46 protein-coding genes (2 of these 46 only partly in view) are annotated in these 57,671 nt (G+C 44.4%); 38 read left to right on the top strand and 8 right to left on the bottom strand.

What is annotated here, in order from left to right:
- Window positions 1–2,471, top strand: the 3' portion of a protein-coding gene (locus tag QEP08_RS19490) for a S41 family peptidase (RefSeq protein WP_285060362.1). It extends 766 nt beyond the left edge of the window; the window shows 2,471 of its 3,237 coding nt (coding positions 767–3,237); its start codon lies beyond the left edge, outside the window; it ends in the stop codon at window positions 2,469–2,471.
- A gap of 20 nt (window positions 2,472–2,491) precedes the next feature.
- On the opposite strand, the gene QEP08_RS19485 is transcribed toward QEP08_RS19490, so the two are convergent.
- Window positions 2,492–3,397, bottom strand: coding sequence for a glycosyltransferase family protein (locus tag QEP08_RS19485; protein WP_285060361.1), 906 nt, complete (start codon window positions 3,395–3,397; stop codon window positions 2,492–2,494).
- Between the two features lie 128 nt (window positions 3,398–3,525).
- Here QEP08_RS19485 and QEP08_RS19480 point away from each other — a divergent pair, with 128 nt between their 5' ends.
- The gene (locus QEP08_RS19480) at window positions 3,526–4,335 is read left to right on the top strand and encodes a class I SAM-dependent methyltransferase (RefSeq protein WP_285060360.1); all 810 of its coding nucleotides are present in this window, start codon (window positions 3,526–3,528) and stop codon (window positions 4,333–4,335) included.
- A 23-nt stretch (window positions 4,336–4,358) separates the two neighbouring features.
- On the opposite strand, the gene QEP08_RS19475 is transcribed toward QEP08_RS19480, so the two are convergent.
- The 5 genes from QEP08_RS19475 to upp all read right to left on the bottom strand — a co-directional run bounded on the left by QEP08_RS19475 (window position 4,359) and on the right by upp (window position 8,451).
- On the bottom strand, window positions 4,359–5,003 hold the full coding sequence (locus QEP08_RS19475; protein WP_285060359.1) for an FkbM family methyltransferase: 645 nt from the start codon (window positions 5,001–5,003) through the stop codon (window positions 4,359–4,361).
- A 7-nt stretch (window positions 5,004–5,010) separates the two neighbouring features.
- Window positions 5,011–5,637 (bottom strand): class I SAM-dependent methyltransferase, encoded by a 627-nt coding sequence (locus tag QEP08_RS19470; protein WP_285060358.1) that lies wholly within the window; start codon window positions 5,635–5,637, stop codon window positions 5,011–5,013.
- 98 nt (window positions 5,638–5,735) lie between these two features.
- Window positions 5,736–7,061, bottom strand: a complete 1,326-nt coding sequence (locus QEP08_RS19465) for a flippase (RefSeq protein ID WP_285060356.1) — start codon at window positions 7,059–7,061, stop codon at window positions 5,736–5,738.
- Window positions 7,062–7,104: 43 nt separating this feature from the next.
- Complete coding sequence (locus QEP08_RS19460) at window positions 7,105–7,794, bottom strand: YjjG family noncanonical pyrimidine nucleotidase (protein ID WP_285060354.1); 690 nt, start codon at window positions 7,792–7,794, stop codon at window positions 7,105–7,107.
- Window positions 7,795–7,806: 12 nt separating this feature from the next.
- Complete coding sequence (gene upp / locus QEP08_RS19455) at window positions 7,807–8,451, bottom strand: uracil phosphoribosyltransferase (protein WP_285060353.1); 645 nt, start codon at window positions 8,449–8,451, stop codon at window positions 7,807–7,809.
- Window positions 8,452–8,490: 39 nt separating this feature from the next.
- Here upp and uvrB point away from each other — a divergent pair, with 39 nt between their 5' ends.
- The 23 genes from uvrB (at window position 8,491) to QEP08_RS19340 (ending at window position 33,420) form a co-directional block, all read left to right on the top strand.
- Window positions 8,491–10,542: an excinuclease ABC subunit UvrB gene (uvrB, locus tag QEP08_RS19450; RefSeq protein ID WP_285060351.1), complete on the top strand. Its 2,052-nt coding sequence runs from the start codon at window positions 8,491–8,493 to the stop codon at window positions 10,540–10,542.
- A 3-nt stretch (window positions 10,543–10,545) separates the two neighbouring features.
- A complete protein-coding gene (locus tag QEP08_RS19445) occupies window positions 10,546–10,746 on the top strand; it encodes a YwbE family protein (RefSeq protein ID WP_285060350.1) in 201 nt (66 codons plus the stop codon).
- A gap of 88 nt (window positions 10,747–10,834) precedes the next feature.
- Entirely contained in the window at window positions 10,835–11,083 is a 249-nt protein-coding gene (locus QEP08_RS19440; protein WP_285060349.1) for a DUF4834 family protein, read from the top strand.
- A gap of 50 nt (window positions 11,084–11,133) precedes the next feature.
- Entirely contained in the window at window positions 11,134–13,620 is a 2,487-nt protein-coding gene (locus QEP08_RS19435; RefSeq protein ID WP_285060348.1) for a glycosyltransferase family protein, read from the top strand.
- A gap of 145 nt (window positions 13,621–13,765) precedes the next feature.
- Window positions 13,766–14,617, top strand: coding sequence for a UDP-2,3-diacylglucosamine diphosphatase (locus QEP08_RS19430; RefSeq protein ID WP_285060718.1), 852 nt, complete (start codon window positions 13,766–13,768; stop codon window positions 14,615–14,617).
- A gap of 28 nt (window positions 14,618–14,645) precedes the next feature.
- A complete protein-coding gene (locus QEP08_RS19425; protein WP_285060347.1) occupies window positions 14,646–15,632 on the top strand; it encodes a glycosyltransferase family protein in 987 nt (328 codons plus the stop codon).
- A 101-nt stretch (window positions 15,633–15,733) separates the two neighbouring features.
- Window positions 15,734–16,642, top strand: coding sequence for a DUF6427 family protein (locus QEP08_RS19420; protein ID WP_285060346.1), 909 nt, complete (start codon window positions 15,734–15,736; stop codon window positions 16,640–16,642).
- Window positions 16,643–16,671: 29 nt separating this feature from the next.
- The gene (locus tag QEP08_RS19415) at window positions 16,672–17,454 is read left to right on the top strand and encodes a type III pantothenate kinase (RefSeq protein ID WP_285060345.1); all 783 of its coding nucleotides are present in this window, start codon (window positions 16,672–16,674) and stop codon (window positions 17,452–17,454) included.
- Window positions 17,417–18,727 (top strand): BamG family beta-barrel-assembly machinery protein, encoded by a 1,311-nt coding sequence (gene bamG, locus QEP08_RS19410; RefSeq protein ID WP_285060344.1) that lies wholly within the window; start codon window positions 17,417–17,419, stop codon window positions 18,725–18,727. The genes QEP08_RS19415 and bamG overlap by 38 nt, the downstream gene beginning before the upstream one ends.
- Window positions 18,727–19,287 (top strand): hypothetical protein, encoded by a 561-nt coding sequence (locus QEP08_RS19405; protein ID WP_285060343.1) that lies wholly within the window; start codon window positions 18,727–18,729, stop codon window positions 19,285–19,287. Before bamG ends, QEP08_RS19405 begins: the two co-directional genes overlap by 1 nt.
- Window positions 19,288–19,414: 127 nt before the next feature.
- Window positions 19,415–21,511: a peptidylprolyl isomerase gene (locus QEP08_RS19400; RefSeq protein WP_285060342.1), complete on the top strand. Its 2,097-nt coding sequence runs from the start codon at window positions 19,415–19,417 to the stop codon at window positions 21,509–21,511.
- A gap of 64 nt (window positions 21,512–21,575) precedes the next feature.
- On the top strand, window positions 21,576–22,091 hold the full coding sequence (locus QEP08_RS19395; protein ID WP_285060341.1) for a DUF2480 family protein: 516 nt from the start codon (window positions 21,576–21,578) through the stop codon (window positions 22,089–22,091).
- 29 nt (window positions 22,092–22,120) lie between these two features.
- The gene (locus QEP08_RS19390; protein ID WP_285060339.1) at window positions 22,121–22,897 is read left to right on the top strand and encodes a DUF3108 domain-containing protein; all 777 of its coding nucleotides are present in this window, start codon (window positions 22,121–22,123) and stop codon (window positions 22,895–22,897) included.
- 5 nt (window positions 22,898–22,902) lie between these two features.
- Window positions 22,903–23,463, top strand: a complete 561-nt coding sequence (locus tag QEP08_RS19385) for a DUF3109 family protein (RefSeq protein ID WP_285060338.1) — start codon at window positions 22,903–22,905, stop codon at window positions 23,461–23,463.
- Between the two features lie 24 nt (window positions 23,464–23,487).
- A complete protein-coding gene (rfbA, locus tag QEP08_RS19380; RefSeq protein WP_285060337.1) occupies window positions 23,488–24,348 on the top strand; it encodes a glucose-1-phosphate thymidylyltransferase RfbA in 861 nt (286 codons plus the stop codon).
- A 114-nt stretch (window positions 24,349–24,462) separates the two neighbouring features.
- Window positions 24,463–26,598, top strand: a complete 2,136-nt coding sequence (locus QEP08_RS19375) for an alpha-L-fucosidase (RefSeq protein WP_285060336.1) — start codon at window positions 24,463–24,465, stop codon at window positions 26,596–26,598.
- A 369-nt stretch (window positions 26,599–26,967) separates the two neighbouring features.
- Window positions 26,968–28,170 (top strand): L-fucose:H+ symporter permease, encoded by a 1,203-nt coding sequence (fucP, locus tag QEP08_RS19370; protein WP_285060335.1) that lies wholly within the window; start codon window positions 26,968–26,970, stop codon window positions 28,168–28,170.
- Window positions 28,170–28,505, top strand: coding sequence for an L-rhamnose mutarotase (locus tag QEP08_RS19365; protein ID WP_285060333.1), 336 nt, complete (start codon window positions 28,170–28,172; stop codon window positions 28,503–28,505). The genes fucP and QEP08_RS19365 overlap by 1 nt, the downstream gene beginning before the upstream one ends.
- Window positions 28,505–30,163 carry a UxaA family hydrolase gene (locus tag QEP08_RS19360; protein WP_285060332.1) on the top strand — a complete coding sequence of 553 codons (1,659 nt, stop codon included), beginning with the start codon at window positions 28,505–28,507 and terminating at the stop codon, window positions 30,161–30,163. Before QEP08_RS19365 ends, QEP08_RS19360 begins: the two co-directional genes overlap by 1 nt.
- A 9-nt stretch (window positions 30,164–30,172) precedes the next feature.
- The gene (locus QEP08_RS19355; RefSeq protein ID WP_285060331.1) at window positions 30,173–30,937 is read left to right on the top strand and encodes an SDR family NAD(P)-dependent oxidoreductase; all 765 of its coding nucleotides are present in this window, start codon (window positions 30,173–30,175) and stop codon (window positions 30,935–30,937) included.
- A gap of 10 nt (window positions 30,938–30,947) precedes the next feature.
- Window positions 30,948–31,805: a fumarylacetoacetate hydrolase family protein gene (locus QEP08_RS19350; protein WP_285060330.1), complete on the top strand. Its 858-nt coding sequence runs from the start codon at window positions 30,948–30,950 to the stop codon at window positions 31,803–31,805.
- On the top strand, window positions 31,792–32,625 hold the full coding sequence (locus QEP08_RS19345; RefSeq protein ID WP_285060329.1) for an amidohydrolase family protein: 834 nt from the start codon (window positions 31,792–31,794) through the stop codon (window positions 32,623–32,625). Before QEP08_RS19350 ends, QEP08_RS19345 begins: the two co-directional genes overlap by 14 nt.
- A 6-nt stretch (window positions 32,626–32,631) precedes the next feature.
- Window positions 32,632–33,420 carry an SDR family oxidoreductase gene (locus tag QEP08_RS19340; protein WP_285060328.1) on the top strand — a complete coding sequence of 263 codons (789 nt, stop codon included), beginning with the start codon at window positions 32,632–32,634 and terminating at the stop codon, window positions 33,418–33,420.
- A gap of 194 nt (window positions 33,421–33,614) precedes the next feature.
- On the opposite strand, the gene QEP08_RS19335 is transcribed toward QEP08_RS19340, so the two are convergent.
- A complete protein-coding gene (locus QEP08_RS19335) occupies window positions 33,615–35,390 on the bottom strand; it encodes an aminopeptidase P family protein (protein ID WP_285060327.1) in 1,776 nt (591 codons plus the stop codon).
- A gap of 93 nt (window positions 35,391–35,483) precedes the next feature.
- Between QEP08_RS19335 and QEP08_RS19330 the strand changes: the two genes are divergently transcribed.
- Window positions 35,484–37,718 carry a GH92 family glycosyl hydrolase gene (locus tag QEP08_RS19330; RefSeq protein ID WP_285060326.1) on the top strand — a complete coding sequence of 745 codons (2,235 nt, stop codon included), beginning with the start codon at window positions 35,484–35,486 and terminating at the stop codon, window positions 37,716–37,718.
- On the opposite strand, the gene QEP08_RS19325 is transcribed toward QEP08_RS19330, so the two are convergent.
- Window positions 37,691–38,638 carry a helix-turn-helix domain-containing protein gene (locus tag QEP08_RS19325; RefSeq protein WP_285060325.1) on the bottom strand — a complete coding sequence of 316 codons (948 nt, stop codon included), beginning with the start codon at window positions 38,636–38,638 and terminating at the stop codon, window positions 37,691–37,693. The genes QEP08_RS19330 and QEP08_RS19325 overlap by 28 nt on opposite strands.
- 194 nt (window positions 38,639–38,832) lie before the next feature.
- Here QEP08_RS19325 and QEP08_RS19320 point away from each other — a divergent pair, with 194 nt between their 5' ends.
- The 12 genes from QEP08_RS19320 to QEP08_RS19265 all read left to right on the top strand — a co-directional run.
- Window positions 38,833–41,112 carry an ATP-binding cassette domain-containing protein gene (locus QEP08_RS19320; RefSeq protein ID WP_285060324.1) on the top strand — a complete coding sequence of 760 codons (2,280 nt, stop codon included), beginning with the start codon at window positions 38,833–38,835 and terminating at the stop codon, window positions 41,110–41,112.
- 85 nt (window positions 41,113–41,197) lie between these two features.
- Window positions 41,198–42,544, top strand: a complete 1,347-nt coding sequence (locus QEP08_RS19315) for a TolC family protein (protein ID WP_285060323.1) — start codon at window positions 41,198–41,200, stop codon at window positions 42,542–42,544.
- 14 nt (window positions 42,545–42,558) lie between these two features.
- The gene (locus QEP08_RS19310) at window positions 42,559–43,659 is read left to right on the top strand and encodes an efflux RND transporter periplasmic adaptor subunit (protein WP_285060322.1); all 1,101 of its coding nucleotides are present in this window, start codon (window positions 42,559–42,561) and stop codon (window positions 43,657–43,659) included.
- A gap of 23 nt (window positions 43,660–43,682) precedes the next feature.
- On the top strand, window positions 43,683–47,096 hold the full coding sequence (locus tag QEP08_RS19305; RefSeq protein WP_285060321.1) for an efflux RND transporter permease subunit: 3,414 nt from the start codon (window positions 43,683–43,685) through the stop codon (window positions 47,094–47,096).
- Window positions 47,097–47,595: 499 nt separating this feature from the next.
- The gene (locus QEP08_RS19300; protein WP_285060320.1) at window positions 47,596–48,282 is read left to right on the top strand and encodes a hypothetical protein; all 687 of its coding nucleotides are present in this window, start codon (window positions 47,596–47,598) and stop codon (window positions 48,280–48,282) included.
- 98 nt (window positions 48,283–48,380) lie between these two features.
- Complete coding sequence (gene gmd / locus QEP08_RS19295; RefSeq protein WP_285060319.1) at window positions 48,381–49,517, top strand: GDP-mannose 4,6-dehydratase; 1,137 nt, start codon at window positions 48,381–48,383, stop codon at window positions 49,515–49,517.
- Between the two features lie 26 nt (window positions 49,518–49,543).
- Window positions 49,544–52,066, top strand: coding sequence for an SLBB domain-containing protein (locus tag QEP08_RS19290; RefSeq protein ID WP_285060317.1), 2,523 nt, complete (start codon window positions 49,544–49,546; stop codon window positions 52,064–52,066).
- A 22-nt stretch (window positions 52,067–52,088) separates the two neighbouring features.
- The gene (locus QEP08_RS19285) at window positions 52,089–53,132 is read left to right on the top strand and encodes a Wzz/FepE/Etk N-terminal domain-containing protein (protein WP_285060316.1); all 1,044 of its coding nucleotides are present in this window, start codon (window positions 52,089–52,091) and stop codon (window positions 53,130–53,132) included.
- Window positions 53,083–54,606: a flippase gene (locus tag QEP08_RS19280; protein ID WP_285060717.1), complete on the top strand. Its 1,524-nt coding sequence runs from the start codon at window positions 53,083–53,085 to the stop codon at window positions 54,604–54,606. Before QEP08_RS19285 ends, QEP08_RS19280 begins: the two co-directional genes overlap by 50 nt.
- Before the next feature lie 93 nt (window positions 54,607–54,699).
- The gene (locus tag QEP08_RS19275; RefSeq protein ID WP_285060315.1) at window positions 54,700–55,293 is read left to right on the top strand and encodes an acyltransferase; all 594 of its coding nucleotides are present in this window, start codon (window positions 54,700–54,702) and stop codon (window positions 55,291–55,293) included.
- Window positions 55,281–56,573 carry an EpsG family protein gene (locus QEP08_RS19270; protein ID WP_285060314.1) on the top strand — a complete coding sequence of 431 codons (1,293 nt, stop codon included), beginning with the start codon at window positions 55,281–55,283 and terminating at the stop codon, window positions 56,571–56,573. The genes QEP08_RS19275 and QEP08_RS19270 overlap by 13 nt, the downstream gene beginning before the upstream one ends.
- Window positions 56,574–56,632: 59 nt before the next feature.
- Window positions 56,633–57,671, top strand: partial view of a hypothetical protein gene (locus QEP08_RS19265; protein ID WP_285060313.1) — the 5' portion only. Its footprint extends 71 nt past the window's final position; the window shows 1,039 of its 1,110 coding nt (coding positions 1–1,039); its start codon is at window positions 56,633–56,635; its stop codon lies beyond the right edge, outside the window.

Here is a 57,671-nt window from a genome sequence, read left to right as displayed (position 1 = left end):
TAAAGCGTCCTTTTGTTGCAGCATCAGGAAATTCTATAGTGTTTGAAAAGGATTATCAGATTTACCTATATGATGTGGCTTCGAAGAAATCAAACAAAATAAACGTGACAATTTCGAGAAATAATGTCTTGTCTAAAGCCCAGGAATTTGATGTTAGAGGAGCGATATCCACCTTTGACCTCTCGCCGGACGGCAAAAAACTGGCTTTCATTTCCAGGGGTGAATTGTTTGTGAGCGATGCGGAAGGCAAATTTATCCGCAAAATAGAACGGGGCGCGGACGACGCCTTTGCTGAAAGGGCACTGGAAGTTAAATGGCTGTCTGATAACCGCAGGCTGTTGTTCAACCAGACCTATAAAGGCTATCAGAACTGGTTTACCATAGGAGCAGATGGAAGAGGAGGGCTGAAACAACTGACCAAAGACAACAGCAACAACAGGGACATCACTTTCAATAAGGAAAAGACTCAGGCCGTATACCTGAGCGGAAGAAACGAAGTTCGCCTGCTGGACCTGAAATCGCTGGAAAGCAAGACGATAGTAAAGGATGAGATCTGGGCGTTTCAAAACTCCGCGCCGACGTTTTCACCAAACGGGGAATATGTACTGTTTACGGCTTACCGGAATTTTGAACAGGATATTTTTGTCCACCACATTAAGGAGAACAGAACGTTGAACCTGACCAATACCGGAGTTTCCGAGGCTTCGCCATTTTGGTCTCCTGATGGTAAATACATATTCTTTACCAGTTCGCGGACCAGACCTTCCTACCCGACGGGAATGCAGAATGCACATGTGTACCGTATGGCTCTGGATGAATACGACGATCCTTACCGGAGTGATAAGTTTGACGAGTTGTTCACACCAGACAAAAAAATAGAAAAACCCGCTGACAAGAGTGTAAAAAAAGAGGATAAAAAGGTTAACGCTAAGAACAGTGCTGCTAAAAAAGATACAGCAAAAAAAGACAGCGTCGCTAAAAAAGAGGTTAAGCAGGTGAAACCTGCAAATGTGATCACCATCAACACCGCCAATATTATGGACAGGATTGATCAGATCAGCCCGGGGTTCGGTACGCAATACGGTTCAGATGTATTTGCCAAAGGCGAAAAAACATATGTATACTTTTTTTCAAATCATGAAGGCGGTTCACCATCTCTTTACAGAACCATTATAGAACCCTTTGAACAGAATAAGACAGAGAAGGTAGCCGATGGAGGTGATGTGTCCATTGTCGAGTCCGGAGGCAAGTTTTATGCTTTGTCTAAAGGTGTGATCAATAAATACAATATAGACGGGAACAAACTTGAGCCTGTGAGCATGGGCTATAAATTTACCCGCGACCTGAGCAGTGAGTTCAGCCAGATGTTTTATGAGACCTGGGCCGGGCTGGAAGAGAATTTCTATGATGAGCATTTTCACGGAGTGGACTGGCTCAAAATGCAGCAGCGTTATGCGGCCTATTTACCTGATGTAAACAACCGTTCAGACCTGAGGGTATTGCTGAATGATATGCTGGGTGAGCTGAATTCTTCGCACCTGGGTTTCAGCAGCTATGGAACAGAAGAGCGCAAGAACCTGAACTATGCCACCAATGAAACCGGAATCATTTTCTCTGCCGGGGACCCTTACAAAGTGGACCGCGTGGTAGCCAGAAGTAACGGGAAGCACCTTGGGGTGAATATTAAACCGGGAGATGTCCTGACTGCTGTAAACGGTGTGAAGATAGACAAAAACAAAGACAGGGATGCGTATTTCACCAGCCCTTCACTCGAACAGGAGCTGACACTCACGCTGGACCGGGACGGCAAAATGGTAACGGCGAAAGTACACCCGCAGAGTTCGGGTGCATTGCGCGGAAATCTTTATGATGAATGGATCGCCAAAAACCGCGAACGTGTGAAGCAGCTGGGCAACAACCGGATCGCTTATACCTATATGAAAAATATGGGCGGGGGCGAGCTGGAAAGCTTCCTGCTGGACATGGTGGCGCAGGAAAACAACAAGGAAGCAGTGATCCTGGACCTGCGCTATAATACTGGTGGAAATGTGCACGATGAAGTGTTGAAATTTTTGGCCCAGAGGCCGTATCTGCAGTGGAAATACAGGGGCGGTAAACTGGCGCCTCAAAGCAATTTTGCGCCTGCGGCAAAACCCATTGTACTGCTGATCAATGAGCAGTCGCTGAGTGATGCGGAGATGACCGCTGCAGGGTTCAAAGCGCTGAAGCTGGGTAAAGTTATTGGAACGGAGACTTACCGCTGGATCATCTTCACCTCAGCCAAAGGGCTGGTCGATGGTTCTTCTTATCGCCTGCCTTCCTGGGGCTGTTATACACTGGATGGCAAGAACATTGAAAAAGAAGGGGTAAGTCCGGACATCTATGTAAAAAATACCTTTGAAGACCGGCTGGCAGACAAGGACCCTCAGCTGGAAAGGGCTGTGACGGAGATTTTAAAAGATTTGAAATAAGGACAGATGGTGTGGGCAGACTATTTTTTGATGATGTGTTCTGCGATATACCGTTTTATTCTTTTCCATAAGGATCCTTTTCTGTGTCTTAGAAAGTCCTTTATGGCTTCATAGGCGGTGCGGTCCTCTTCGATCAGATCCGGGAATTTTGTAACCGGGTTTGGGTTGATGATGACATTATAGATGTCATTTATGCCCGAATGGACGCCTGAGCCATCGTGGCCAATGTTGTTGACAAGAGACTGAGCGGGATTTAAGGTAAGCCCGCCTTTTAAAAATATAGAAGCGTACCAGCGGATGGCCCAGGAGTTGTTCCTGCCCTGTTTAAATTCCTGGATTTGTTTCCAGAAATTCATAGTCCGGTCTATCGTAAACGCATCCTTTTTTGCAGCGTCAAACTGGGCTTCGAGGACATGGATATCCGGCTCAAAATGTTTCCAGGCCCGTTCCCATGTAGCCCAGCCCCAGCTTCCGGCAGCCCGGTAAAAGAAACTTTCCGGCAATCCGGCATTTTTTAGCGGGTACATATAGGCACTGATGTGCATGACCCTATCTTCATTGCGGTAGCGGTTCAGCGCCTCGTTAAAATAGGTTAAGGTATAAGGCGAAGTAATGAGATCATCCTCAAGGACAATCACTTGTTTATAGTCTTTGATGAGCTTGCTGACTCCTGTAATGATGGATTGTGCCAGGCCCATGTTCTCTCCGGCCTCGATGACCTCAACGGATTTAAAGCCGTCAATGTGTTTCAGGAGCTCCCTTACTTCCATTACCTGTGTCTCATCTGCTCCTGACCTGAAGCCGTCTGAAAAAACGAAAAGCCTGCTTTCCGAAGCCAGTTCATTCTGCTTCAGGAACTTAATGGTGCGTTCTGTATGTTTAGGACGATTGTAAACAAATAAAGCGATGGGTGCAAGGTTTTGCATAGGTTTTTATAAGGTAGACATTACAAAAGTATTAATTTTTAGTTGCTGCCGGGGGCCTGGACTGAAATATGAATTTACCGGTCAGTTCTTTCTTAAAAAAGTATTATTTTCGGCTTTTTATAATTGATATGATCGAAGAAAAGTATGCCTCTGGTGCAGCAGTTTACGGGGATGATTTTAACCTGGAGCAAATTAAGGCGTGGTATCATCAGGAAGCTGAAGCTTACGCAAATTTGGGCAGTAAGGAGTTTGACAAGTATACTTACGAGTATCATCCCTTAAACAATCTGCATGGCTATAAATATTTGCCGGACCGGAAATTTGAGCGGGTACTTGGCCTTGGTGCGGCATGGGGGCATGAATTTTATCCGGTCATAGACAAAATATCGGACCTGCACATTATAGAACCCTCGGATAATTTACGTTCGGAGACGATACAGCACTTAAAGCCGGTGTATACCAAGCCCACTGTTGAGGGCACGATTAATTATCCTGACAATTATTTTGACCTGACAACCTGTTTTGGGGTAATTCACCACATTCCAAATGTGACCTTAGTTTTAAAGGAACTTTACAGGGTAACCAAACCCGGAGGCTATCTGCTTTTGCGGGAGCCGGTGATCTCCATGGGCGACTGGACAAAGCCGAGAAAAGGGTTAACAAGAAATGAAAGGGGTATTCCTTTGGCCATATTCAGGTCTGTAATCAAAGAACTGAATGCGGAGGTTGTTAATGAAGGAATGTGTTTTTGCATGGAATCTTTTCTTCAGCGCGGCTGGCAGCGGATTTCAAACAAGCCACTCCATACTTTTAAAAGCTATATGGTATTTGACAAATGGCTTTCGAAACTTTTTGCCTGGAATATACATTACCATGCTACAAAAAAGCTGGAACGCATTGCGCCACAAAGCGTTTATTACGTCCTAAGAAAAAGATAGTCAGTCTAATAATAGACTGAGTTTTAGATATCCAGACAGTTGTCAGGTTTGTAGAATATCGAGGTGTATTTAGAAATGATTACGCCAGGTGCTATTCCAGAGAACGGCAGGTACTTAAAGCCATTCTTTTTGAAAAAATCATGTGCTTCTGCATATTCAGTCCGCTCAGAATCATCCAGTACTACGACCCCGTTTTCTGTTAAGGAATGGATGGCTTGTTTACAGCAGTTTACCCTGTCCCGTCCATCTACAATGATCATATGGAATTTCCTGCCCGTTATGCCTGCGCTTTTAGAGTAATCGCCACCCGGCGTTAAGTCGCAGTGGATCATGTTGACATTCGGCAGTCTGATCTCTGAACTCTTCTCAAACCATTCCTTGTCATGTTCTACTGAGTAAACGGATTTAGCTAAGCCTGCATAGAAAATGGTAGAATTACCGGAACCGAATTCAAAGATGTCGTGTTCCTTATTAATCCTGTCTTTAATAAAATCTATAAACGAATAGGTAACCCATGCGATTGGCTTGCCATCCTGGTCAATGGCGGACTTGGTCCTGTATGCATCAAACCAGCCCTTGTCTGCAAGGTAGCCTTTGATGCCCAGGGATAGCAGAACCTTAAGTTTGGCGGGATTAAGAAGCGATAGTGGAGACAATTTATTTTTCATTTGCTGCTTAATCTTTAATGCCGTCTATGATGAGCGATGAATAGCCGATAGGTTCTTTGAAGCGGCTGTCGTACCTGCTGGAGCGGTGTACATGGCCGTCTTCACTGTTCCATTCGTTAAAATGAAACTGATGGTTCTCATCGTAGTATTCGAGCAACCTGGTCCTGAAACCTGCGGCCTCAAATGCCTTTGACAGCTTTTTATAATCGTATAATAGCTTATGGTCAAAGGCCCCGGCACCATAACCCCCGGGTTTTACCATATCAATATAGTCCGGGTTGGGGTGAAAGCCATCAGGCACGGCAATCCTCACGGTACCGCCTTTTTCAAGGTATTTGTAACAGTTCTTTAAGGCAAGAATGGCGTCGTCGTAACTAATGTGTTCAAAAACATGCTCTGCCAGGAAACGGCTTGCCTTTTTATCGCCGAACAGATTTTCAAATGAGGAGATCTCCAGCAGATTGAGGTTTTCTATATTGGTTGGAAGCCAGTTTTTATAGTCAGTGGTGTGTGCTCCTATGATGATGTTCAGCTTGCCGGTACTGTTCTTAATTTTGGACTTTAGCCGGATAAGATCCAGTATGTTTTTAGGTTTGTAAACGATTGATCTGATTACCTTTCTTAAGGATGCCATCTGTTATTCTGTATAAAATGTGCTTTGTGAGCACCAAAGTTAAAAGGTTAAACGCAAAAAGCTAATTTATAGGGATAAATATTGAACGTCGCTCTCCATCAGGCTTTGTTGGAGCGTTCGCTGATTTTTTGAACCAGTGTGATGAGGAACAGGGATTTAAACATCATGATGGCCTGTTGTCTGAGCCCGGGAATAAAAAAGATGAAGAAGGTTGCTGCAAAATAGGCAACCAGAGTAGCAATGGCCGCACCCATGATGCCCGTTAAAGGGATGAGCCAGAGGTTTAGGATGATATTGATCACTGCGCCTATGCCGGTCCTGAAAAAAGTAAGTTTATTAAGGTCCTCAGCAATCATGAACTGTCCGTTGGCTGTTCCCAGAAAGACAAATACACCTGACCAGACATGAACGGCAAGGATAGGTGCGGCATCGGAGTATTCAGGCATCAGTTTATAAATGAACGGCGAGGCGAAGGTAACAGCCAGGGCAAATGACATGCTGAACCAGACCATGAGGTCATACAGGTTCTGGAGCCTCTTTTGGTAGCGCTCCGGATCATCTCTCCGGGCGTTGAGGATTGCTGGAAAGAGAGAAGATACAATCACACTGGGAATAAAATACAGGGCGGCACTAAAGTTTACCGCTGTTGTATACGTGCCCTGAGCCGCTGGCCCGATCATTTCATGGAGCATGAGCTGGTCAATGTTCATGTATAATGACACCATAATACCTGAAATGATCAGCGGCCATGAAAAAGCAATTAACTTTTTAGAAAGCTTAGGGTCAAAGCTCCAGTTCAGCAACCGGCGGCCCTTTCTGTTGTAGATGATGAAATAGCCAAGGGCTAACCATATAAAGTCAGCAATACTCGCGTAAATAAATAGTTCCAGCGGACTTTCGGTATAGATCAATACCATTTTGATCAGTGCGGAAAAGAGCGTGCCTGCTATTTGTAGCTGCATGATGTATTTTGACCTGACCTCTGCCTGAAAATAAGAGTCTATGACGTTAAAGGATTGGAAAATGCCAATGAAAGAGAGGATCAGTACATAAATGTACGGCGTATCCTCCAGGCTGAAAAAGAACCAGCTCAGGTAAATCATCGGTATGCATACCAGCCCTGCTATAAATTTCATTCTGAAAGCGGTACCAAGAATGCGGTCCCGCTCTTTAGGATAAGCATGAAGTTCTTTGACGATCACCTGGTCCAGCCCCAGTGATGCAACCGCAGCAAAAAGCATCACATAGATGATCGCCCCGTTTAAAATCCCGAAGTTTTCTGGCTGGAGATAATTGGCGATCTGTATGGTGACCAGCATTTTAATGACAAGGCTGCCGACCTTTCCGAACATCAGCATTCCGGTGTTCTTCAGGTATTTTTCAAATGCCTCTTTGTCAAATCCTTTAATGGCAGGTATTTTCATCGCTGCAAAGATGCTAATTTAAATTTCTTCTCAATTGAACTGGTTAAAAGTGGTCGAGGAGTTCTTCCAGGTGTGTGATCTGCCATTTTACATCATCAGGAAATTCCTTGCTCTGCGGATTAAAGTAAATGGCTTTCATCCCAAAACCTTGTGCACCCCGTATGTCTGCTTCTATGCTGTCCCCGATCATAATGCATTCTTCTTTTCTGGCTTTGGCTTTATCCAGCGCATATTCAAAAATGGCTTTGTCGGGTTTGTTGACCCCAACATCCTCTGAAATAATGACGTTGGTGAAATAGGGGTTCAGCCCGGATACCTCCATTTTGATCAGGGTAGATTCTTTGAAACCATTGGAGATGATGTGCAGGGTATATTTCTGCTTCAGGTAACCCAGTACTTTTTCAGAGCCAAGAAAGAGGTTCTTTTTATGGGGGGTAATGCGCACATAATCGTCTTCAAACTGCTGCGGGATTTTTTCCGGATGAATGCCTAACTGTATAAAAGTCCTGCTGAAGCGCTCTGCACGCAGCGTTTCCTTGGTGATTTTTCCTACATGATAATCAGCCCAGAGGCTGTGGTTGTTTTCCGTATAGGTGCTGATGAACGCTTCGGCAGAAGCCAGGCCGAGTTCTTCCAGTTTATAGTGCAGGTAAAGTTCATGGAGTGTCTCCTGCGCGTTCTTGTCAAAATCCCAGATGGTATGGTCAAGGTCGAAAAAAATATGCTTAATCATGGTCGTAGCTCATTACAGCTTGGTGCCGTATGCCAGATCGCCGGCATCACCTAAGCCGGGCACAATATACGCTTTACTGGTCATTTCCTCGTCAACAGCGCCCAGCCATAACCTGGCTTTAGGAAAGTTTGCCCTGACATGACGTACGCCTTCGGCACTGGCAATAGCAGATACGATGTGGAGTTCTTTGATCTGGTATCTGCGGGTAAGTTCTTTACAGCAAAGTACCATGCTTAATCCGGTGGCGAGCATGGGGTCGGCCATGATCACAGTTTTACCGCTGAGGTCCGGCGAGGAAACATATTCCATTTGTATTTCAAAACTGCCGCTCTTGTGGTTTCTGCGATAGGCTCCAATAAAACAGGAATCGGCTTTGTCAAATATATTTAAAATCCCCTGGTGCAAAGGGAGTCCGGCGCGTAATATTGTAGCCAGTACAGGTTGTGCCGCCAGCTGCGGCGTGAGGGCAGTGCCCAAAGGTGTCTGAGTTTCGGTGTTGCTGTACTCCAGCGTTTTGCTGATCTCAAAAGCAAAATACTCACCGAGGCGTTCCATGTTCCTCCGAAAACGCATGGCATCCTTCTGTATGTTTTCATCACGAAGCTCGGCGATAAAAACGTTGGCAATGGAACTGGTTTTGCTGAGATCATGTATCATTACTTAAATTTAGTAAATAGTTTCCGTAAATTTGAATCTATGAAATTCCAACTCACTTCAGATTATAAACCTACGGGAGATCAGCCAAATGCCATAAAACAACTTGTAGAGGGGGTAAATGCCCAGGAGCATTATCAGACCCTGCTGGGAGTGACGGGGTCCGGCAAAACCTTTACTGTGGCCAATGTGATTGAACAGACGCAAAAACCAACGCTGATACTGAGCCACAATAAAACACTGGCCGCACAGCTGTATGGGGAGTTTAAGCAGTTCTTCCCGGAAAATTCGGTGAACTACTTTGTTTCATATTACGATTATTACCAGCCTGAGGCTTTTATAGCCAGCAGCAATACTTACATAGAAAAAGACCTCAGCATCAATGAGGAGATCGAAAAATTAAGACTGCGTACCACTTCTTCCCTGATGTCGGGCCGCAGGGACGTGATCGTAGTTTCTTCTATCTCCTGCATCTATGGTATGGGAAATCCTGAAGATTTTTCCAGATCGGTATTCCGTTTTTCTGTGGGCACCCGGATTTCGAGAAATTCCTTTCTGCACAGCCTGGTAGAGATCCTGTATGCCCGCACCACGAATGATTTCAAAAGAGGGACCTTCAGGGTCAAAGGGGATACGGTAGATATTTTTCCGGCTTACCTGGACAGTGCCTACCGGGTATCTTTTTTTGGTGATGACATCGAGGAACTGAGCGTGATCGATCCGGTGACGGGTAAAACGCTGGAAAAAATTGAAGATATGGCCATATATCCGGCCAATTTGTTCGTGACGCCAAAGGAAAGGTTCAACTCTTCCATCTGGGGAATCCAGGAAGAGCTCGAGATCCGCAAGAACCAGCTGATTGATGACCGGCATTTGCTGGAAGCAAAACGCCTGGAAGAGCGGGTGAATTTTGATATAGAAATGATGAAAGAGCTGGGCTATTGTTCCGGTATTGAGAATTATTCCCGCTTTTTTGACGGCAGGTCGCCGGGAATGCGGCCCTTTTGCCTGCTCGATTATTTCCCGGACGACTACCTGATGGTGATCGATGAAAGCCATGTGACTGTTCCGCAGATCAGGGCGATGTACGGGGGTGACCGGTCGCGGAAAATGTCGCTGGTAGAATACGGTTTCCGTTTGCCTTCAGCGCTGGACAACAGGCCGCTTAATTTTGAGGAGTTTGAAAGGCTGGCACCGCAGACTATTTATGTAAGCGCAACGCCTGCAGATTATGAACTGCAAAAAACGGAGGGGGTTTATGTGGAGCAGGTGATCCGGCCGACAGGTCTGCTGGATCCCTTGATAGAGGTGAGACCAGCCATAAACCAGGTGGATGATCTGCTGGATGAAATTGATAAGACCATCAAAATGGGCGACAGGGTATTGGTGACTACCCTGACCAAAAGGATGGCTGAGGAGCTGACCAAGTATATGGACAGGCTGAACATCAAGTGCCGGTACATCCATTCGGAAGTGAAAACACTGGAACGGGTGGAGATCCTTCGCGGACTGAGACTGGGTGAATTTGACGTGCTGATCGGGATCAACCTGCTCCGGGAGGGTTTGGATCTGCCCGAGGTTTCCCTGGTAGCCATCCTGGACGCTGACAAAGAAGGGTTCCTGCGATCGGAAAGATCACTGATCCAGACGATAGGCAGGGCGGCGCGCAACGACCGTGGCCATGTGGTGATGTATGCCGATAAAGTCACTGAATCTATGGAAAAGACGATTGAGGAAACAAACCGGCGCAGGGAAAAACAGATCGCATATAATCTGGAGCATGGTATAACACCGAAAACGGTTGGAAAAAGCCGGGAGGCGATACTGGACCAGACCTCTGTTCTTGATTTCTCTTCGGGTGAAAACAAACGTGCCAGGCCTTATGTTGAAGTAGATGAGGTGAGCATGGCGGCAGACCCTGTTGTGCAGTACATGACTAAGGCAGAGATGCAAAAGTCGATAGATAAGACCAGGAAAGAAATGGGTAAAGCAGCCAAAGACATGGATTTCTTACTGGCGGCAAGGTTACGCGATGAAATGTTTGCGATGGAAAAACTATTTGACGAAAGATTTGGTAAAGGGGTAAAGATTTAGCAGATGGACGGAAAGAACAGAAAAGACATCTACCCGGGCCTGGAAGTGGATGTCATCCTGAAAAAGGACCAGCGGAGCGGCAAACGCACCCGTGGCATCGTGGCGAACCTGCTGACTTCAGCACCTTATCATTCTCGCGGCATAAAAGTAAGACTGGAAGACGGACAGGTGGGACGGGTTGCGGAAATTGTCGATGAAATATAATCATAGTGCAATAATCTGCTGAGGATTGTAATAATGGAAATACTGACCCGTCTATATTTTATATAGATTTGTAACGTTAATTAATGACATGGGATTTTTTAAATTTATAATAATCAGCTTCTTAGTATTGTATATCATCCGGATCATACTCCGGTTGATATTTCCTATAGTGCTGAAAAACATGTTTAGCAAAGTACAGCAGCAGGCCCAAAACCAGGGCAGGCAAGCGCAGGCTAAACCTGAAGGGTCAATCTCCATTGACTATATGCCGCCAAAAACGAAAGCCGGTAAAACCGATACGCTGGGGGATTTTGTCGATTATGAAGAGATAAAATAAAAAAAAATTATCTAAGTTTGGGATGAGTTTAAATCTTAAACAAACCCTTAATGAATAATTGGTTAAAAGCAAATGGCATACATCTGGCCATTATTGGATTTTTTATTGTCATCTGTTTCGTCTATTTCAGTCCGGTTTTACAAGGCAAAGCTCCCGCACAAAGTGATGTGCTGCAGGCCAAAGCCATGGCCAAAGAGATCATGGAGTATAAGGACAAAGACGGTAAAGGGCCGCTTTGGACCAACCAGATGTTTGGCGGTATGCCTGCTTACCAGATTTGGGTACAGCATCCGTACAACGGGGCTACCTATGTGATCAACCTGGTCAGAGACATTTTTCCTGATCCTGTAGATGTAGTACTGCTTTATCTGGTGGGTGCTTATTTTTTATTTTGCGTATTGCGCATCAATCCCTGGCTCGCTGCGGCCGGTGCGATAGCTTTTGCCTTTACTTCTTATAACTTTATCATCATTGCCGCTGGTCATAGCAATAAAGCGCTGGCCATTGCATTTTGTGCGCCTATACTGGCAGGTGTCATACTGACGCTCCGTGGGAAATACTGGATCGGCGGTAGTTTAACTGCACTGTTTCTGGCCCTGGAGATCCGGGCCAATCACATCCAGATGACTTATTACCTGATGATTGCTTTGCTGATCTTTATGGGAATTGAACTTTACCACGCGGTAAGGGAGAAAAAACTTGCACCTTATCTGCGTGCTTTAAGTTTTCTCGCGGTGGGAGTGCTTTTGGCTTTTATGGTGAATGCCGGAAAACTATGGACTACCTATGAATATGGAAAGGAATCCAACAGGGGCAACTCTAACCTGACCACTGATGCTGCTGAGGAAAAAAACGGATTGTCTAAAGAATACGCCTATGGCTGGAGCCAGGGTATGGGAGAAAGTTTTACTTTCCTTATTCCAAACTTGTATGGCGGGGCAAGCGGCATTGATGCGCTGGTCAAACCGGAAAGTCACACTTACAAAGCCATACAGGGCATTACCGGCGGGGATCCGACGGGGGCGATACAGCAGCTGGCCGGACAGGTTGGCCTGCAGCAGTACTGGGGCGAGAAGCCGGGCACTTCAGGGCCGTACTATTTCGGCGCTATTGTGTGTTTCCTGTTCGTATATGGTTTGCTGATCGTAAAGAACCGCCTGAAATGGTGGATCCTGGGGACAACAATATTGTTTATGTTCCTGTCATTCGGAAAGAATTTTCCACTGGTATCAGATCTTTTCTTCGAGTATTTCCCGATGTACAATAAGTTCAGGGCAGTGGAGTCTATTCTGGCCCTGGTTGGCCTGATGGTTCCGGTACTGGCTTTACTGGCGGTGAAAGAAGTGCAGGATGGTGGATATGATGCAAAGGTACTGACCAGGAAATTAAGCATCGCCGGAGGTATAACAGGCGGGTTCGCTTTACTGGTGGCCATTATGCCGACGGCATTTTTCAGTTTTACTACTGAAATCCATCAGCAGATGGTACAATACCTGACCCAGTTACTGGACAATAATGCCGGCATGGCACAAAGTATCGGTGCCGCTCTGGTTGCGGACCGGGCTGATCTGGCACGTGCCGACGCTTTACGTTCGGTGTTGTTCATTGCGGTAGGTTATGGCCTGATCTGGGCGCTGATCAACAGGAAAATGGGCGTTCAGCTGGCAATGGCTTTACTTGGGATTGCCATACTGATTGACATGTGGCAGGTTGACCGCCGGTATTTGAACAATGACAATTTTGCAAGCAAGAGCGATCTGAACAACCATTTTCAGGCAAGGGACATAGATGCGATCATTATGCAGGATAAGGATCCTGATTACAGGGTGTTCGACATGAGCATTTCTACATTTTCGGATGCAAGTGCCTCTCAGTTCCATAAAACTGTAGGCGGTTATCATGCTGCCAAACTCAAAAGATTCCAGGAACTGATTGACGGGCAATTTACCAAAAGCGTCAACCAGGATGTACTGGACATGCTGAATACGAAATACATCATTACCCAGGACCCTAAAACCGGCAACTCCGGGATGCGGAAGAATACAACTGCTGCCGGCCATGCCTGGATTGTTCAGCGGATTCAGTTTGTGAAAGATGCGGATGAGGAAATGAAGGCAATCAGCAGTTTTGACCCGAAAAATGAAGCCATTGTGGACAGCCGGTATAAAAACATTATCGATGAAAAGCGCGGAATAGGCGCTGACCCTACTGCTTTTATCAAATTGGAAAGTTATCACCCTGACCACCTGGTCTATTCCTATAGCGCGCCCAGGGATGTAGTTGCGGTATTCTCTGAAATCTATTACGATAAGGGCTGGAATATGTATGTTGACGGTGTTAAGAAGCCTTATTTCAGGGCAGATTATGTGTTGCGCGCAGCGCAGCTGGAGGCTGGAAACCATAAGGTTGAGTTTAAGTTTGAACCGGTGTCTTATTATGCGGGCGAGAAAATATCCCTTGCCGGATCACTTTTGCTGATGGCGGCGTTGGGTTTTGCTTTTTACGAAGACAAGAGAAAAAAGAAGGCAATTTCATAATGCCACTTTAACATCCAGTTAATGTTTATGCTGCATTTTTGCAGGATAAACTCATATTCTATGCTGGAATTGTTTTTTATAGTATGCCTGATCGCTGGTTTAGCATTGTTCTTCGGGCCATATGAACTGACAATGGACGAAGATGATGTCTAAAAGAGAAATAGATATCGCCGTCATCTCAGACGTACACCTGGGTACTTATGGCTGCCATGCAAAAGAGCTATTAAAGTATCTCAAAAGCATTAAACCGAAGGCTGTTGTCCTCAATGGCGACATTATAGACATCTGGCAGTTCAGCAAACGGTACTGGCCGGAGACGCACATGAAGATCGTGCGTAAGCTGATGAAATTTGTGGTGGAAGGTGTACCCGTCTATTACCTGACCGGCAACCATGACGAGCTGCTGAGAAAGTTCGCAGATGTGCATATGGGTGCATTTCACCTTCAAAATAAGCTGATCCTGGATATAGATGGAAAGAAGGCCTGGTTCTTTCATGGGGATGTGTTTGATGTGACCATGCAGCATTCCAAATGGCTGGCTAAACTTGGCGCCGTAGGCTATGACAGCCTGATCCTGATCAATAGTTTTGTGAACTGGTGCCTCACCGCGATCGGACGGGAGAAGATGAGTTTTTCCAAAAAGATCAAGGCCAGGTTTAAGGATGCGGTAAAATTTATCAATAAATTTGAATATACAGCAGCGGACCTGGCGATAGAAAAGGGCTATGAATATGTAGTTTGCGGCCACATCCATCAGCCGGAAATGCGGACCATTGTCACGGAGGAGGGCCAGGTGACTTACCTGAACAGCGGCGATTGGGTCGAAAACCTGACTGCGCTGGAATATTATGACAAGAGCTGGAACATCTTTAAATATGAAGCTAAGGATTTTGAGAAGGATGAGGTAGAGGAAGGAGATTTATCTGACAGTGAGGATCTGCACAGTAAGCTCGATGTGAATACCCTGCTGCAAAAGATTAAATTAGAAATTGCCTGAAGTAAAAAAATACAGATATTAGGAGCGAATGAAGATACTTTACGCGATACAGGGCACGGGCAATGGTCACATCAGCCGGGCAAGGGAAATTGTGCCCCTGCTGCAGCAATATGGTGAAGTCGATTTGCTGATCAGCGGAACCCAGGCGGATGTAAAATTAAGCCAGGATGTGAGGTTTCAGCTGCATGGCTTCAGTTTCATATTTGGCAAAAAGGGCGGAGTGGATCACTATGAAACCTGGAAAACGATGAACCTGCCCAGGTTTGTAAAGGACATGCGCCGGATTCCTTTAAAAGAATACAACCTGATCCTGAACGATTTTGAACCGGTTACGGCCTGGGCCTGCAAAACACAGGGGATAGAAAGTGTCGGACTGAGTCATCAGGCTTCTTTTCAGTCTAAAAAAGTGCCGAAGCCTAAAAGCATAGACTGGGCGCAGCTGGTGATGAAATATTATGCCCCGGCTACTCACTATATCGGTTTCCATTTCGACAGGTATGATGACTTTATTTATACGCCGGTGATCAGGGCAGAGATCAGGAACATGCTGGTCTCTAATTTAGGCCATTATACCGTATATCTGCCCGCAATTGATGACCGGATGCTGGTTCCTATACTAAAAAAAATACCTGGTGTTGAGTGGCAGGTGTTTTCCAAACACGCCCAAAGCGCTTATACGGATGGCAATGTCAGGGTAGACAGGGTAAATAATGAGCAGTTCAATAAGAGCCTGGCTTCATGTGAGGGACTGCTGACCGGTGGCGGATTTGAGGGGCCGGCAGAAGCCTTGTACCTTGGAAAAAAATTGCTGGTGGTCCCTATGAAGTTTCAGTATGAACAGCAATGCAACGCTTTTGCTTTGAAGCAATTTGGATTGCCGGTAATCTGGGGGAGCAATAAAAACTGGCTCCCTGTTATAGCCGATTGGGTAAAGGGCATCCAGGAACACAAGTTCCATTTTCCGGATGAAACGGCTTCGGTAATTGATAAAGTTGTAAAGCAGTTTGCCAGATAATTTGCTTTACTTTGCCGTAGTATAACGGCATGATCAATCAGTTTAGAAATTTAAACCCAGTTAATCTCCTCATTTTATTCGCATATACTTTTTTTATGCGAATGGCGATTTTCGCTGACCTGCCCGTGTTGCTGCAGTTTGAATTCTTGGAACCTTATACCAAATTCTTTGTAAAAATTCCCATTGGAGAGACGCTCTCGCCATCAGGAAATGTAATCGTGGCCGGATTCATGGTCTACATCCAGGCGATATTGTTTAACCGGGTGGTCAATAACCATGCGTTGCTGAGCAAGCCGAGTTTTTTGCCTGCCCTCCTGTATGTGACCTCCGCGAGTTTGTTTATGCCCTTTTTAATCCTGAGCCCGCCGCTGATCTGTAATTTCCTGCTCATCTGGATGATGGATAAATTTTTGAAGGTGGGGAAATCGCCCAACGCAATTATGATCATGTTTGATGTCGGAATGATCATTGCTATCGGAACACTGATCTATTTTCCCTTTATCGTCATGCTCGTCATGCTCTGGCTGACATTGCTCCTTTACCGCTCTTTTGAGTGGCGGGAATGGGTTTCCGGCCTTGTTGGAATCTTAACCATCTTTTTTTTCGTAGGGGTTTATTACTACTGGAACGATAGCCTGTCTATGTTTTATAAGATCTGGCTTCCTCTGGGCAACAAATTTCCGTCCGTATTCAAGATCAATTATAACGACTACCTGGTATTGATCCCGGTCTTAGTGATGATGGTACTGGCTGCACTGCAGCTGCGGGAGAATTTTTTCAGGAGTTTTATCAGCACAAGAAAGGCGTTTCAAATGCTGTTCTTCATGTTTATCGTCGCATTGATCAGCTTTTATACTAAACCCGATTTCAGACTGTATCATTTCCTGCTTTGTGTTCCCCCGGGTTCAGTGCTGCTGGCATATTATTTTTCAAATGCAAAAAAGCGGTGGTTCTATGAAAGCTTGTTCCTGATCCTTGTGTTTGCCATTCAGTACTTTTTGTTTGTTTAACTTTTTTTAACAATTCAGCACCTTGAAACTTGTTAAAGATTAATAGCTTTGTGCGGATGCATAATCTGGTCATAGATATCGGTAATACAAACAACAAACTGGCTGTTTTTCATGACAGGGAGTTAGTTGAATACCAGGTTATTAAGAAAATTACCCCCCAGGTGCTCCGCAGTTTGATCAATCAGTACAAAATCGATTGTTCCACGGTTTCCAGCGTCGCCGGAGAACTGAATGAGGTCATTGATGTGCTCAAAGAACATACAAATTACCTGGGGTTTTCAACAGGACTGAATACCGGGATAAAGAACCACTACGGGACACCAGAGTCTTTGGGGCTGGACAGATGGGCCAAAATCATCGCTGCCAATCATTACTATTCCGGAAGAGACTGTTTTATCATAGATGCGGGTACATGCATTACTTATGACCTGCTCAACAACCAGGCTGAATATTATGGGGGGAGTATAAGTCCGGGTATCGGGATGCGGTTTGAGGCAGTGCACCATTATACAGGCAGACTTCCCAAGGTCGGCTGGAACGGGGAAGCCGCTGAAATACCACAGGGGACCAATACCATTTCGGCGATAAAAAATGGTGTTTTACAGGGGGTGGTCAATGAGATCACCGGGTTCATCACCTATCAAAATGAAAGAAATAAGGGTCTGACGGTACTGATAACGGGTGGGGATGCAGGTTTTTTGCTAGAGCAATTAAAAAACAGCATCTTTGCGCCTCAAATTATACACGATCCCTACTTAGTATTAAAAGGATTAAATGAAGTCATTGCATTTGAATATGTACAAAAAGATTAATTATATAGCAGCGGTATTGATATTGCTTGCCAGCATCTCTGCCGAGGCACAGATTACCACACAGTCACCGTATTCGAGATACGGGTTGGGGAATATCAAAGGCTCAATGCTGCCGCAGTACAGGGCGATGGGCGGAATTTCAACCGCGATCAATAAACCTACGCTATACAGCAACATAAATATGCAGAACCCTGCATCTTATACCGGAATTGCTCTGACCACGGTGGATATCGGTATGTCCGGTGCATTTACCACCCTGAAACGAGATGGGGCGCAGGAGAAAAGTTACAACTCTACCCTAAGCCATCTGGCACTCGCATTTCCTTTAGTATCCGGCAAGTCTGCACTGAGCATTGGAATCTTACCCTATACCGAGCTGGGATATGAGTACGCTGTTGCCACTAAACTGGACACAACCGACGTGAATTATCGTTATGCAGGTGAAGGCGGGCTTACAAAAGCTTATATTGGTTATGGACAGCGGATCGGGGACAACTTCAGCATTGGTGGAAATATAGAATATTTGTTCGGTAACCTTCAGGAGAGCCGGTCTACGGAGCTGTTGTCTTACCCTTCAATTCCCAATCGTCAGCAGAATAAAAATAGCGTTGGAGGTGTGACCTTTTCTTATGGTATGCAGTACCAGATCCCATTGGGGAATAAAAAAAGCCTGACCCTCGGCTATTCGGGCTCTTCTTCGTCTTCAGTGAATTCTAAAAAGAGTTATGTGGTAACGCAGTTCAGCTATAACGATCTTGGTGAAGAGAATACGGCCTTTGACACCCTGGAAGTCAGGGAAAACCCGTCGGCCAAACTGAAGCTCCCTTTGACACATAACTTTGGGATCGCTTTCCAGAAGGACAATAAATGGCTGATCGGGGCCGATTACAGAATGGGAAAATGGTCTAAACTGAGTATTGAAGGGGTGAACCAGGGCTTACAGGACAGCTGGGGCTTTTCTGCCGGAGGACAGTTCATTCCGAACATGAGTGCGATTTCAGGCTATTTCAATCGGGTGGAATACCGGATGGGCTTTAATTACGATAAGACTTACATCAGGATAAGCGATCAGGACGTTAAGCAAATGGCCGTTACTTTTGGCCTGGGGCTTCCTTTGGCTTCCGCAAGATATTCCATTTACAAGCTCAACCTGACTACAGAAATCGGGAAGCGGGGCTCAATGACCAATGGCATGCTCCAGGAGAATTATATCAATCTGCATTTAGGTTTTACACTTAACGATACCTGGTTCAAAAGATTTAAATTTGACTAATGAACAGCAGAAGTATCATCTGTATACTTTGCATGTTCCAGATCTTTTTGAGTTCATGCGGCGAGGATGACCTTAAGAAAGCAGCAAGGCTTTCCGAAAAAGTAAAGCTGAACGTAGACCGCACCAAGGGTGTTCAGATTACTTACAGTGATTCTGCAAAGGTCAAAGCGCAGGGTTATGCGCCCATACTCGATAAGGTAACACTCGTGGACAAGCCGGGTTACCAGGAGATGCCTAAAGGGGTGAAGATTAATTTTCTCGATGATATGATGAAAATCAAAGGGTCTATTACTTCAGATTACGCAATCATGAAAGATTCCGAGAAGACAGCGACCTTTAAAAGAAATGTGGTCGTAGTCAATGAAAATATGACCTTCAATACCGAAGAGCTGGTCTGGGACCAAAATAAAAAGTTATTTTTATCTCCCAAAGGTATTGTTACTAAACCGGACGGGACTGTACTGAATGCAATTGACTTTAGCGCCACTGAGGATTTCAGTCTGATCAACTGGAAAAACGGAACCGGCGAGACCTACGTACCGGATAATTTTGGGCAGTAAGCCGTTAAATTAAACAGGCATATTTCCCTAATTTTTAAATACTTATTCAAATACAATTTAATGTTTTCTTTTTTTAGCAAAAGTTGTATCTTGCGCCCTCTTAAAAAAAATTATAAATAAGAATATTATGGGATTAATGACATTTTTGCGGAATCGCGCAGGCTATATCCTGGTAGGGGCCATCGGTTTCGCAATTGTTGCATTTTTGGTTGGTGATGCAATTAACGTAGGTAAGCCTTTCTGGGCGGAGTCTCAAAAAGTTGTCGGATCAGTTGACGGTGAAGAAATAAATATAGAGCAGTTCGGAGCTAAGGTTGATCAAAGCCTTGCCCAGTTTAAACAGCAGTATGGCGGTGCGGGCAATGCCCAAATGCAGGCTATGGCTGTTGATAATGTTTGGCAAGGTGAAATTGCCGGGATACTTTTAGGAAAAGAATATGCCCGTATGGGACTGTCAGTTTCAGGCAGTGAATTGTTCGACCTGATACAGGGACCAAATCCAAGTCCGCTGATCGTACAATATTTTGGTAACCCTCAGACCGGTACTGTTGACCGTGCCCAGGTCATCAAGATCTTCAAAGACGGAGCGAAAGATCCGAGACTGAAAGATCAGTTGCGTACGCTTGAAACAGAAATCGAAAAGCAGGCTTTGCAGACAAAATATACCAAGCTGGTCAATAATTCCATATATGTAACTACGCTGGAGGCCAATGACGAATATCAGAACCGCAACAAACTGGCAAACTTCAAGTATACCGGTCTTGATTATGCGTCTGTTCCCGATGCAAGTGTAAAGCTAAGTGAATCAGATTATTCAGATTATTACAATAAAAATAAAGAGCGGTTTAATAATCCTACGGAAACAAGGTCATTTGAATATGTGTCTTTTAGTGTAAGTCCTACGAAAGAAGATTCTGTGGCGGTTAAGGCCCAGGTTGACAAACTGGCAAATGACTTTAAAACAGCTGTGAATGATTCTTTGTTCGCTGCTGTAAATTCGGATGTTAAAGTGCCTTATACCTACATGAGCAAAGGCAAACTTGATCCTGCAGTAGATTCTGTGGTTTTCAACTTGCCTGCAGGAAGTTTCTACGGCCCTAAATTTTCAGGAAACTCCTATAAACTCGTTAAAGTCATCAGTACCCGTTTTTCACCTGATTCGGTTAAAGCGAGCCATATTTTAATTAACCCAAGCAAGCTTGGCGGAGTTGATAAGGCTAAAAAAATGGCCGATTCCTTGAAAAACCTGGTTCAGAACGGAGCAAGTTTTGCAGATCTGGCTAAAGAGTACAGCGAAGACGGTTCAAAAGATAAAGGCGGAGATCTTGGCACTTTCACCAGGGGACAGATGGTTCCTGAATTTGAAAATGCTGTTTTTGACGGAAGTGTCGGTGACCTTAAGATCGTCACGACACAGTTTGGTGTCCATCTGATCAAAATCGAAAAACAGGTTGGGAACTCAAAAGTGGCTAAACTGGCTTACATAGAAAAAAGCCTGGTGTCAAGTAACAAAACAAGGGATGCTGCTTATAAAAAGGCAAGCAATTTCCTGACTGAAGTAAAAGAAGGAAACTTTACTGACCTTGCTCAAAAGAAAGGTTATACTGTAGGCGTCGCCGATAAAATTACCCCTACTCAGGGCTTTGCCCCAGGTTTGGACAATCCGCGTCAGCTGATCCGTGATGCTTATGCAGCCGAAAAAGGAACAGTGCTTGATCAGGTATATCAAATGGACAATGCATTTGTGATTGCACGCCTGACAGACATTAAACCTAAGGGTACTTTATCTCTTGAGGCGGTCAAAAAAGAAATTGAACCGATGGTTCGCAATGCTGTAAAGGCTAAGACCTTGTCCGATAAGATTAACAAGGCATTATCCGGTTCAGGTACTATTGACCAGGTTGCTCAAAAATTAGGAAAAACTGCTGCGCCGGTACAAAATATTGTTTTTAGCAATCCAATTATTCCGGGGATTGGCCAGGAGAATAAAGTGGTAGGGGCAGTTTTTGGATCACAGCCAGGAAAGATTTCTAAACCTATTGAAGGAGAGTCGGGTGTTTATGCCTTTGTTGTTGATGGGTTTACCAGTCCGGCACCAATGGCCAATACTTACAAACAGAAAGAAGCCATGATCCAGGCGGCTGGTCAGCGCGCGTTAGGTGCTGCATTCCAGGCATTGCAGGATAAAAGCAAGATAAAAGACAATCGGGTGAAATTCTATTAATCTTATTTTACGTAATTTTGTAGCCGGAAGTAATTATTACTTCCGGCTTTTTATTTGATAAGCTATGGAGATTCAGGAAAATTTTGTCAATAAGGTAGCTGCCAGCGGGTTAATCACCTTCAATCTGGAAGAGTACCTTCATCCGGGAGAAAGAGTTGTTTATGACATCAAGGACAATCTTTTTCATGGTCTGATGCTGAGAGAAAAAGATTTCAGAGAGTTTGTGAAGACTCATGACTGGGAAAACTATAAAGGAAAAAATGTAGCTATAATTTGCAGTGCGGATGCAATAGTGCCAACCTGGGCTTATATGCTGCTTGCCAATAAGCTGAAACCTTTTGCCAATGAAGTGGTATTTGGAAGCCCCGAGACTCTTGAAACTGTATTGTTTGCTAAAGCTCTGGCTAAAATAGACCTTAAAACTTTTGAAGGGGAGCGTGTTGTGGTAAAGGGCTGCGCTGATATTGACCTTCCGGTATCGGCCTATGTAGAGATCACCAACCTGTTAAGCCCGGTGGTAAAGAGCATCATGTATGGTGAACCCTGCTCTACAGTGCCCATTTACAAGCGAAAGGATTAATTTGGATTGTTTTTTGTATTAGCTTAGGTATGAGAAAGTTATTGTTGGTTATTGTTGTTGTGTTCCTAAGCTTTAAATCATTCGGGCAAGAGCTTCCTTTTGTCAAAGACCCGGTGTTTAAGCCCGGGGAAGTACTGACCTATAAATTGAAGTATGGTTTCATTACCGCTGCAGAAGGAACATTGAAAGTTTTGCAGACAGATCTGAAGTTTGACGGCAAACCAACTTTGAGGCTAAGCGTGGATGGACAGACATCGGGTACCTTCGATGTATTTTACAAGATCAGGGACCATTATGATTCCTACATAGACGTCAACAATCTGAAACCCTATTTTTACCAGGAAAATATCAGGGAGGGAAGTTACCGCCGGCAGGATAAAGCGAGGTTTAGCCAGGCAGAGAAGAAAGTCGTGGCTACCAAGGGTACTTTCAGTACACCGACCATGCAGACCTTTGATCTGGTTTCATCCTATTATTTTGCCCGGAGTCTGGACATTTCTAAAATGAAAATCGGTGATTTCGTGAAGCTGAATTATTTCCTGGGAGATGAGATCAGTCAGCTGGAAATCCAGTACCTGGGCAGAGAGGTGATCAAAACGAAACTGGGTAAGATCAGGTGCCTGAAATTTAGCCCTTCCATAAAACCAGGCAGGATCTTCCGTAAAGACAGCAGGTTGTACCTTTGGGTTTCGGACGATGGAAACAGGGTGCCTTTAAAGGCACAGGTAGAGATATTGGTTGGGTCTGTAATCATGGAAATAAAGTCTGCAGATGGACTGCAACACCCGCTGGAAATTATAAAATAAAGGAAATGATAGAAGTACAGAATACCCTGGTCCATGAGGACCTGATTACTGAGCATTTTGTATGCAATTTAAATAAGTGCAAGGGGATCTGCTGTGTAGAGGGAGATGCCGGCGCACCTCTGGATGTAGCTGAAACGGCAATCTTAAAGGAGATTTATCCTAAGATCCAGCATTTGCTGGAAGAAAAAGGGGTAGCAGCCATCGAGGCCCAGGGAACTTCAGTTGTGGACCCGGACGGAGATCTGACTACTCCATGTGTGGACGGTAATAAAGAATGTGCTTATGTGACTTTTGAAAACGGGATCACCAAATGTGGTATCGAAAAAGGATATGAACAGGGCCTGATTGACTGGCAAAAACCGATTTCCTGTCACCTTTATCCAATAAGGGTAACCCAATATCCTGAATTTGAAGTCCTGAATTATGACAGGTGGCACATTTGCCACGATGCCTGTTCGTTTGGACGGGAGCTGAAGGTTCCGGTTTATCAGTTTTTGAAAGGGCCGCTGATCAGAAAATATGGAGAACAATGGTTCAAAGAATTGGAAGATAATGTATCTTCATAACGTAATTAACAAACCCTGTATACATTGAAAGGAATAATTTTAGCAGGCGGAAGCGGCACGAGGCTTCACCCATTGACCCTGGTCATGAGTAAACAAATGATGCCGGTTTATGATAAACCGATGATCTACTATCCGCTGTCTACACTGATGCTGGCGGGCATCAATGAGATCCTGATCATTTCCACTCCTCATGATCTTCCAAATTTTGAAAAGCTGCTTGGCGACGGAAGCAGCCTGGGCTGTAAGTTTTCTTATGCAGTGCAGGAACAACCCAACGGCCTTGCGCAGGCCTTTGTAATCGGTGCAGATTTTATTGGCAGTGACAAAGTGGCCCTTGTACTGGGTGATAATATATTTTACGGCGACGGGATGGCCAGGTTGCTGCAGGCCAGTTCTGATCCAGACGGCGGGGTTGTATTTGCCTACCGGGTTTCAGATCCTGAGCGTTATGGTGTGGTAGAATTTGACGATCAGAAACAGGCGGTATCGATTGAGGAAAAGCCAGCGGTTCCAAAATCTGATTATGCGGTTCCGGGTCTTTATTTTTATGACAATTCAGTTGTGGAGATCGCCAGAAACATTAAGCCATCGCCACGGGGAGAATACGAGATCACCGATGTAAACAAGGTTTACCTGGAACAGGGGAAACTGAAGGTTGGTGTGCTGAGCAGGGGAACAGCCTGGCTGGATACTGGTACTTTTGCTTCTTTGATGCAGGCCGGCCAGTTTGTACAGGTGATCGAGGAGCGGCAGGGCCTGAAGATCGGCAGCATAGAAGAAGTAGCTTACCGGATGGGTTTTATAGATAAGGAGCAGCTGAGAAAGATCGCTGAACCCCTGGTAAAAAGCGGATATGGCGCATATTTGCTGAAATTGATCAAATAGATGCCAAAATTGCTGAGTCTTTTGTAAAATACAGAAAACTTTGATTGCGGTATTTCGGCTTTCTTTGGATATTAAGGGAACGCATTCTATCCAAATAATCCGATATACTAGATCATGAAACAAATATCAATTTTATCTTTTCTGTTGCTGCTGGTTAATGTGCTCGCGTTTGGGCAGCACGATCCTAAAGCGTTAAAGGACTGGCAGGACCAGAAATACTCCATGTTTATACACTTTGGGGTATATTCTGAGCTGGGTGGTGTCTGGAAAGGTAAGCCCTCTTACAGGAATGTCAGTGAACAGATCCAGGCGCATGCCGGTATATACAGCGATGAATATGAAGGGGTGGCGAAAACTTTTAATCCCACGAAATGGAACCCTGATTCTATAGTTTCACTGGCGAAGAAGGCGGGCATGCGCTCTATCGTGATCACTTCAAAACACCACGATGGCTTTTGCATGTTCAAAACAAATACCACTGATTTTAATATAGTTGACTTCACGCCTTATGGCAAAGATGTGCTAAAGGAACTTTCAGAGGCTTGTAAACGGGGCGGATTGAGGTTTGCGCTTTATTTCTCCCTGATCGACTGGCATTTTCCGCAGGCCTCTCCTATCTCAGGCAGTAATTCCGATTACATCACCCCGGAGCATTTTGAGCTGAATAAAAAGCAGATTACTGAATTGCTGACCAATTACGGGCCGGTGTCTGAACTTTGGTTTGACATGGGCTCGCAAAGTGCAGAAGAAAGCAGGGAGCTAAGGGATCTTGTTCATAAGCTTCAGCCGGATTGTATGATCGGAAGCCGGATCGGGAACGATATGGGTGATTTTAATGTGATGGGCGATAATCAGGAGCCTGATTATGTGATCGGTGTGCCATGGCAGTCGCCGGCATCTTTTTTTGATGAGACCTGGGGTTACCGTTCGTTTCAGAAAAGGGGCAAAGAAGAAGATAAGATCAGGGAAAAGCTGAAAAGCCTGATCCAGGTGACGAGCCGGGGTGGTAATTTCCTGTTAAACATCGGTCCTAAAGGAGATGGTACTGTTGTTGATTTTGAGCGGGATGTGTTGTTGAGTATCGGTAAATGGCTGGAGAAAAATGGTGAAGCTATTTATGGCACTGATCCGGATCCTTTTCATATTGCCTTCAAATGGGGGAGCCTGACCAGCCGGTCAAATAAGATTTACCTGCATTTGTTGTCTGCACCGGAAAACGGGCAGATTGTCTTGCCGGGATTGACGGGTAAGATTAAAAATGTCTCTGTTTTGGGGGAGGGTTTGAGGCCGAAATACAGCCAGAATGCGACCGGGGTTAAAATTACCGTTCCCGCCGGTTTGGATATTGCAAAAGAATATAAGGTTATCGCCATTGAGTTTGTGAATGGTTTTAAAGTGCCGCCGGCAAATATTGTTGTGGATGCTGTAAAGCCTTTGGTTTTAAACAGCCACAATGCGTTTAAGCATTTTAGCAGTTCTGGTATTGATTATAGTAACCGTTATCAGAGCACGGTGAAGGAATCATGGAGCTTAAGCCCGGTTAAAAATGAAACTCTAACTCCCGTAGTGTATTTTACGGAGAATGAAAAAGAGAAATCAATTGATTTGGAGATTAATGGCAAGGTTTCGGTTGTGGCTTTAAAGGGTGGTGATTCGGAAGAGCTGAAAAATGATCCTGGAGCAATTAGCTGGGGGCCGTTGTATCAATCGGGCAGTTATTATTCCGGCCCGGGTGGCGTGCATGGTAATTTGAAGGATGTTGATGTCAGTAAGCCGTGGCCTGGTGATCAGGGTGTGGTATGGCAGAAGCGGGCTGACTGGAAGAATAATGAGACTTATGAAGTCAAAGCAGACAGGAATACGGCTACTTATCTTTTGCAGGAGATCACTGCGGATAAAGATCAGCCTTTTTTGGTGCGGATTACTTCCGGTGATGCGGTCACTGTGTCTTTGAACGGACAGATTCTGGATGAGCACAACAATCCATTTAAAGTAAAGATGATGGAGGATGTGATCCTTTTGCCATTGAAACAAGGTAAGAACCAGCTGATTGTTAAATTTTACAATGGATTTCAAAAATGCAGCACGATTGGGATTGCTACCGATGTGAAGCAGGTCATTTATCATAAGACTTTGAAACCGCTTTCTGTTCAAAAGGGGCGGTACTATCCGGTTAGCTGGAAACTTCACGATCCGCTGTCGCCGCATACAACTTTGGGCTTGCCGAATGTTCGGTTGGAATTGAAGTAGTTTTAAGCTTTTTTGAGAGCTTAGTTTTTCAGAAAAAAGATACTTCTCCTCCCAGGCTGCATCTTTTAGGCCCCGATGAAGGATCGGTGCAAAAAAGCGCTTATGCCTGTTCGGAAAAGTATCTTTTTTCTGAAAGCAAGGAGCAGAAAGAGACTTAGACACTGGGAAAAGGTATGCATCCAATTTGGAAAAACTTAGTGTCTCAGAACAGGCATAACCAGGTTTGCACCGGTCCTTCACCGGGGCCTAAGCTGGACAGCCTGTGAAGAGATCACTCAATTCTCTGCCAAAATCACTTAATGATTAGATAAAATGTCAAAATAATTAATGCCGGAATTTACGTCCTTTGAGTAACCAAATTTAAAACCAATGACCAAGAACAAATATCTGTTTCCACTGATTATGATTACCTCGCTATTTTTTATGTGGGGATTCGCTTACGGATTGTTGGATGTGCTCAACAAACATTTCCAGGAAGCATTAAATATTACGAAAACACGTTCTACTTTACTTCAGGCGGCTTACTTTGGTGCCTACTTTCTGGTTGCATTACCTGCGGGAATGTTCATGAGTAAATATGGCTACAAAAAAGGCGTCATATTGGGACTAATGTTATATGCCATTGGCGCATTCTTATTTTATCCGGCTGCAGAGCAATCAAGTTTTAACAGTTTTCTTTTAGCTCTTTTTATACTTGCCTCAGGGCTGGCTTGTTTAGAGACAGCTGCAAATCCCTACGTGACCGTACTTGGCCCCCCCGAAACGGGCGCAACCAGGCTTAATTTATCCCAGTGTTTTAACGGAGTAGGGTCTTTCCTTGGGCCAATTATAGCCTCTTATCTTTTTTTTGGAGAGAGCAGCAATTCAGGAAGCAGCAATCTTGATTCTGTTAAGATGATCTATCTGATTATTGGTGTGTTTGTTTTAATAGTAGCCGGGATATTTGTCAAAACACAATTGCCAGAAATCAAAGAAAGTGAGATGGTTTCATCTGAGACCTTAAACAGAAAGCCGTTGTTCAGCCACGGCAATTTTACTTTTGGAGTAGTTGCACAATTTTTCTATGTTGCTGCCCAGGTTGGAGTGGCTACGTTATTTATTAATTATTGTACAGAAAGTGGAGTGGGTATTGATAATGCAACAGCAGCAAAATTACTTTCCGGTGGATTGATCTTGTTTACCATAGGACGTTTTGTCGGTACAGCCTTAATGCGTGTGATTCAACCGAATAAATTGCTGGCCTTATATGCCTTTGTTAATATATTACTTTGTACTGTGGTAATATGGAATAATGCATGGCTTTCCGTGTATGCTTTAATGGCGGTTTTCTTTTTCATGTCTATTATGTTTCCAACTATTTTTGCGCTCGGCATTAAGGATTTAGGCTCGCATACCAAAAAGGCCTCATCGTTTATAATCATGTCTATCGTAGGTGGCGCATTGGTTCCCTATGTAATGGGTATGGTTGCAGACACTTACTCAACTCCAGTATCTTATATTGTACCATTGATCTGCTTTATAGTGGTATTGCTTTTTGGAATAACAGGATATAAAATAAAAATTGCTAAATAATGAAAAGATACTGTTTGACCCTTGACCTCAAAGATGATCCGTCGCTGATCAGCGAATATGAAGCCTATCACAAGGAGATATGGCCGGAGATCAGGGACAGCATTACTGCTTCGGGGATAGTGGATATGGAAATTTACAGATTTAGCAATCGGCTTTATATGATAATGGAAGTAAATGACGAATTTAGCTTTGAGAAAAAGGGAGCGATGGATGCAGGAAACGAAAAGGTGCAGGAATGGGAGACGCTGATGTGGAAATACCAGCAGGCGCTGCCCGGAGCCAAGCCGGGAGAAAAATGGATGCTGATGGATAAAATATTTGAATTGAATAAATAATGTCGGAAATAACGAATAAAAAATTTTTGCAAATCCATGCGGACGATAATGTACTGGTTGCTTTACAGGACTTGAAACAGGGCGAAGTTATTGTGTGGAACAACGATGTCATTACCCTTCGGGACGATGTGAATGCCAAGCATAAATTTTTCATTAATGAGATGCAGGTGGGTGATGAAGTCTTAATGTATGGGGTTTTAGTGGGGAAGGCAACGGCCTATATTCCAAAAGGCGGTAGAATGACCACTGAAAATATCAATCACGCTTCTCAGGACTATGCTTACAGGGAGGTAGATTACAAATGGCAGGCACCCGATGTCTCTGCTTTTGAAGGACGTACTTTTAACGGCTACCACCGTGCGGACGGGAAGGTCGGGACGGCCAATTACTGGTTGTTTATCCCTACTGTATTCTGTGAGAACAGGAATATGGATGTCATTAAGGAGGCACTGCACAATAACCTGGGTTATACGGTAACAGATAAATACAAGCAGTTTACCAGGCAGCTGCTCCAGGCCTATCAGGACGGCGAGGCTATTGAGTCGTTTCATGCTGATCAGCTGGGTTTGGCGAATCCTGTTGCGAACAGGGTTTTTAAGAATGTAGATGGCATTAAATTTCTGAACCATCAGGGGGGATGCGGTGGTACAAGACAGGATTCCCAGGTACTGAGCAATTTGCTGGTTTCCTATGCGGATCATCCGAATGTAGCCGGTATTACCCTGTTAAGTTTAGGTTGCCAGCATTTGCAGACCGGCGATTTTTTAAATGATCTCCGTAAACGGAACCCAAATTTTAAGAAGAAAGTGTTGGTTTTTGAGCAGCAGCTGAGCCAGAGTGAGGAGCAGTTGATTGAAGACGCGATCGTACAAACTTTTATCGGCCTCACAGAGATCAATAAACTAGAAAGAAAACCGGCACCATTACGTGAATTGTGTGTTGGTGTTAAATGCGGGGGCAGTGACGGCTTTAGCGGCATTTCTGCCAATCCAGCGGTAGGATATACTTCTGATCTGCTGGTTGCCCTGGGTGCAAAAGTATTGCTGGCCGAATTTCCGGAGCTGTGCGGCGCAGAACAAAATATCATTGACCGATGTGAAAACCAGCCTATTGCTGAAAAGTTTATCCGCCTGATGCGGGATTATGACGCTCAGGCCCATCTGGTCGGTTCGGGTTTTCACATGAACCCTTCGCCGGGCAATATTAAAGATGGTCTGATCACTGATGCGATAAAAAGCACCGGTGCAGCAAAAAAAGCAGGGACCTCTCCGGTTGTAGATGTGCTGGACTATACAGAACCGGCAACCAAACCAGGACTGAGTTTGGTCTGTACACCGGGTAATGATGTAGAGGCTACGACAGGCAAGGCGGCCAGCGGGGCAACCCTGATCTTATTTACCACAGGATTGGGTACACCAACAGGAAACCCGATCTGCCCGGTAATTAAGATTTCAACCAATACAGCCCTCGCTGCGCGAATGGGTGACATCATCGACATCGATACAGGTGCGGTGATCAGGGGAGAAAAGACCATTGAAGAGATGGGAACAGAAATTCTGGAGTATTGTATCAAAGCGGCCAGTGGTGAGGTTATTCCAAAAGCAGTTTTATTGAATCAGGACGATTTTATCCCATGGAAAAGGGGTGTTTCATTATAATAAGCATATATGTTCAGTTTAAAAGGAAAATCAGCAGTGATCACCGGTGGAGGCAGCGGGATCGGAAGGGCGATAGCAGTGCTTTTTGCAAAGCAGGGTGCAGTCGTTCACATCATCGAGGTAGATGACGAAGCCAGCAGCGGGACCATTTCAGAGATCAATAGATTTAACGGAGAGGCGATTGGTTACAGGTGTGATGTGACCAGCCAGCAAGAGGTTGTCGATATCTTTAACAAGATTGGCACTATTGATATTTTGGTCAATAACGCAGGCATTGCCCATATTGGCCGTGCAGACACTACTTCTGAGGGAGACTTTACCAAAGTATTTAATGTAAATGTAAAGGGCGCTTACAATTGTCTTTTTGCTGCTATTCCCCTGATGAAAAAACAAGGGAAGGGCGCTATTTTAAATATGGCCTCTATTGCTGCTATAGTAGGCATTACGGATCGCTTTGCTTATTCCATGAGTAAGGGAGCTGTTGCTGCGATGACTTTGTCGGTTGCGAGGGATTATATGGCGGAGGGCATCAGGTGCAACAGCATATCTCCTGCAAGGGTGCACACGCCTTTTGTAGATGGTTTTATCGCTAAGAACTATGCGGGACAGGAAAAAGAAATATTTGAAAAATTATCTAAAAGCCAGCCAATAGGCCGTATGGGTACATCTGAAGAGATTGCATCAATGGCTTTGTACCTGTGCTCAGATGAAGCGGGCTTCATTACCGGAAATGATTATCCGGTAGACGGTGGATTTGTTAAATTAAACAACTAAAACAGTACAAATGAAATTAATCAGATGGGGAGCGGCCGGTCAGGAAAAGACTGGTGTCATAATCAATGGTACCTGGTACGATACCTCTGCTTTTGGCGGGGATTACAACGAACAATTTTTTAATGATAATGGTTTGGCGAGGCTTGAGGAATTTGTTAAAGCCAACGAAGGTTCACTGGCGGAGATCCCGCAGGACACCAGGCTGGGCTCACCGGTAGCACGTCCTTCAAAGATTGTCTGCATTGGTTTAAATTATGCAGACCATGCGCGCGAAACGAATGCTGCGATACCTCCGGAACCGGTCATTTTTATGAAATCGACTACTGCATTGACCGGGCCATTTGACGACATCATCATCCCTAAAAATTCCGTGAAAACGGATTGGGAGGTTGAGCTCGCTGTGGTGATCGGGAAAAAAGCATCTTATGTGGAAGAAGCTGACGCGCTGGACTATGTGGCCGGATATGTGCTGCACAATGATGTTTCAGAACGTGAATTTCAGATTGAAAGGAACGGGACATGGGACAAAGGAAAGGGTTGTGATACTTTTGCACCGCTTGGGCCATTTTTGGCTACTCAGGATGAGATCGCTGATGTCAATAACCTGAGGCTGTGGCTTACGGTAAATGGTAAAATGATGCAGGATGGCAATACTTCCAACTTCATATTTAACGTGCCCTTCGTGATTGCTTATGTAAGTCAGTTCATGACACTGCTGCCGGGCGATGTGATTTCTACGGGAACTCCTGCAGGCGTGGGTCTGGGCTTTAATCCGCCTGTGTATCTTAAGGCGGGAGATGTGGTGGAACTGGGCATTGATGGCCTGGGTACTTCAAAGCAAGTGTTGAAGAACTATGTTAAAAATTGATTCGCACCAGCATTTCTGGAAATTTGATAAGGTAAGGCACAGCTGGATCAATGAGGAAATGGCGGTGATCCAGCGGGATTTCCTGCCTGCGGACCTCGCGCCTGTACTTGAAGAAAATGGCATTGACGGTTGTGTATTGGTGCAGGTAGACCAAACGCCGGAAGAAAATGAGTTTCAGCTTCGGAATGCTGCGGATTACGATTTTATAAAGGGTGTAGTGGGCTGGGTGGATCTTCAGTCGGAAGACATCGAAGATCAGTTGCAGAAATTGAAGGGCCATGAAAAACTGAAAGGTTTCAGACACATCCTTCAGGGAGAGACTGACCGTGCACTGATGCTGAAACCTGCATTTTTAAATGGGATCAGCAAGCTCAGGGATTTTGGTTTTACTTATGACATCCTCATTTTTCCTGATCAGCTCAAATACGCTGCGGAACTGGTGGGCCGGTTTCCGGATCAGCCTTTTGTGCTGGACCACATTGCCAAGCCGGATATTAAAAACCAAACCATCAATGAATGGGAGCATGATATCCGCGAACTCGGCAGGCTTGAGAATGTATATTGTAAGGCCTCGGGAATGGTTACAGAAGCGGACTGGAAGCTATGGGAACCGGAAGATTTTACACCGTATCTCGATGTGGCTTTTGAGGCTTTTGGGCCCGGCCGTGTAATGTTTGGCTCAGATTGGCCGGTGTGCCTGGTTGCGGCAAGCTATGACAGGATGCTTGGGCTGGTAAAAGATTATACATCGAAATTATCTGTTCATGAGCAGGAACTGTTCTGGGGGGGCAATGCAACTAAATTTTACAGTTTAAAATAAGCAGCAATGGATTTGCAATTAAAAGATAAAGTGGTCATCGTAACCGGGGGTGCTAAAGGGATTGGTGAAGGTATAGTTAGGGTTCTGGCCAGGGAAGGCGCCATTCCTGTGGTGATCGGGAGAAATGAATCGGACAATTTAAAGGTGGTTGATGACATTAAAGCCAATGGGGGCAGTGCATTTCAGGTCGTAGCTGAGCTGACCAGGCCTGAGGACAATGAGCGCGCAGTGAAGCAGGTGCTGGAACAGTTCGGCAGAATAGATGGTCTGATCAACAATGCGGGGGTTAATGACAGCATTGGCCTCGAAAATGGAACTTACGAGCAGTTTATACATAGCCTTCACAAGAACGTGGTCCATTATTACCTCATGGCGCATCATGCCTTGCCTGCGCTTAAATTGTCCAAAGGGGCCATAGTAAATATAGGGTCCAAAGTCGCGGATACCGGACAGGGTGGCACATCGGCTTATGCGGCGTCTAATGGTGGCAGGAATGCACTGACCCGTGAGTGGGCGGTCGAGTTATTGCCGTATGGCATTCGTGTGAATGCGGTGATTGTCGCAGAATGTTATACGCCTTTATATGATACCTGGATAAAAACATTGCCTGATCCTGAAGAGAAACTGGCATCTATTACTGCCAAAATACCTTTGGAGCAGAGAATGACGACAGCAGAAGAAATCGCAAATGCTGCAGTGTTCTTGTTATCGAATGCTTCAAGTCATACAACCGGGCAATTGGTTTATGTAGATGGTGGGTATACGCATCTGGACAGGTCGATAAGTCCAGGATAGTTTTTCTATCGGTACAGCTAGCGCGATCTGGTTAATCTTATAAAAATTTAACAAAAAAAGCAGAAGAATTACTCTAAGGCCGGACCTTGCACCCTGAAGAAGGGCACAATCTCCCACGCCTTCTCGTAACACTTCTGCTTTTTTTGTTTTAAGGGCGCATACCTGGCCACGGAAAAGGTAGGCGCTTAATTTTTCTAAATAGCCTTTGTTTCTTCCTTCAAAAATGCAACCTCATCGACAGTAAGGAATGGACTCTGTGTTTCAAAAACCAATTGATTGTAGTCATTCAGCCACTGGATTTGATTTGCTTCCAATAGTTCTTTTTTTACAATCTTCGTACTGATCGGCGCGATAGTCAAACATTCAAAAGCATAAAACTCGTTGAATTCATTGGTGACATCAGCAATGGTATTGACCAGGTTCTCTATTCTGATGCCATGCTTGCCCGGCCGGTAAATTCCCGGTTCCACAGAAGTAATCATACCCAGTTCTATAGCAACAGGGGTTGCGGTAGCATTAAATACCTGTGGCCCTTCATGAACATTTAAGAAATAGCCGACACCATGCCCTGTTCCATGTCCATAATTGATCGCGTGGTCCCATAAAGGCTTACGGGTGATCGCATCGATCTGGTATCCGCAGGTTCCCTTAGGGAAACGGACTTTACAGCCGTCTATCATTCCTTTGAGGACTAAAGTATAATCGATACTTTCTTCCTCAGTATTGTTGCCCATAGGAATGGTCCGGGTGATGTCTGTCGTGCCATAAAAATACTGGCCGCCGGAATCCACTAAAAACAGTCCTTCTGCTTTTACTTCTGAATTGCTTTCTTCTGTCGGGCCGTAGTGTGGTAATGCGCCATGTGGCCCGTAAGCGCTGATGGTAGTGAAGCTGTCGCCTGCAAAACCTTCCTGCTGTGCTCTGAATTTTCGCAGTTCTGCGGCTGCTGAAAGTTCGGTGATGGGAGTTTTGCCGATGTTTTCAGAAAGCCATTTTAAAAAACGGGTGATCGCAACGCCGTCTTTGCGCATGGCTGTGCGGGTATTGACCAGCTCGGTTTCATTTTTTATGGTCTTCAGGTTGGTTGAAGGAGTGGTCTCTTTAATGATCCGTACTGAAACAGGCAGTAGTTTCGTGTAGGCAAAACAATTTCTTTTAGGGTCTATGAGAATTGTGCAATGATCAGGAAGATGTTTGAGTGCATTTTCTATTTCTTCGTATTCAAAAACCTCAACGCCGCTTTTCAGTAAGAGTTCTTTTTCATCAGCAGTCAACTTATCAGGATTGATATACAATTTGGCATGATCCTGATTAATGAGTGCGAAGCTCAAAACAACAGGATTATAGCTGACGTCCTTACCACGTATGTTGAAGAGCCAGGCCATATCATCGAGAGAGGAGACCAGGTGATAGTCAGCACCACTGCTAAGCATTGCCTCCCTGACCTGGGCAAGTTTACTGCTCACGGACTGACCCGTGTGTTTTTCATCGATCAGAAATGCTTTTTCTGCGGGCAGCGCCGGCCTGTCTTGCCATATCGGGCTTAAGTAATCTTTATTTGCAAAGCTGATGCCTTTTATGGATAACTGCTGCGTGAGGAGGTCTCCCAATAATACCGAGACCAGTTTCTCATTGCTGGCGACCATGGCGCCTTTGTCAAGTTTCTCGGTAAGCCATTTGATGTATTCAGGGGCATGCTGAACTTTTTGTCTGACCAGTTCAAAACCGCTGTTTTCCAGCTGCTCTGCTGCCTGTTCAAAATAACGGAAATCCGTCCACAGGCCTGCAAAGTCATGTGTGATCACCAGTGTTCCGGCTGAACCGGTAAAACCTGAGGCAAAAGGAATGCATTTATAATGGTTGGGCAGGTATTCACTGATGTGCGGATCGGCAGAAGGAATGATGTAGGCCTGCACATTGTCGGCCTTCATTTGATTACGTATAGCGCTTAGTTTTTCGATATAAGTCATGTCTCGCTTTTTTATGTTTTGCAACAAATCTATGTATTTAATATTTGATCTGCCGGAGACAATATGCGCTAATATTTGTTAATTTTAAACTATATGAAGAGACTTTTATGGCTGCTGCTTTTTCCAGTGGTGGCATTTGCACAAAAAACGGAAGACCTGACCAGGTATGTGCAACCTTATTCAGGAACTGCGGCATCGACTACAAAAGCAGCTTTAAAACATGGGAGCGGAACCGAGCTGAATGCCAATACCATTCCCGGCGTGGGTATTCCTTTTGGCATGATCCAGTGGACACCACAAACGCAGACGGGGGAAACCAAATGCAATCCTCCTTATTTATACCGCGATACTAAAATCAGCGGATTTAGAGGGACACATTGGCTAAGCGGTTCCTGTGTTCCGGATTATGGGAGCTTTACAGTCATGCCGGTTACCGGCAAACTTAAGACCACAGTTGCAGCCTATGCTGCGGAATTTTCACACCGTGACGAAATCACTACGCCTTATTATTATAGCGTCAGGTTCCCCGCGGATCAGCTAAAAGCAGAATTAACCGGAACGGCCCGCTGCGGCATGATGCAGTTTACTATGGGTAAAACGGACAGCTTGTACCTGCTGATTGGGCCAAATAGTGATAAAGGCAAAGGTTTTGTTAAGATAGACAGGGCCAGGGGAGAGATTGTTGGTTATAATCCGGCTTATAGGATCTACCAGGGAAGCGGCAATCCTGCGGGTTTCAATGGCTGGTTTGTGGTGCAGGTGGACAGGATATCATCTACTGGTGGTATTTTTGCCGGCAGCGGTATTTTGCTTCAGGACAGTGTTTTAAATCAAAAACAATCAGGGGCCTATCTGGGCTTTAAGCTCAATAAGGGAGAGCGGCTCCGCATTCGAATCGGGACTTCCTTTAGCAGTTTGGCGGGGGCGCGGAGAAACCTTCAGGCTGAAATCAGTAACTGGGAATTTGAGGAACTGGTAAAACAGCAAAAAGGGGTGTGGCAAAAAGCTCTGGAGCAGATCAAAGTTAAAACTGCGGCGGAGAAGGACAAAAGGATTTTTTATACGGCTTTTTATCATTCACTCCAGCATCCGCGCCTGTTTAATGATGTTGATGGCACTTATCCGCGGTTTGCAGGTCAGTACGAGTTGGCTAAGCTTGACAAGGGCAATTATTATGATGATTTCAGCATGTGGGATACTTACAGAGCACAGTTGCCTTTGTTTGAGCTCCTGAAGCCGGATCTGGTCAATGAATTTGTTGCATCAATGATCATCAAAGGACAGCAGGGTGGCTGGATGCCTATTTTCCCATGCTGGAACAATTATACGGCTGCAATGATCGGCGACCATGTCACCTCATTCATTGCTTCAGCCTATTTAAAGGGTATCAGGGGATATGACATCAACGCAGCCTATCGCCTGATGCGACAAAATGCTTTTGAATTGCCTGCCGATGAGGATTATCAAAATGGGAAAGGCAGGCGGGCACTGACCTCCTACCTCAAATACAATTATATCCCAATGGAAGATGATGTGCCCTTTGCCTTTCACAAAAAGGAACAGGTGAGCCGGACACTCGAATATGCTTACGATGACTATGCGCTGGCCATGATTGCAAAATCGCTCGGAAAAAAGACAGACTACGAGCAGCTTGTGAAAAGGGCAGAGAACTATAAAAATGTATTCGACCCTTCAGTGAACTCAGTTCGCGGAAGAAATGCGGACGGGAGCTGGATCAGTAATTTTAAGGTTGATGAAAAAGCATCCTTCATCACCGAAGGCACGCCGCGGCAATATTCTTTTTATGTACCACAGGACATTCCGGGTCTTGCCAAATTAATGGGAGGGCCGGCAGGGTTAGAGAAAGCGCTGGACACCCTGTTTGAGAGAAATGAATACTGGCACGGCAATGAACCGGGCCATCACATCTCTTTTTTATATAATTACACTTCATCTCCATGGAAGACCCAAAGGGCAGTGCATCAGATCATCCGGGATGAATATAGTGATGGGCCGGGAGGACTGAGTGGTAACGACGATTCGGGTCAGATGTCTGCCTGGTACGTTTTCGCCAGCATGGGATTTTATCCGGTCAGCCCGGCCTCAGATCAGTACATGATCTGTTCGCCTTTATTTGATGAGATAGAGATCAGCCTGCCGGAAGCCAAAAAGTTAAAGATCACTACCCGCAAGGCATCACCTGAATCTATCTACATCAGGGAGATCAAGTGGAACGGAAAAGTATATACTAAATATGAGATCAGTCACGAGATGCTGGTGAAAGGAGGGAATGTAGAAATTTATCTTTTTAACTCACCCGGCAGATAGCCAAAGTGCTTTTTGAAAGCTTTTGAAAAATTGTAGGGTTCATTATAGCCCATCGTATAGGCAACTTCGTAGATGGTGCAGCCGGAATCCAGGAGCATCTGCCGGGCGTAGTCCATCTTCAGTTCATTAAGATATCCGAAAACGGTGAGACCGAACAACTCTTTAAATCCTTTTTTGAGCATAAATTCATTGAGCCCGGTCTCACGGGCAATGCCGTTCAGGCTTAAAGGGTCAAACATTCTTTGTTTGATGAATTGCCTTGCCGCATGCAGCTTTTCAATATTGTGGCGTTCCATTTTCAGGGGCCTTTGCCCGTTTAAATTTTCTGCCTGTTCTGCCTGCAGCAGAAATAGCTCAATGATCTTGGATTCAAAGAACAACTGCTTCATACTGCCGGTATACACACAATTTTGCATTTCGTTGATGAGTGACTGCTGTCTCGGCGTAACCGGAAGCGCGTGTTCAGAAAGATCTGCCGCTTTTCCTGAATGTACCTTCTCCCAGAATCTTTTAAGGCAGTCAAGATCAGCAGAGTAGAGCCTGCGAAAAAAAGGTTCATACAGGGAAATCCCGAAATTCCTGATCTCGGGGCTGCTTAAAGCATAATATCCGTCAAATCCCGGAACAAAGGACAATACATGCTCATTATCGTTGAGTACATATTTATCTTTACTGTTCAATTCCCATGCGGAGCTTTGTCCCTGCAAAGAAAAGTACATGGCCAAAGTAGGTGTTTCATGGCGCTCCCGGAGGGTGATTTCCCGTTCTTGTTTGCTGTTTGCTGCGAAGATGTCGGCCCCGTCTATTCTGATCTCACTCACGCGCATAAAACTTGACGTACCGATTTCGTCAGTATATTGAACCTCACAATGTTCGGTTAGATTATCAAAGATTGACGTATTTAATTCCTTGTCATTCATGTACTTAGGAGGTGATGTTTTGAGGCAGGTCTAAAAGCGAATCTAATAAAATTTTACCTTTTAAAAGAAAAAGTCAGGAAATAAATCCTTTTTGCATGGTATATTATCCTTTCCTCAGGGGTAGCCGGACATCAATTTTATTCAAATTTGTTGAGAAGAGCGTTTATTCTGGTTGAGCTGTAACCCCGAAACTTATGAAGCAGGAATTTATAGAAATTAAAGGAGCGCGCGAGAACAATCTGAAGAATGTCTCCCTTAGGATACCCAAAAGAAAGATCACCGTATTTACCGGCGTATCGGGCTCCGGAAAATCATCCATTGTGTTTGAAACCATTGGCGCTGAAGCGCAAAGATTGCTCAATGAAACTTTCTCAACCTTTATCCGTAACCGCCTGCCAAAATACGGACAGCCGGACGCAGACTCCATCGAAAACCTTTCTACTGCCATTGTGATCGATCAGAAACGCCTCGGCGGAAACTCCCGGTCTACCGTTGGTACCATTACGGATATTTATGCGGTGCTTCGGTTGTTGTTTTCAAGGATCGGGAAGCCATTCATCGGTTATTCCAATGTCTTTTCATTTAATGATCCTTCCGGCATGTGTCCCGAGTGTAATGGCCTTGGAGAAACCGTAAAACTGAACCTGGATAAGTTCCTGGACAAGTCAAAATCTTTGAACGAAGGGGCGATCCTGTTTCCAGCGTTCTCTGTAGGCAGCTGGTACCTCAATACCTATCTCTACTCCGGATTGTTTGACAACGACAAGAAACTGGGCGATTATACGGAAACCGAATGGGAAACCTTGCTGCACGGGAAAAGCAAGAAAGTGCCGATGATGCACGACAACCTGCCCATCAACGGAAAGTTTGAAGGTCTGGTCGATAAGTTTAACCGGATGTACATTCAGCGGGATACCAGTGTGCTTTCCGAATCCGTCAGGGCTACGCTCGAGCGTTTCATCGCTTTTGCGCCATGCCCATTGTGTAAAGGTACACGGCTGAGCCAGGCGGCGCTCAGCTGCAGGATCAATGGTTATAATATTGCCGAGCTTACCCACTTACAGATTGATGAACTGATCCGCATCATCGCGGAAATTGACGACCCCATAGCGGTTTCAATGACTTCAGCCCTGATCATGCGCTTACAGCACCTGGTTGATATCGGGCTGGAGTACCTGAGCCTGGACCGGGAAACCAGCAGCTTGTCTGGCGGGGAATCGCAGCGGATTAAAATGGTGAGGCACCTCGGTTCCAGTCTGACAGACATGATCTATATATTTGATGAGCCCAGCATTGGGCTGCATCCCCGTGATGTTCATCGCCTGAATGAATTGCTGATGCAGCTTCGTGACAAAGGAAATACGATCCTGGTGGTGGAACATGATCCGGAAGTGATCGGCATTGCAGACCATATCGTCGATGTTGGTCCGCAAGCGGGGGTACACGGAGGCGAAGTTGTCTATGAAGGAACAGTGGCCGGGCTGGCACAGGCAAAAACGCTGACCGGCAGATTTCTGAGCCAAAAGCTTCCCCTAAAACCGGAGTTCAGGAAAGCTACGGGCCAGCTGATCATCAGCAATGCGGTATTGCACAACCTTAAGAATGTCACGGTGTCTATTCCTAGGGGTGTTTTTACTGCCGTCACAGGTGTGGCCGGTTCAGGAAAGAGCTCTTTGATCAACGGCATCTTTGTGAAGCAATATCCTGAAGCCATCATCATCGATCAGTCGGCAGTAAGTACCTCTATCCGCTCAAACCCGGCGACCTATACCGGGGTCATGGACGACATCCGAAAGCTGTTTGCCAAAGAGAACGGGGTAAGCCCTTCCTTGTTTAGCTTCAATTCCAAAGGCGCCTGTCCAAACTGCCAGGGAACAGGATTTATTTTTACTGACCTGGCTTTTCTGGAGCCCGTGAAAACCATTTGTGAGACCTGCAACGGCAAGAGGTTTAAAGAAGAAGTCCTGGAATATAAATTAAAAGGTAAATCCATTACTGAAGTCCTGGAGATGACAGCCGAGGAAGCCGTTGATTTTTTTGAGAAGAAAGACCTGAAACGTAAACTGCAGGCCATTCATGATGTGGGTCTGGATTACCTCACGCTTGGCCAGCCATTGAGTACGCTTTCAGGAGGAGAATGCCAGCGCATCAAACTTGCCAGCAACCTGCACAAAGAAGGAAGTATTTATGTGCTTGATGAGCCTACAACCGGGCTGCACATGTCTGATACCGGTCACCTGCTTGAAATTATGAACCGCCTGGTAGATGGGGGAAATTCAGTAATTGTGATAGAACACAACCTGGATGTGATCCGGAATGCGGACTGGGTCATAGATATGGGGCCTGAGGGCGGAAAAAAAGGAGGAGAGGTCATTTTTACCGGCACGCCAGCGGACTTGCTGCATGATCCGGGTTCGCTGACAGGCAGATATCTTGCAGCGCAATTAAAAACAGAAGGAGAACTCAGGTCATGAATGTCAGAATCAACCCGTTATTTGTCAGAATCACACCCTTGCTTTTTAACAACAGCAAATTATCTTTGAAATTAAAGTATTGATTATGAAACAAAAAAAATATATAATTAGCTTTTTGCTCTTAACTGCCAGTATGGCGACCAGCGCCCAGACGGCGGACTCGCTCAATTACAGCTTCAGCCTGAAGCAAGCTGTCGATTATGCGCTGGCTCATCAAACAGCCGTACTCAACGCTGCGGTAGATGAGGAGATCGCGAAGAATACGGTGAAAAAAACTGTAGCGATAGGATTGCCCCAGGTATCCGCTAACTTCAATTTTCAGGATTTCCTCAAGGTTCCGACGAACTTACTTCCCGGAGAGTTTTTCGGACAGCCCGGAACACAGATACCTGTCAAATTTGGTGTAAAGTACAATTCATCAGCCGGCATAGAGCTCAACCAGCTGATCTTTGACGGGAGCTATATTGTAGGTCTGCAAGCCGCTAAAACGTATAAAGAACTATCTGCAAGACTAACAACCAGAACAAAGATTGAAACAGCAGTTGCCGTTACAAAGGCTTATTATTCAGTCCTGGTTAGTGCGGAACAACTTACGCTGGCGGATGCCAATCTGAAAAGGCTCACAAAGTCACTAACTGAAGCGGAAGCTATGTTCAAGAATGGATTTTCAGAAAAAATAGATGTGGACCGGCTGCAGGTTCTGAAAAACAATCAGGAAACAGATCTTGAAAACGTGACCAGGATGCTTTCGGTAAACCTGGACATGCTGAAGTTCCAGATGGGCATGCCGGTGGAAGCAAGACTTGTGACCACTGATAAAATCATTGATGTCCGCAAGGCAAGCACTGTGAATGTTATAAAAGATACTGCTTCTTACAAAGGACGAATCGAATATTCACTGCTTGAGACACAACAGAAGATCAATGAGTTTAGCCTGAAACAAGAAAAGAGCAGATTTTTGCCGTCATTAAGCGGCTTTGCAAGCGCAACAAAAAGCTTTCAGTCAGACAGTTTTACGGAGCTGTATGACCGGAACTTTCCGACTTCAGTGATTGGACTGAAGCTGACCTGGAACATCATCACGGGCGGACAGCGGATCTATGATGTGCGCAATGCCAGGCTGGCGGTAGTCAAAACGCGAAATGATCTGTTTAACCTTAAAAATAACATCAACGGAGAAGTTGCAACCACACGCAGACTGCTGGAAAACAGCCTTCGCTCTGCCGATAATCAAGACCGGAACCTGAAGCTTTCCAGGGAGATCCTTCGCGTTGCACAGATCAAGTATCAACAGGGAGTTGGCTCTAGCCTGGAGGTAACCACCGCAGAATCGTCCTTAAAAGAGGCAGAAAATAATTACATCAAAGCGCTATACGATCTGCTGATCAATAAAGTGGATCTGGATAAAGCAACAGGAAAAATTAACTACTAAAACCACCCCAAAATATGAAGACCTTATATACCCTTGCCATCGTACTTTTTTTAGCATCCTGCTCATCAGGAGAAAAACCTAAAGACAAGAAAACTGAGCTGGACCAGCTAAAGAAGGAGCGTACAGCACTTAATGATAAAATAGCCCGACTCGAAACAGAGCTGGGTGTTGATAAGAACAATGCGGAAGTCAAAGAAGTCGCCGCTGAAGAAATGAAGGAAACAACCTTTGAGAACTATGTAGAAGTTCAGGGTAAGGTTGACGCCGTTGACAATGTCGAGATCACCCCTCAGATCGCAGGGGCTATTACTGCTGTTTATGTGAAAGCAGGCCAGAACGTGAGCCGTGGACAAGTACTCGCCCAGATCGACGACAAAGTGCTTCGCCAGAGTATTGCCCAAATGCAGACCCAGCTGGAACTGGCTACAACAGTCTTTAACCGTCAGAAAAATCTCTGGGACCAAAAGATCGGTACAGAAGTCCAGTACCTGACCGAAAAAAGCAAAATGGAAGGGCTTCAAAAGCAACTGGCCGGACTGCAGTCGCAATCTGCCATGAATAAGATCAAAAGCCCGATTTCCGGAACGGTTGACGCCATGGAATTGAAGCTGGGCCAATCGGTAATGCCGGGCACACCAACCGGCATCCGGATCGTCAATGCCAGCAACCTCAAAGTGAAGGCCCTGGTTTCCGAAAATTACGCGGGTAAAGTAGATGAAGGAGATGAGGTAGAAGTGAACCTGCCGGATTTGCCGGACACTTTTAAAACGCGCATCAGTTTTGCCGCTAAAGTGATCGACCCGGTATCCAGAGGCTTCAACGTAGAAGTGAAGCTGCCGTCCAACAAAAAATACAGACCAAACATGCTGGCTGTGCTCAAGATTGTTGACTATAAAAACAGTAAGGCCCTGATTGTGCCGGTGAATGCCATTCAAAGATCGGAGACCAGCGAATACGTATATGTTGCTGTAAACGGAAAAGCGAAAAGGACCGACATCAAAAGCGGCAAAACATCTGAAGGCAAGGCCGAAGTGGTCTCAGGCCTGAAAGCCGGGGACAAGGTCATCGTGACTGGTTTCCAGGAGCTAAACGACGGCGATGCTGTTAAAATATAAGCTGATTCAAATTTGAATTGAATATGAAAGACGTAAATAAAGAGTTTGGCCCATCCAGTTGGGCCATAGATAACAGGACGGCCATATATGTATTTACCTGCATATTGTGCATCATGGGCTATTTCTCCTACCAGAGCCTCCCCAAAGAGAACTTTCCGGAGGTGATCATTCCCAAGATCTTCGTTCATACTTACTATCGGGGAACTTCACCCGCCAATATGGAGAATCTGGTGACCAAACAACTGGAAAAAGAGATCAGAGGTACTTTGGGATTAAAAAAAGTAACCTCCAATTCTTACCAGGATGTTTCATCCATTACTGCTGAATTTAATGCGGATGTAGACATCAAGGATGCCAAGCAGCGGATTAAGGACGCAGTAGACAAAGCCAAGTCGGACCTGCCCAAGGATCTGCCTGAGGATCCGGTCATTATGGATGTCAATCTTTCAGACATGCCAATCATGTATGTCAACATCTCGGGTGATTATGACCTCAAAAAACTGAAGGAATACGCCGATGACATCGAGGAAAAAATAGAAGGACTGAAGGAGATCGCCGGAGTCGATATTGTTGGTGCGCTGGAGCAGGAAATCCAGATCAACGTAGACATTCCCAAAATGGAGGCAGCTGCAATTTCATTCAATGACATTGGTGCTGCTGTGGGCGCTGAAAATAAAACCATGACCGGCGGTGAGGTAAAGCTGGATGGCATGCGCCGTAGTCTGAACATCAAAAAGGAATTCAAAGATGCCACAGAGCTGGGCAACCTGGTCATCAGGTCAGCGGCTGGAGGCTCGGTTTACCTGAAAGACATTGCCGAAGTTAAAGACGATTTCAAGGAGCAAAAGAGTTATGCCCGTCTGTACGGTAAAAATGTAATTACCCTGAATGTCAGGAAGCGTAGCGGGGAAAACCTGATCGAAGCTTCCGATAAGATCAACGCGATGCTAAAGGAGATGAAGGGGACAACGGTACCTGAAAAGCTGAACATCACCATCACAGGTGACCAGTCAGACCAGACGCGCATCACCCTCCATGACCTGATCAATACCATCATCATCGGGTTTATCCTGGTGACACTCATCCTGATGTTCTTTATGGGGGTGACCAATGCACTATTTGTAGCCCTCTCCGTGCCGCTTTCCATGTTCATTGCCTTCCTGTCAATGCCGGTACTCGGCGGAGTGTTTGATTTTAACTTTACCATGAACATGATGGTATTGTTTTCCTTTCTGCTGGGACTCGGTATCGTGGTCGATGATGCAATCGTGGTGGTGGAAAATACCCACAGGATCTTTGACAATGGCAGAACGCCCATCGTTAGAGCCGCCAAGACTGCTACGGGTGAAGTATTCCTGCCGGTGCTTTCGGGAACTTTGACTACACTGGCTCCATTCTTTCCGTTATTGTTCTGGCCAGGGATTATCGGTGAGTTCATGTATTTCCTGCCGGTCACACTGATCGTGACTTTAACCGCTTCACTGATCGTAGCCTATATCATCAATCCGGTTTTTGCGGTTGATTTTATGAAACCGCATGATGATCATGAGGACCAAAGACCTACTTTTACTAAAAGGGTGAGGATCACATTAATAGTGTTTGCCATACTGATCTTATTGGGTTACCTGATCAACTTTGGTCTGGGCAACTTTTTAGTATTGCTCGCGCTGTTGTACCTCTTGAATCATTTTGTACTCACGGGTGTGATCAAGAAGTTCCAGAACGTGATCTGGCCAAAAGTGGTCAATAAATACAATGGCTTGCTGACCTGGGCGCTGAAACGTCCAAGAACGATGATCTGGAGCACAGTTGGCTTGTTTTTCTTTACCATGATCCTGGTAAGCATGGTACCGCCCAAGGTCGTATTCTTTCCAACGGCTGATCCGAATTTTGTGTATGTGTATATTGACATGCCGGTAGGAACCGATCAGGCTTATACCGATAAGGTGGTGCAAGAGGTAGAGGGAAGGGTGACAAAAGTTGTGGGCCGTAATAACCCCGACGTATCCTCCATCATCTCGAATGTGACCGTCGGCGTGACCGACCCCCAGTCGGAGGATCAGGGCGAATATCCAAATAAGGGTAAAGTAACCATCGCGTTCGTATCTTACGGATTGAGAACGGGAGAAAGTACAGCTACTTATCTGGATAAGATCCGTAAGTCAGTAAGAGGTATCCCGGGTGCAAAGATAGCTGTGGCCCAGGAACAGGGCGGCCCGCCTACGGCTAAGGCCATCAGTATTGAGATCACGGGTGATGACCTGGATTCAATCGCCGCTACCTCTGACAGATTAAAGAAACACCTGGATAAAAAGCAAATTGCGGGTGTAGAAGAACTGAGCTCTGATTTTCACGCCAACAATCCGGAAGTAATTTTTGACATAGACCGGGAGCGGGCAAACAGGGAAGGCATTTCAACTGAGACGATCGGAAATACGCTGCGCACAGCGTTATTTGGTTATGAAGTATCTAAATACCGTGACGTCAATGACGATTATGACATCTACGTAAGGGCGAAAGAAGGTCAGCGAAATGACCTGGCTGCACTTCGGAATATCAAAATTACCTACCGGGATATGGCCATGAACGGGGTCATCAGGCAGGTGCCGATATCCTCTTTTGCAAAAATTGATTATGTAAATACCTACGGCGGTGTGAAACGTAAGCAGCAGAAAAGGATCATTATCCTTTCTTCCAATGTGCTTGGAGAATACAATCCGAATGAAGTAGTGGCCAATATCCAGAGGGAGATCAATGAATTTAAGGCACCTGCAGGAGTAGAGATCAGAATGGCCGGCGAGCAGGAAGAGCAAATGGAAACTGCGGCATTCCTGGGTACGGCTATGGTCAGCGCATTGTTCATCATCCTGATCATCCTCGTGATGCAGTTCAATTCGATCAGCAAGCCGATCATTATCTTAAGCGAAATTCTATTCAGCATCATCGGAGTGCTGCTGGGTGTTACCATCTTCCGTATGGACCTTTCAATTGTAATGACCGGTTTGGGCATCGTAGCCCTTGCGGGTATTGTAGTCAGAAACGGAATCCTGCTGGTAGAATTTACTGAATTGATGGTAGGGCAGGGTATGCCTGTCTACGAGGCAGTAATTGAAGCTGGCCGTACCAGGATGACGCCTGTATTGCTGACTGCGACCGCTACCATGCTGGGACTGATCCCGCTGGCTGTGGGCATGAACCTGGATTTCGTCACACTCTTTACAGAGCTTAATCCGCATTTGTATTTTGGAGGAGACAATGCAGTATTCTGGGGACCATTGTCCTGGACCATCATCTTTGGGTTAAGTTTTGCAACTTTCCTGACATTGGTGTTGGTGCCATGTATGTATCTGGTCGCTGACAATAACAAAAAAAGGCTTAAGAAGATGTTGTCTTCTAAGTCTTCAACGGAAGAGTTGCCAAAAACTACAGAGAATTAACGTTTTTATCGCTTTAGATAACCTGGATATATACGGGACTGGTCAATCACCAGTCCCGTTTTTTTATTCCTGCATATCGGGCCTTGTAACGAATGTTGGCAATACCGCAAACCTTTAGTTAAATTTTTACGTATATAAAGATAACATGAAGATAAAATGAAGTTTATATTACTGATTTTCCTTTATTTTGCAGATCATAACTATATTAACGTATTAACAATCTCTAACCAAATGAGCTATCAGGATTACAAGTGCAGAAAGTGCAACACGGATTTTCATTATCAGGTGCCGCGGGGGTTTGTACTAAAGCATTTGCTGGGGTTTCTTCCATTAAGAATTTATTGGTGCCCTAAGTGTACCACCAACAGGTATGTGTGGATTGGAAACAAAAAGAAGGGTTAGCCCTTCTTTTTCTGTTTAAAGGGCTTTGTAAATTATTTGATTTAAATGGAATTATTGTTTTACTTTTGAGTGGGATGATATTCTGCCAGCGATGCTTATGAGGAATACTTTACTACTGGTTTTATTTTTAACAGGCACATCAGCAGCATTTGCGCAGATGAGCGGCGACTATAACTACAGTATCGGGATCCGTGGTTATACGGTGATGCAGATGCCAAAAATACTGAACGAGTCAGGGTCCAAGTATTTTACCAATAGTACACTAAATGGTGTCATGGTAAAGTTCAATGACAACCAGATCAGCTACCGGCTAAACGGAACTTATTATAACAAATCGAAGCAATTCTTTAACAATTGTGCCACTTGTGAAGAAGCCAATGGCAAGCTGGTGGATTATTCATTTAAGGTGGGATTTGAAAAGAATTTTAATTATGCAAGGATTCAGCCCTATTTTGCCATAGACATCGGTTACCGGTCCAACACCTTTTCAGGGCAAACCGAAAACAGGAATGAATTAAAGGCCTCAGAGATGGCCAGTATTCAGGTAGAAGCCTCTAAAACAGGCTTTGTTTTGACCCCCGTATTGGGAATAAAAGCCAGCATTACCGATCAGATTTCCTTTTTTGCCGAAGGAAACCTGGATTTCTTTTATTCTTATGAGCGGCAGGAAACAACATTGGGTGATGCGGCCAATACACAGACGTTCAAAAGATATTATAAGGCAGAATTTTTATTGAATCCGTTCTCAGTCGGAATTCAGGTCCACCTGGGAAGTAATAAGTAGTTTTAAGTATTCTTCAGGCCACCTTGAATGACCTGAGATTCCCTATAAAACAAATAATTGTGTATGTTTGCAGCCATAAAATTTAAAAGATCATTCCAATGAAAGTTGCCCTAATCACCGGTGTCACAGGCCAGGACGGTGCCTATTTAGCAGAGTTTTTGTTAAAGAAAGGTTACTTTGTGCATGGTCTGAAAAGGAGGTCTTCTTTATTCAACACAGAACGGATTGATCATCTGTATCAGGATCAGCATGAGCAAGGTGTAAATTTTAAACTTCATTTCGGGGATTTGACAGATTCTACGAACCTGATCCGCATTATCCAGGAAACGCAGCCTGATGAGATATATAACCTTGCCGCGATGAGCCACGTACACGTCAGCTTTGAAATGCCTGAATATACGGCAAATGCAGATGGTATTGGGACATTAAGGTTGCTGGAAGCAGTGAGGATCCTTGGATTAGAGAAAAAAACAAGAATATATCAGGCATCAACATCCGAACTTTATGGTTTGGTACAAGCAGTGCCGCAGAGTGAGAAGACGCCTTTTTATCCCCGCTCACCCTATGCTGCTGCAAAAATGTATGCCTATTGGATTACTGTAAACTACCGGGAAGCTTATGGAATGTATGCATGCAACGGGATTTTATTTAACCACGAAAGTCCTTTACGCGGTGAAACCTTTGTGACCCGTAAAATCACCCGTGCCGCAGCAAAAATAGCCTTAGGTCTGCAAGGCTGTCTTTACCTGGGAAACCTTTCCGCTCAGCGGGACTGGGGACATGCTAAAGACTATATTGAGGCAATGTACCTGATCCTGCAGCAGGAGAAACCTGAGGACTATGTCATCGCAACCGGGATTACAACTACAGTCAGGGACTTCGTAAAAATGAGCTTTGCCGAATTGGGTATTGAAGTGGAGTTTAGCGGCAAAGATCAGCATGAAAGAGGCGTGATTATTGATGTTGACCCCGAAATGGTTGCCCGGCTGGGATTGGACGATGTAAATCTAAAACCGGGCACAATTGTGGTGCAGGTCGATGAGAAATATTTCCGTCCTACGGAAGTAGACTTATTGCTTGGCGATCCGACAAAGGCAAATACCAAATTAAACTGGAAACCCAAATACGACCTTCCCGCGTTGGTGAAGGATATGGTTCAATCGGATCTGCATTTAATGAAGAAAGATGAATATTTGAAACAAGGAGGTTTCAGAACACTTAATTATTTTGAATAACCGATATATAAACGCTCTTGTACCCTATGAAGTTTAATAGAATAATCGCTGCAGTACTTTTTTTTATTGCCATTTTCTTTTCTCAGTTTGCATTGGCCCAGACCAATTATTCGGATGTAAAAGTTGATGAACTTACCGATGCGCAGATCAGACAGTTGATGCTGCGGGCAGAATCTGCTGGTTATTCTGACGCACAGCTGGAACAGCTGGCGTCCGCCCAGGGTATGAAAGCCACGGAAATTAAGAAACTGAGGGCCAGAGTAGAAAAAATAAGAAATGGAGGGGGAGAATTAAGTAAGGATAAAGGTACAGCGGTGCCGACAGACCTGGACAGATCCAGGATCGTCAATAGAGATACCACTAATAGCAAGATTAAAGGTCTCCTGGGAAAGAATCAAATTGATGACGATACAACGGCGGTAGAGCAGGATATACTTGATGGACTAAGACCAAAGGTCTTTGGTGCTGATCTTTTCAAAAGTACCAATCTTACGTTTGAGCCTGATCTGAGAATGGCTACACCGAAAAGCTATGTTATCGGGCCGGATGACGAGTTATTTATTGATTTGACCGGAGACAATGACATCAGCTATGAACTGAAAGTTAGTCCGGACGGCAACATCCGTTTGCAGTACGTGGGTTTGGTTGCGGTGGGCGGGCTTACCATTGAGCAGGCGACCAACAAGATCCGGACATCTATGAGCAGGACCTATCCTGCGCTGCGGAGCGGACGTTCAAATGTCGCAGTGACATTGGGCAACATCAGAACCATTAAGGTGACAGTTGTCGGCGAAATTGTCAAGCCGGGCTCCTATAGCATCCCGTCCTTATCCACAGTTTTCAACGTTTTATATGAATCAGGGGGGCCAAATCGAAATGGGTCTTTTCGTAAGATTCAGGTGATCAGGAACAACAAAGTGGTGTCGACAGTAGATGTATATGATTTCCTGTTGAATGGCATTCAGAAAAATAATATCCGTTTACAGGATCAGGATGTAATCAATGTCCCCATATATCAAACCCGCGTGGAGGTTTCAGGTGAAGTAAAACGCCCTGCATTATTTGAAGTCCTAAATACAGAATCACTGGAAGACGTCATTCGTTTTGCCGGAGGTTTTTCTAATGAGGCCTATACAGCCCAGATCAAAGTATTGCAAAACACCAATAGGGAACGCAAGATCACCGATATTCCCGCAGATGAGTTTGTAAAATATAGCCCTTTAAACGGAGATAAATATGTTGTGGAAACCATACTCGATCGCTTCGAAAATCGTGTTGAAATCGCCGGAGCTGTATTCCGGGAAGGGCAATATGAACTAGATAAGGGTCTAACACTGAAGGGACTGATTGCAAAAGCCAATGGTTTGAAAGAAGATGCCTTCCTAAACCGCGCATACATCAACCGTTTGAATCCAGACAATACACAAGCACTGATCTCATTTGATCTTTCAAAGATAATCTCAGGAGCAGAGCCTGATATTACCTTACAAAGAGAAGATAAGGTAACCATATCATCTTTATTTGATTTGAGAGATGACTATAAGATTGATATCCAGGGAGAAGTCAGGTATCCGGGAACCATGGCATACGCCGATAGCATAAGCTTGGGGGACATAATCCAGAAAGCAGGCGGCTTTAAGGAAGGGGCTACACCAAATCGGATTGAAGTGTCAAGGCGGGTTAAAAATAGTGACGCGACCTCCATGTCTGCACGCACGGCAGAAGTCTTTATAATTGATGTTGACCCCCAACTGAGAATTTTAGGTCCTAAGTTCATATTAAAGCCTTTTGATGTAATCTCTGTTCGCAGTTCAGAGGGATATCAGGTTCAGAAACAAGTTAAATTAGAGGGAGAAGTATTATACCCTGGTATTTATACGATTACACATAAAAATGAAAAGATTTCAGACCTGATCAAAAGGGCGGGTGGACTAACCCCGCTGGCCTATGTGGACGGTGCCTCACTAAAAAGGCCGGGTGCAGAAAAAGTGAATCCAGGTGATAAAAATGCTATTGATAACACAGAAGAGGAAAATAAAAAGCTTCTGAACCTGAAACGTGCGCAGGAGGCTGGTGCGAAAGACGTCCTGCAAAAGGAAGAGGAGATAAAACTCATCCAATCAGATCTTGTCGGTATTGATTTAAAAAGGATTTTAAAAAAACCACAAGGGAAATATGATCTGATTGTAGAAAACGGAGATGTAATCCGGATACCAAGACAATTGCAAACCGTTAAGGTGACAGGAGAAGTGCTAAATCCCAATAGCATTGTTTATTCATCAGGCAAGAGCTTTAAACAATACGTGAATGGCGCCGGTGGATTTACCACCAGTGCGTTAAGGGGAGGCGCATATATAAAATATGCGAATGGTTCAGTTGAGGCAGCCAGCAGATTTTTGTTTTTCAATAATTACCCGCAGGTTAAGCCCGGATCAGAGATCCTTGTTCCAAAACGTGCGGATAGGGAAAAACTGAGCGCGCAAAACTGGATCGGAATCAGTACCGCGCTGGCATCTTTGGCCGCAATAGTTGTAACGCTGCTTAGGTAAATTTGTAAGGTTCAAATAAAATATGGATAAGCCACAAAATAACAATGAAGAAATTTCTCTGGGTGAGTTGGCCTCGACCATACGCACCTGGATCAATTATTTAATCTCCAGATGGCTGTTTATCACTATTTTTGTGGTAATAGGTGGGATCACAGGATTCCTGTACGCCCTGCTTACCAAACCAGTTTATACTGCAAATACAACATTTGTACTCGAGGAATCAAGCTCTCCAGGCGGGGGATTGGGTCAATATGCCAATATTGCCAGTATGATCGGTATTGACCTGGGGGGGGCAAGTAATGGAATGTTTACCAGTGAAAACATTGTTGAGATCTACAAGTCCAGACGGATGTTACAGACCGTGTTGCTGAGTTCCTTCAATTTTGCAGGCAAGAACCAGTTACTGATAGACAGGTATCTGGAATTCAACAGATTTAGAAAAAAGTGGGAAAATGAACCCGGACTAAAAGATCTGAGTTTTTCTTCTGAGGGGCAGCCTACGCAACTTCAGGACAGCATTTTGGGGGAAGTTATTAAAGAGATTAATAAACGGTATTTAACCGTAGAAAAACTCGATAAGAAATCAAGCATCATAAAAGTAAGCGTTAAATCTAAAGATCAGCTTTTTGCAAAAGCACTAACCGAAAAAGTAGTATCAACCGTAAATGAATTTTATATCCGGACTAAGACGAAAAAATCCCTGGATAACCTGGCCGTACTGCAGCAGCAAACAGATTCCGTAAGAGCGGTAATGAACGGGGCCATCATATCAGGAGCCTCAACCATTGACGCTACTCCTAATCTAAATCCGACCCGGCAGATATTACGTGCATCAGTACAACGGTCGCAGTTCAACGCAGAAGCAAATAAAGCAATGCTGGCAGAACTTTTAAAAAATCTGGAGCTGTCCAAAATTACCCTGAGAAAAGAAACCCCATTGATTCAAATTATAGATCAGCCTGTCTTGCCTTTAGACGAGGAAAAAGCGGGGAAGTTATCAAGCACAATTATTGCCAGTGTACTTTTCGGCCTTCTATCTGCTATATATCTTATCATCAGAAAGTAACCACATAATTTTGGGAACAATAAAGAAAAATTTTCTTTACAATTTGTTACTTACAATTAGCAACATCTTATTTCCCGTCATTACCTTTCCCTATGCTTCAAGGGTACTGGGCCCGGAAGGAATTGGCAAGGTACAGTTTGTTACAAATTTTGCTGCTTATTTTGTCTTACTTGCTGCGCTGGGCATACCTGCTTACGGAATCAGGGAGGTGGTCAGGCACAGAGCCGACCCTGTTGATCTGAGAAGGATTGTTACTGAATTGATTACGATTAATTTTGTAACCAGTTTATTGATGTTTATCATATACGCATCGGTGGTAATAATTGTTCCTTCATTGTATACCGATCGGAATTTTTACATCGTTGCAGTCTTCATGTTGTTACTGAGCTGTTGTAATGTGGACTGGCTTTTCTCAGGTTTGGAAGCCTTCCGCTTCATTGCGATCAGGTCACTAATTGTGAGAGGGATCTGCCTTTTACTATTGTTTTTTATGGTAAAGCAACGCTCTGATGATATTTATTATTTGGGAATTTCCGTTGCGGGGATAGTACTGAATAATTTATGGAATTTGTGGACCGCACGCCAATACCTGGACTTCAGTACCGTTAAATTAATTAACCTCAAAAGACATTATAAGCCGTTGCTGCTCATCTTCAGTACCATTGCCGCAATAAGCGTTTATACAATACTGGATACGATTATTTTAGGTTTTCTGGTTGATTACCAGTCTGTTGGATACTATACGGCAGCTTCGAGAATCATTAAAATAACGATCCCCGTAGTGACAGCACTCGGTACAGTTATGATCCCTCAAATTGCCAATGCTTTTAAAGACAATAACTTAGATCAGGTACGTGAGCTGGCCAAACACAGTTTTGATTTTGTGATCGTAATAGGTGTACCCGTAACAGTGGGTTTAATTGCGCTTGCACCTGAACTGATTGTTTTGTTTTCTGGTAGAGAATTCCGGGAATCTATATTGCCCATGCAACTATTTGCACCTGTCATTCTTGTTATTGGCTTTAGCAATATATGGGCTGTACAAATATTGATGCCCGCTTCCAAAGATTCCTACGTTACAATCTCAGTTTTCCTGGGGCTTATTGCCAGCCTCATCTTAAACTTCTCTCTCATACCTCATTTCCACTACATCGGGGCAACGATTGCAAATTTGCTTTCAGAGACTATTGTTATGATCGGCTTGATATACTTTTCCCAAAAGGTGATCAAAATCAATTTTGACTTCAAGCTCACCTTTCAAACATTGGCCGTTTCCATTTTGTTCCTGCCAGCGGTATACCTGATCCGAAAGTTTTCAAGTCCGTATCCGATGTATATATGCCTTTTAGCAGTCCCTGTGTGTGGATTAATATATGTATTTTTACAAATGTTTGTCATCAGAAATCCACGCGTCCTGAATCAGATACACGCCTTGCGAATGAAATGGTCAAACAACAAAACCACCAACGTCTAATAACATAGAAATTTGGAAAAAATCGGTAAAATATTTCGTTTTTTAGGCATGATCAATTTTAGGTCAGTATATTTCAATCTGAAATATTTTCCTTTGAGAACGGCAATTCGTTTACCAGTACTTGTTTCATCAAATGTGCTTTTGAAATGCACTGAGGGACAAATAAGAATCGAAGGGCCAATATTTACAGGTGTGGTGAGGCTTGGCTACGGTGATATGGCCCTGTTTGACAGAAGGCGTTCAAAAGGCATTTGGGAAGTTAAAGGGCTCGTGGTTTTTAAAGGTAAAGCCTGGATTGGACAGGGGACAAAAATATCAGTTGGCCAAACCGGCAGGATCATTTTCGGACCTGACTTTGAGGTTACCGCAAATAGCGCAATTGTATCATATTCAGAGATTGAGTTTGGGAAAAAATGCCTTCTGTCCTGGGATGTCCTGATTATGGATACGGATTTTCATGCAATCTTAAATGCCGAAGGAGCTGTAATAAATGCACCGAAATGCATCAAAATTGACGATAATGTCTGGATAGGATGTCGTTCAACTATTTTGAAGGGCAGCCATGTTGGTCCGGGGAATGTAATTGCCGCGGGCACAGTAGTGACAAAGAAACTTGAGGGGCAGCAGACAATTTATGGCGGACCGGAAGCTAAAATTTTAAGGGAGAATATTACATGGAAGCAGTAGATTCGTTTAAGACCAGGAAGCATTTCGATCTTATTCTCATCATCTCAGTAGTTTCAGTTTGGTTTTTTTCCCCTCTTGTCGGAGCACTATTGTTATTGCCACTCTGGATATCTTTCAAACAAAAGTCGCAGTGGAAAGATACGTTTATCATCTTTATGGCATCATTGACATTCGGTCTGATTGCCTACACCGGTCAATCGATAGGTGTTGACGAAACGGACATTGCACGATACCACTTCTATTATACCGTTGTAAGTGACATCGAATCCATAGGGAGTTTCTTTGTGCTGATGGTCCTCGATGGTGGGAGTAACCCTGTATTTTATGTAATCAATTTTTTAATATCCAGAGTTTTTCCATTAAACGTTCAGGTACACATTATGTTCTGGGTAACAGTTACTTATTTTTTTACCTTAATGGGGGTATATAAGCTATCGGGTTTATATGCCAGACCGGTTCCGACTCTGGTTACAAAATTGCTGATTTTTATATTTCTAATTGGCATCATGCCTTTTTTTACCATAACAGAGATCATCAAACAATCCGCTTCAGTTTCAATTTTCTTTTATGCCCTGTCAAAGAAGTTATTGAATGAAAAGCACAGCCTGCTGTGGTTATTGGTAGCACTGCTTGTCCATGTGTCGTCCATAATGCTGCTTCCGGTTTTCTTTTTTTATAACAACCGGTTGTTCATAAAAAACATCTATCTATTATTCTTTATTTCCATTGTACTTTCCTTTTTCAACTTCAATGTAATACTGACAAGTATCCTTTCACTTCTTCCGGGTGGCGCATTACTGGCTACCGCCAAAGAATATCAGAATGTGGAAGTATGGACAATTGGCTTTAGGATCTACTCCACATTTTTCTTTTACATCTTGCTGCTGTTGCCTTTATTTTATGATTATTACAGAACAAAAAAATTGAACATTCTGCCGGAGTACGAGCCCATAAAGAAGAACATCCTGATGATCTTATTTCTGAGCTTTATGATTTTGCTGATCAACCGGGGTAATGTACATAACTTTATCAGGTATGTTTTTGGCCTTTATCCATTTTATATGCTGGTCATCATATTCACATTAAAGACGCAGTTTAGGGCAGTTGAGCGCTATAGCATTGCCATAGTGGCGATCTGCTTCTTTACCTATTCCAACGTAAAACTCCTGGCCGTTCAGACCTCGGATGACGTCAATTATGCCAATTCCTACTTTGACAACTCCTGGAAAAACCTGCTAACCTCCAATGTATACGAATATTTAAGTTTTGAAGTAAGGTGAAAATTTTTATTGCTGATTTTTACAGGAACAATAATGAGCATTTCATGTATAATATGTCGATGCTCACAATCCTTTCCGGTTTTGAGGAATTTACAGAAGTCACATTTCTTGGAGACCGGGGACAGATTGAACTCATTCAACTTGAAGGGAAATCCGTGTTGACAAAACCTGTAGCTTTTATTCCGAAATACGTTCACCCCAAAGTTGGCGGAAGAGCCTGGATTGCCAAGATCTGGCATGAATTCAATAACGTCTTCGCCCTGCTGAGGACAGCACCCGAAGAATCGCTGATTTTCTTTTGTTCATTGTCACCCATCACCAGCTTTTTCTATAAGCTGATCAAAAGATTTTATCCTGAAAAAAAAGTTGTCATTACACTTCATGGCGATATCGACTTTATCCAGCAAAATAAGACAAGACTAAGGAACTGGCTCGGGAAATTTTTCAGCTGGAGCTTTAGTATGAAAGATCGAAAAACAAAATATCTGGTCCTGTCCAATACGATTAAAAAGAATTTAATAAGAGAAGAGATACTATCCGGCGATGAGCTGTATGCTGTCAATCATCCTTACGTTTTCGATGCCCTGAACAAGCAAAAAAAAACGGCTAAATTTCCAGTTAGAATAGGACATATAGGGGTGGCAAGTACAGAGAAAAATACACAACTCTTATTTACCCTGGCCAAAATATTTGAATATGAGATCAAAAGAAATGAGCTCAGCTTTTCAATTATTGGAATGACCGCCAATATCGATGAATTTAACAATGGGTTAGTTGAATATCAAAACGATAGCGAAATGTTGCCAAAATCACTGTTCAATGAAAAAATTGCCGGTTTAGATTATTCCATCTTCTTTTATAGCGATCAAAACTATAAATTCTGCAGCAGCGGAGCAATTCTTGATTCAATACACCATAGGATTCCAATCATATCTTTCAAAAATCAGGGCTTTGAGTCCCTGTTTAGTGAAGCACCGGGCCCTGTGGGTTATTTGTGCAGGAATATTGATGAAATGGAAAGAGTGATCAGGGATATTTTAAATAAGGATGTGGAAGCGGACTATATTGAAATGCAGCATAACCTCAATGCGTACCAGA

Source organism: Pedobacter ginsengisoli, assembly GCF_030244015.1.
Lineage (GTDB): Bacteria > Bacteroidota > Bacteroidia > Sphingobacteriales > Sphingobacteriaceae > Pedobacter > Pedobacter ginsengisoli.
This window is presented reverse-complemented; position numbering and strand designations above follow the sequence as displayed.

Coding starts and splice junctions, on each gene's coding strand:
- QEP08_RS19485 (WP_285060361.1), bottom strand. CDS start 3,397: ATGCAAAACCTTGCACCCATCGCTTTATTTGTTTACAATCGTCCTAAA.
- QEP08_RS19480 (WP_285060360.1), top strand. CDS start 3,526: ATGATCGAAGAAAAGTATGCCTCTGGTGCAGCAGTTTACGGGGATGAT.
- QEP08_RS19475 (WP_285060359.1), bottom strand. CDS start 5,003: ATGAAAAATAAATTGTCTCCACTATCGCTTCTTAATCCCGCCAAACTT.
- QEP08_RS19470 (WP_285060358.1), bottom strand. CDS start 5,637: ATGGCATCCTTAAGAAAGGTAATCAGATCAATCGTTTACAAACCTAAA.
- QEP08_RS19465 (WP_285060356.1), bottom strand. CDS start 7,061: ATGAAAATACCTGCCATTAAAGGATTTGACAAAGAGGCATTTGAAAAA.
- QEP08_RS19460 (WP_285060354.1), bottom strand. CDS start 7,794: ATGATTAAGCATATTTTTTTCGACCTTGACCATACCATCTGGGATTTT.
- upp (WP_285060353.1), bottom strand. CDS start 8,451: ATGATACATGATCTCAGCAAAACCAGTTCCATTGCCAACGTTTTTATC.
- uvrB (WP_285060351.1), top strand. CDS start 8,491: ATGAAATTCCAACTCACTTCAGATTATAAACCTACGGGAGATCAGCCA.
- QEP08_RS19445 (WP_285060350.1), top strand. CDS start 10,546: ATGGACGGAAAGAACAGAAAAGACATCTACCCGGGCCTGGAAGTGGAT.
- QEP08_RS19440 (WP_285060349.1), top strand. CDS start 10,835: ATGGGATTTTTTAAATTTATAATAATCAGCTTCTTAGTATTGTATATC.
- QEP08_RS19435 (WP_285060348.1), top strand. CDS start 11,134: ATGAATAATTGGTTAAAAGCAAATGGCATACATCTGGCCATTATTGGA.
- QEP08_RS19430 (WP_285060718.1), top strand. CDS start 13,766: ATGTCTAAAAGAGAAATAGATATCGCCGTCATCTCAGACGTACACCTG.
- QEP08_RS19425 (WP_285060347.1), top strand. CDS start 14,646: ATGAAGATACTTTACGCGATACAGGGCACGGGCAATGGTCACATCAGC.
- QEP08_RS19420 (WP_285060346.1), top strand. CDS start 15,734: ATGGCGATTTTCGCTGACCTGCCCGTGTTGCTGCAGTTTGAATTCTTG.
- bamG (WP_285060344.1), top strand. CDS start 17,417: ATGAAGTCATTGCATTTGAATATGTACAAAAAGATTAATTATATAGCA.
- QEP08_RS19405 (WP_285060343.1), top strand. CDS start 18,727: ATGAACAGCAGAAGTATCATCTGTATACTTTGCATGTTCCAGATCTTT.
- QEP08_RS19400 (WP_285060342.1), top strand. CDS start 19,415: ATGGGATTAATGACATTTTTGCGGAATCGCGCAGGCTATATCCTGGTA.
- QEP08_RS19395 (WP_285060341.1), top strand. CDS start 21,576: ATGGAGATTCAGGAAAATTTTGTCAATAAGGTAGCTGCCAGCGGGTTA.
- QEP08_RS19390 (WP_285060339.1), top strand. CDS start 22,121: ATGAGAAAGTTATTGTTGGTTATTGTTGTTGTGTTCCTAAGCTTTAAA.
- QEP08_RS19385 (WP_285060338.1), top strand. CDS start 22,903: ATGATAGAAGTACAGAATACCCTGGTCCATGAGGACCTGATTACTGAG.
- QEP08_RS19375 (WP_285060336.1), top strand. CDS start 24,463: ATGAAACAAATATCAATTTTATCTTTTCTGTTGCTGCTGGTTAATGTG.
- fucP (WP_285060335.1), top strand. CDS start 26,968: ATGACCAAGAACAAATATCTGTTTCCACTGATTATGATTACCTCGCTA.
- QEP08_RS19365 (WP_285060333.1), top strand. CDS start 28,170: ATGAAAAGATACTGTTTGACCCTTGACCTCAAAGATGATCCGTCGCTG.
- QEP08_RS19360 (WP_285060332.1), top strand. CDS start 28,505: ATGTCGGAAATAACGAATAAAAAATTTTTGCAAATCCATGCGGACGAT.
- QEP08_RS19355 (WP_285060331.1), top strand. CDS start 30,173: ATGTTCAGTTTAAAAGGAAAATCAGCAGTGATCACCGGTGGAGGCAGC.
- QEP08_RS19350 (WP_285060330.1), top strand. CDS start 30,948: ATGAAATTAATCAGATGGGGAGCGGCCGGTCAGGAAAAGACTGGTGTC.
- QEP08_RS19345 (WP_285060329.1), top strand. CDS start 31,792: ATGTTAAAAATTGATTCGCACCAGCATTTCTGGAAATTTGATAAGGTA.
- QEP08_RS19340 (WP_285060328.1), top strand. CDS start 32,632: ATGGATTTGCAATTAAAAGATAAAGTGGTCATCGTAACCGGGGGTGCT.
- QEP08_RS19335 (WP_285060327.1), bottom strand. CDS start 35,390: ATGACTTATATCGAAAAACTAAGCGCTATACGTAATCAAATGAAGGCC.
- QEP08_RS19330 (WP_285060326.1), top strand. CDS start 35,484: ATGAAGAGACTTTTATGGCTGCTGCTTTTTCCAGTGGTGGCATTTGCA.
- QEP08_RS19325 (WP_285060325.1), bottom strand. CDS start 38,638: ATGAATGACAAGGAATTAAATACGTCAATCTTTGATAATCTAACCGAA.
- QEP08_RS19320 (WP_285060324.1), top strand. CDS start 38,833: ATGAAGCAGGAATTTATAGAAATTAAAGGAGCGCGCGAGAACAATCTG.
- QEP08_RS19315 (WP_285060323.1), top strand. CDS start 41,198: ATGAAACAAAAAAAATATATAATTAGCTTTTTGCTCTTAACTGCCAGT.
- QEP08_RS19310 (WP_285060322.1), top strand. CDS start 42,559: ATGAAGACCTTATATACCCTTGCCATCGTACTTTTTTTAGCATCCTGC.
- QEP08_RS19305 (WP_285060321.1), top strand. CDS start 43,683: ATGAAAGACGTAAATAAAGAGTTTGGCCCATCCAGTTGGGCCATAGAT.
- QEP08_RS19300 (WP_285060320.1), top strand. CDS start 47,596: ATGAGGAATACTTTACTACTGGTTTTATTTTTAACAGGCACATCAGCA.
- gmd (WP_285060319.1), top strand. CDS start 48,381: ATGAAAGTTGCCCTAATCACCGGTGTCACAGGCCAGGACGGTGCCTAT.
- QEP08_RS19290 (WP_285060317.1), top strand. CDS start 49,544: ATGAAGTTTAATAGAATAATCGCTGCAGTACTTTTTTTTATTGCCATT.
- QEP08_RS19285 (WP_285060316.1), top strand. CDS start 52,089: ATGGATAAGCCACAAAATAACAATGAAGAAATTTCTCTGGGTGAGTTG.
- QEP08_RS19270 (WP_285060314.1), top strand. CDS start 55,281: ATGGAAGCAGTAGATTCGTTTAAGACCAGGAAGCATTTCGATCTTATT.